Origin of the sequence: Prevotella sp. HMSC077E09, assembly GCF_001814685.1 — a bacterium.
Taxonomy (GTDB): domain Bacteria; phylum Bacteroidota; class Bacteroidia; order Bacteroidales; family Bacteroidaceae; genus Prevotella; species Prevotella oris.
Map to the genome: position 1 here is coordinate 48,514 of NZ_KV817582.1, position 44,064 is coordinate 92,577.

The following is a 44,064-nucleotide window of genomic DNA, read 5'->3' on the forward strand; positions in this document are numbered from 1 at the left end:
GATTTTCGCTGATTTTCAGTCTTCCCAAAGTTGGGAAAGCCAATTTTCGATGATTTTCAGTCTTCCCAAAGTTGGGAAAGTCGATTTTCGCTGTTTTTCAGTCTTCCCAAAGTTGGGAAAGCCGATTTTTGCTGATTTTCAGTCTTCCCAAAGTTGGGAAAAGCGATTTTCGATGATTTCTTGTTTTCCCCCGTGAGGGAAAGCCGATTTTCGATGATTTTTTGTTTTCCCCCATGAGGGAAAAGCGATTTTCGATGATTTCTTGTTTTCCCCCATGAGGGAAAGCCGATTTTAATCGTTTTTTGATTTTCCCTCACGGGGGATAACCTGTTTTCGCCGATTTTTACCCGTCGTACCCCTACGAAAGCCTCTTTTTGCCGTTTTCCGTTCATCGTACCCCTACGAAAGCCTCTTTTTCTCGTTTTCCGTTCATCGTACCCCGTATCTGGACAATTTTTCCCGAAAATTGATGATTTACTCCCGTATCTGGACAGATTTTCCAGAAAATCGACAATTTACTCCCGTATCTGGACAGATTTTCCCGAAAATTGACGATTTACTCCCGTATCTGGACTAATTTTCTTGAAAATCGACAATTTACTATCGTATCTGAACAGTTTTTCATGAAAACTGATGATTTACTATCGTATCTGAGCAGATTTTCCCAAAAATTGATGATTTACTCCCGTATCTGGACAATTTTTCCCGAAAATTGATAATTTACTATCGTATCTGAGCAGATTTTACCGAAAACTGATGATTTACTCCCGTATCTGGACTGATTTTCCCGAAAATCGACAATTTACTATCGTATCTGAACAGTTTTTCATGAAAACTGATGATTTACCCCTGTATCTGAATGAATTTCCCGAAAAAGCAAAGAAAAAGACCATTTCTCTGCTCAAAACGAGTTTTGAAATGGTCTTTTCTTATTGATTTGTTTCAGATAAGATTTTCAAAAAGGCATTTGTATTTTGACACTGCCTCCGTTTTTATTTTGCGTCTCAATCAATCAGTGTTGTCGCCCTGACACGGCTCAATGTTTCGGGCGTCATCTGCAGATAGCTTGCAATATACACAAGCGGAGCACGCAAGACCACCTGTGGCATGAGCTTGCACATCTTCTTGTAACGATCGCCCGCTGTTTCAAAACGCACCAAGTCGGCATGCACCTGGGAGAGAATCAAACTTTCTTCCAATATCTTACGATATAGAATTTGAATGTTCACGTTGTGCAAGGCCACCTGTTCCAAACGATGCTTAGGCAAAGCGTAAATCACTGAAGGCTCTATTGTCTCTACCTGCAAAAGGGTAGGAATTTCAAGAAACAGACTCTCTATGCACATGAAGATAGAGCGGTCGGAACCTAAATGTTCGGTAACTTCCTTGCCGTTTTTGAAATAGAATTGGCGTATAACTCCCCGATCTATGTAATAGATATTCTCACATACCTCGCCTTCTTTCAGTATCATTTCGTTCTTGCCAAATTTCATCGGCACAAGAATACTCTCTAAAACATCAAGCTCGTCATGCGTCATCGTACTGTATTTACGGGCGAGTTCACGGGCAATATCCCGTGGTGTGTTCAATGGTTCTCTCATGTTAGGAAATCCTCCATAATTAATATTTAAGTGTTCTGCTTTGCTGCATCCGAATTAATCGAGCTTGAGCACGGCAAGGAAAGCTTTCTGAGGAACTTGCACATTTCCGACCTGTTTCATTCGTTTCTTTCCCTGTTTCTGCTTCTCAAGCAACTTACGTTTACGGCTGACATCACCGCCATAGCATTTTGCAGTGACATCCTTTCTTACCTGCTTCACCGTCTCGCGGGCTATAATCTTGGCACCAATGGCTGCCTGAATAGCAATATCAAACTGCTGACGGGGAATCAGATCTTTCAATTTCTCACACATCCGACGGCCGAAATATACGGCATTACTCTCATGGGTCAGCGTCGAAAGGGCATCAACGGGTTCTCCATTGAGCAGAATATCCAACTTTGCCAACTTCGAAGGACGGAAGCTATCCACATGATAGTCGAACGAGGCATAGCCTTTCGAAATGCTTTTCAGCTTATCATAGAAGTCTATCACAATCTCCCCAAGCGGTATCATGAAATGAAGTTCCACCCGATTTCCACTGACATATTCCTGCTTTATCAGCTCTCCCCGCTTGTCGAGACACAGCGTCATAATCGGGCCGATATAGTCGGCCGCCGTGATAATCGATGCCCGGATATAAGGCTCCTCAATATGATCTATGAGTGTCTGCTCGGGCAATCCCGACGGATTATGCACTTCTCTGACATTCCCCTGCTTGTCGTAGACCATATAGGAAACATTCGGCACAGTGGTGATAACATCCATATTAAACTCGCGGTCGAGTCGTTCCTGAATGATTTCCATATGAAGCAATCCCAAGAAACCACAGCGGAAACCAAAACCCAAAGCCACAGAACTCTCCGGAGAGAATGTCAGAGAAGCATCATTCAACTGGAGCTTTTCCAACGATGCACGCAGGTTCTCATAATCATTAGGGTCAATAGGATATACGCCGGCAAACACCGTGGGCTTCACTTCCTGGAAACCCGCGATAGCTTCGCTGCAGGGATTGGCCACAGAAGTAACCGTATCGCCCACCTTCACCTCCGTGGCAGTCTTGATGCCACTGATGATATAGCCCACCTCGCCTGTCGACAGCTCGTCCTTAGGAACCATATCCATTTTCAAGACGCCGACTTCATCAGCATCATATTCCATGCCGGTATTAAAGAACTTCACCCTCTCGCCTTTGCGTATCTTCCCGTTGAGAACCTTGCAAAGCACTATAATACCACGGAAACTGTTGAAGATCGAGTCGAAAATCAGCGCTTGTGCCGGTGCATTCAGCTCGCCCACAGGTGCTGGTATCCTCTCTACTACAGCCTCAAGAATATCTTCCACGCCCTCACCGGTCTTTCCCGAAGCACGGATAATATCCTTTCGGTCACACCCGATAAGCTCCACAATCTCATCTTCCACCTCATCAGGCATGGCATTCGGCATATCAATCTTATTGATAATCGGGATAATCTCCAAATCATGCTCTATGGCCATGTAGAGATTGGAGATTGTCTGTGCCTGCACCCCTTGCGTGGCATCCACGACAAGCAATGCCCCCTCACAGGCAGCAATAGACCGCGACACCTCGTAAGAAAAGTCCACATGTCCCGGCGTATCTATCAAGTTAAGAATATATTCCTCACCGTCTTGAGCCTTATAGTTCATCTGAATGGCATGGCTTTTAATCGTGATGCCACGCTCACGCTCAAGTTCCATGTCGTCGAGCATCTGTCCCTCGGTAATCCGAATCGTCTGCGTCTTCTCCAAAAGTCGGTCGGCAAGTGTCGATTTGCCATGATCGATATGGGCGATGATACAGAAATTCCTAATATTGCTTATCGTGTCCATTGCTTATAATCTGCTTTTTTTACCATGCAAAGATAAAGAAAATTCTCTGATAATTTCGTATCTTTGCAAAAAATAAAACTATCAGACAATGAAAAAGATTCTTTTTTCCGCCCTTGTCCTGCTGACCTTTACAGCCTGCCATCATGAGACTATCGAGGAACGGGCGGCGCGTGAAGCCAAGGAATATACACAGAAGATGTGCCCCACTCCTGTTGTGAATTTCACCCGCACTGACAGCATGGTATTCGACAAAACAACGCGCACGCTGATTTATTTCTGCTCATTCACCGACAAAATGGACAACACGGAGATTGTCAACACCAATCGGACAAAACTGTCAGACGGGCTTCGTGAGGGGCTGCTGAACGACACGGGATTAAAAACCTATCGCGAAGCCGGTTTCCATTTCAAATATATTGTCCGCTCAGCCAAAGACCCAAAGAAAACACTTTATCAGGAGAAGTTCTGAATACTAATTTATTCTTGGCCAGATTTAAGCGGCATTTATCCGACTATATTGCAGTCCTGTAAAACAAATTGGAAATCTGCAATCCATTTGTCTACGGGAAATACAAGCACTTTTGGTCTGCGGAGACTTGTTTTTCTGTTATAAAATAGTAAGCATTATAAAAACGCTTGTTTTTAAGGGGCGACTATATAGCAATATCACTAATATATATGTTAGGTATATATTTTGTACTCAATTTAGAAAAGATATATTAATACTTGTATTTTTTGAAAAAAATGCTTTTTTTGCAGACAAAAGTCATTATCTAAATGGAGTTATAAAAAAACGACTTAACTGGATTTAAATTCAAAAGAGGAATAATCTTTTGAGCCTTTGGGGAAAGTAAGAGAAGTTCTCTATAAGAAAGAGAGAATGTTCAAAATTGAGGCGTAATGGACATTTGGTAGGCTGAAACCTCTCGGAATCCTTTTATTTACTACCTTTGCAGCATTTGAAAACCTATGAATAAAAACTGTATCTTCTGTAATAGCTCAAATGTTAAAAAGAATGGATATCGACGTTCTGTTCAGATGTATTCCTGCAAGGATTGTGGTAGGCAATTTCAAGGTGGTCTGCGTATATATAATATTTCTCTATGGAATGACTATCTGACGGCAAATCGGACGATTTCTGTTCTATCCACTCTTTATAAATGTTCAGAGCGAGCCATACGACGTAGGTTGAGCTTAGTGGTAAATAGCTTTACTGCTACTTACCCCAAATCTGCAGTAATAATACTGGATACAACATACTTTTCCAGGACATTTGGCGTGATGCAGTTTCAGGATGCTTCATCAGGCAAAATACCCTATCGCAAGTTTGTCAAGAACGAAACTAATAGAGATTATCTTGATGGACTTCGGTATATTGCGGAGCGTGGAACTATAATAAAAGCAGTGATATGTGATGGGCACATGGGGCTTTTGTAAGCTATACGTTTCTGTCCCGTATAAATGTGTCAACTTCACTAATTTCAGATAGTTAGAAGGCTTCTTACAAACAATCTGCATTTGCCTGCAGGCGTTGAATTATTGGCATTAATTAGAAGGATGTTCTCTATGAGAAAAGACTAGTTTATAACAGCTTTTGATAAATGGTGTGATAAATGGAAAGAGTTCCTAAATGAACGAACTCTTCTAATCTCGGGCAAGACGACCTGAAAAGGCTTAGAACGGCAAGACGTTCTATTAAGGCACATCTGACATGGTTCTATACGTGTGAGGGGCATCCAGATATACAAATACCTAATACAACAAACCTGTTGGAAGGATTTAACTCACAACTTAAAAGAGCACTCCTAATCATAATGGATTGAATAAAGCTAATAAAAAGAAGTTTATAGATGGATTCATAAATACAAAAAAGTAGGCTGGAATAACCAGCCTACCAAATGTCCATTACGCCAAAATTGACAATCTTTTGAGTGATAAAGGTTTTATATTTCAATCTCTTGTATGCCTCCGAATGCCACAAGGTTTTCGAAGGCATTTGCTTTTGCAAACAGTCCGCCATAAATACCTGCACAGATGAGCACTCCACCGTGAGCAAAGATAGCAACGTGGTCATAAGACTGTGTCTTTAACCAGTCGAGGAAAGCTGAAACACGGTCGTAGAGCAACGGAAAACTCTCACCTCCTGTAGCTTCAAGATGCATATAGTCTTTATACCACGCCAGAATGTGCGGGTCTTCTTTGGCAATGTCATCATAGAGTCGCATTTCCCAATCGCCCATGTTCATTTCTTTGAGGCGGTCGTCGAGCGTGGGATTGGGATATCCGCAATAGGCAGCAAGCTTGCGTGCACGTGTCAAAGGTGAGGAAAACACAGCATCGAAAGGTTGCTTTTTCATGAGGTTCTGCTTCGTGACAGCAGCTTCTTCTTCGAATGAATTGGCCACGGGAACATCGCTCCAACCATAGCAAGTGCCTTTAGGGACGTCCACTTTGGTGTGTCTGATGAGCGTTACTTTCATAAATTGATTGCCTGTTGAAATGAAATGATGATATAGGTGAGATAGAAACTGAGTTCTGTCAATAGGAAAACAGCACCGCAACAGTCGCCTGTGTAGCCTTGAATGCGATGATGCATCAGCAGATAAAGCAGATAATATACAAGTGCAGGAATCGCGATAGAGAGGTAGGGAACTCCTATGAAATACCATAGGGGAATGGCTGTAAGCATACCTTGGAAAAAGAGAAATATACCCGATTTGATGCTTAATTTACGGTAGACCACGCGGTTTTTGGCCGTTTCAGCTGTTCGTGCATAGGGCATATATTGAATGAGATTGGCTGAAAACATTTTGAAAAAAGGGTCGGCTGCGAGTATCATCAGAGCCGTGGTGCGAGGTGGAAGAATGGTCAGACATTGATAAAGCAACAGAAAATAGAGCACTAATCCAAGTGCGCCATAGGTTCCAATGTGACTGTCTTTCATGATGTCGAGTATGCGTTGGCGGTTGCTTCCCCCTCCTCCAAAACCATCAATGAAGTCGGCAAGTCCGTCTTCATGCAGTGCTCCGGTAATCATAATGCGTATGATGATGGCTGCAATAGCAGCTAAGGTGACAGGCATAAACAGCGAACCGAAATAAAGTGTGGCCGACATGCAACCCGCAGTAAGCCATCCTGTAAGCGGCCATAACTCTACTACGGTCTCATAAGCTTCTTTCTTTGGTTGGTATATGCGCCAAAAGGGGAAACGAGTAAAGAAAGTCAAGGCCGCAAATAGGCGGTCGCGCCATGAAATATTGTTTTGAATATCAATTCTCATCAGTTAAAAATATTTGGTGATATGAGCATTGTCAAAGTTGTTCATCTCGTTCATCATACGTATGGCAGAGTCGATAATCGGGTAGGAACATAGTGCGCCTGTGCCTTCACCGAGTCTTAAATCTAAGGATAATAACGGTTTGGCATTCATGAGGTTAAGCATGTCGTGGTGTCCTCCTTCATTACTGCAATGACCGAAAACGGCATAAGCGAGAATATCAGGATAGAGTTGAGAAGCAGCCAGCATGCAGGCTGTCATGATGAACCCGTCAACAAGGATGACCATGTGACGTTCTGCAGCACGGAGCATAGCCCCAATAGCCCCAACCATTTCAAAGCCTCCGAAGTAGCGGATAGCATCAACGGGCTTATAGTTTTGTGCTTGAAAATTGTCGAGTGATGCTTGCAGAACCTCAAGTTTATGGCATACGCCCTCGGAGTTGAGTCCAGAGCCTGCGCCAATGCAATCCTTCAAGGGAAGCTTTCCAAAGATACTCATCCAGATACTTGAAGGACTGGTGTTGGCTATTCCCATTTCTCCAAGGCAGATAATCGTACACCCTTCTTTAGCACAGCTGTCAACAAGTTCTGCACCTGTATGTATTGCTTGATAGAACTGTGCTTCAGTCATGGCAGGTTCATAGCGAAAATTTCCTGTTCCTCGGGCAATCTTGCGATTGATAATAGCAGGAAAAGCACTTAAATCATGGTCAACTCCCATGTCAACGATATGTAAATTAAAACCATGTTGACGGCAAAACATATTCACACCTCCGCCTCCTTGGGTGAAATTAATCATCTGTTGCCAGGTTACATCGCGTGGAGATGCAGACACATGCTCACGTTCAATGCCGTGATCACCACCGAAAAGCAGGTGGCAAGGGTGGGCAAGAGAGGGAGTTAATGATTGTTGAATAAGTCCTATTTGCAGGGCAAGTTCTTCCAGTCTTCCCAATGAACCTTTGGGCTTATTTAGATTGTCTATCTTGTTGATGAGCGCCTGTCTGATACTTTCATCGGGTATTTCAATCTTGAAATTCATCTTGTTTATTTAATCTTGACAGGTATTCCTGATACCATAAGAATTACTTCATCTGCCTTGGAAGCTACATATTGATTCATCCATCCCTCCATATCTGTAAATCTCCTTTGTATAGCATTGTCGCTTACACCACCGCTTCCTATCTCATTGGTTACAAAGATGAAAGTGGCTTCTTGGTTGGTAAATTTATCAAACTCTTTCTCTATGGCTCGCAGTGCATCAGCAACACTGGGCTGTTCGCTCACTTTTCGGTCTTTATCATAGAAGAAGTTAGTACACCAAAGTGTAATACAGTCAATTACACACACCTTATTATATATATTATGCCGTGACAGATATTTCTCTTCTTCTATGTTTGTCCAATTACTTCCCCTGCGTTCTTGATGCCGTGCCACACGTTGTCTGAACTCATCATCCCATATATGTGCGGTTGCCAAATATATGGGGTGGCTTGTCATGGATAAGGCCAATTGTTCTGCATACATGCTTTTGCCAGAGCGTTGCCCACCTGTAATCAATATGATTTTCTTCATGTTGCGAAGATACTAAAAAGTTGTTTAGGAATAGGTAGACAGCAATGAAAACAACAGAAAATAACCTTTAATTAGGTTAAATAATTGATTTTTCTCATTTTTTATGTTCTATAGCATAATTTCTGTTGTAAAAATTTGGTTGTTTCGATATTTTTTAATTACTTTGCACTCGTAAACAAGAAAAAGAAATACAAACAATAATTATTAATTAATTAATTTTTTAGAGAGACATGAAAAAGTTAGTTTTATTAGCTGCTGCTGCTTTGATGACAGTATCGGCTTCTGCTCAGACAGTACAGGAAAGCAAGACTTTCGATAACATCTATATCGGTGTTAATGGTGGTGTTGCTACAAAGACAACTGGTCATTCTTGGCTGAAGGGTTTGGATCCTAACGCTGGTGTTCGTATCGGTCGTTGGTTTACTCCTGTTGTAGGTTTGGCAGTTGAAAGCAATGCTTATTTCTCAAATAAGCCTTACACTTCAACAGGTACAATTGTTCGTTTCTTGAATACAAGCCTGTTGGGTACTTTGAACCTGAGTAACTGGTTTGGTGGTTATAAAGGTGAGCCACGTCCATTCGAGGTTGTTGCTGTTGCAGGTCTCGGTTGGGGTCACTTGTTTGGTAACTCTGCTGAATACAAGCGTTTCGAACAAGTTAATAACTTGACTTCAAAATTGGGTCTTGACTTCGCATTTAACTTTGGTGCAGAGAAAGCTTGGCAGTTCTATGTAGAGCCATCTATCAACTATGGTTTGAATGATGAGAGCGGAACTCCGTACAATATGGGTAATGGTGGTATCCAGTATAACATCAATCACAGCTATGTTCAGTTGAATGCAGGTTTGATCTACAAGTTCAAGACCTCTAACGGTACTCACAACTTCAAGATTGTTACTCCTCGTGATCAGAACGAAATTGATGCTCTTAACTCACAGATCAGCGACCTTCGCAATGAACTTGCTAAGAAACCAAAAGAGGTTATCAAGGAAGTTGTTAAGGAAGTTCCTGGTGCAGCAACAGTTGTTAATCCATTGTTCGTAACATTCGCACAGGGCAAGTCTACTTTGACAAGCGAAGCTAAGTCTGTTCTTGACAACGTAGCTAAGGGTAGTACAGTTCAGATTGTTGGTACATCTTCTCCAGAGGGTTCAAGCTCACTTAACAAGAGACTCTCTCAGAACCGTGCAAACGTTGTTGCTAACTACTTGAAGAATAAGGGTGTAAACGTAGAGAAAGCTGATGGTAAGGGTGTTCAGGGTACTACATCTAACCGCCTCGCTGTAATTTACGTAAAGTAATTTAGCTAATACTAATTACAAAAATATATCCCCGATGGAGCAATCCATCGGGGATTTCTTTTTTATGTATATAGCGTTTTTATTCTATAGATACAATATATTGTGGATTAAGTCAATGTGAAACATTGATAATCTAACCTGCACATTCGTTATTATCATCTGTCTGAAGTGTTGATATTGGACTTAGCTGCAATCAATAGATAACGAAAGTTCTAATGAAGAATTTTATTAAGTCAGTTTATAATGATTTCAATATTTACAGGACAATCTTTTATACTGTCCAATACATGGTTTTAATTTGTATTGAATTACGATGTAATCTGACTCATATTGCATGCTGATTTGACGCAGATTAGGCGTTGAAGTGACGCAAGTTGAAACGTAATATGCGCTATTTTACATGGCTTTTTGGAATTTAAAAACCAGTAAAATAGCGCATAAAACGTTTAAAGGAATATTCCTTGTTTGGAAATCTATACCGAAGTTTAACACGAAAAGATGCAAACTACTGCTTACGATAAGTTAGATTGAATACTTTTTGGGGCAAACTAACTCAATATGTAGCAATCCTATATGCTATTATATTCATTGATAGTCTTTCTGTGTCATGCTTTTTTACTATGGAATATGAGCTGTACTATGATGATATTCACGAAATACAGCTATCTTTTATCAATGAAAGTTTCAAGTACCTTTGTGTGCCCATTCATAGGAATGAGGTCATAGTCAGCGATTACTGCGGGAATCATGCAGCTGAAACCCTCACGTAATTCAATCTCGTCTCCTGTCTTATGAATATGAATTTTGCAATCACCTTTAAGACACATCGTAATGACAAAGCTGTCGTTTCCGATGAGGTTACGGTGGAATGGGGAAGACGTGTCAACGATGTGTACATTGAAATAGGGTGTGGAAAGCACCGGACAGTCACACTCTGTTTGAATGGAATAATGTGTGCGATAGTCTTTTTCGACATGGAAATCGAGGGCTTTGGCAGCTAAGTCCGTATGCAGTTCTCGGGGTTTCCCGTCAATGCCGGGTCTGTTGTAATCATAGATGCGATAGGTGAGATCGCTGCTCTGTTGTACTTCGGCCAGCAGAATACCACCGCAGATAGCGTGCACACGTCCGGCAGGGAGATAAAATACATCACCTGCATGTACCTTGTGGCGTGCCAATACATCGGTAATAGTGCCGTCGGCAATGCGCTGTTTATATTCATTTTCGTCTATTTTCTGCTTAAAACCCACATAGAGAGAGGCTTCAGGATCAGCGTCGATGATATACCACATCTCGCTTTTCCCGAATTTTCCATGTACTCTTTGTGCCATTTCATCATTGGGATGAACCTGTATGCTGAGGTCATCTCGGGCATCAATGAATTTCACCAAAAGAGGCATTTGCCCTTTATATTGCTTGGCAACATGTTCTCCCAATATCTCTGTAGGATAGCGATTGATGAGCGAAACGAGATCCATGCCTTTGAAATCACCATTGGCAATGATGTTAATACTTGATGGCACAGCACTCACTTCCCATGATTCTCCCACGGGAGCAGCATGTTCTGGCAGATGTTTCCAGGTTGTGAGTTTCTTTCCTCCCCACACGGTTTCATGCAGGTTGGGTTCAAACAGTAGCGGATATAAATGTTCCATAAGTTTATGTTGATTTTATTTGAGACTCTCGCGATACCAGTCATAGAGTTTCTCTACGCCTTCTTCGATTTCTATCTTGTGTGTCCAGCCGAGGCTATGCAACTTATCTACATTGATGAGCTTGCGTGGTGTGCCGTTGGGTTTTGTTGCATCCCAGATGACTTCTCCGGTGAAATTGACAGTCTTAACGACAAGTTCGGCGAGCGCGCGGATTGTGAGTTCTTTGCCCGTTCCCACATTGATGTGGCAGTTTCGGATTTCACCAAGCGACGGAATGGCACCGCCACGACCCTCTGAGTTGTTGCGGTCTACAGTGCCGTCAGTCTTTGCACCATAGAAAACAGATGAATATTTGTCAATGCCGATGATGTCCTTGAAGTCAACATTCAACAGCACATGCACGCTGGCATCAGCCATGTCCTCACTCCAAAGGAACTCGCGCAGCGGACTTCCATCGCCCCAAAGTGTCACCTTGTTGTCTTCGATGCCATAGAAAGCAAGTGCTTTCAAGATGCGTTCTTTCGTGTTGTTGCCATCAACATTGCCTTCACCGATGCGTTCGCGCAGGGCGTCTGTAGGGTTTATAGGACGTTTGTTCATGTCGTTTCGGATAGCCTCCCAGTCATTGTCATGAATGAGTTTTGCTAAATAAATCTTGCGCATCATTGCCGGCATCACATGACTATTCTCCAGATGGAAGTTATCATTTGGGCCATAAAGATTGGTAGGCATGACGGCAATATAATTCGTTCCATATTGCAGGTTGTAGCTTTCACACATCTTTAGTCCGGCAATCTTCGCAATGGCATATTCTTCATTCGAGTATTCCAAAGGTGAAGTAAGCAGGCAATCTTCTTTCATTGGCTGTGGTGCATTCTTTGGATAGATGCATGTGGAGCCAAGGAAAAGCAGTTTTTTGACACCATGTTTATAAGCATTTTCTATCACGTTGCATTGCATTTTCATGTTCTGCATGATGAAATCGGCACGGTAAAGATAGTTGGCCATAATGCCTCCGACGAATGCAGCTGCAAGCACTACAGCATCTGGTTGTTCTTCATCGAAAAACTTTCTGACGGCCAATTGATCAGTCAAATCCAATTCCTTATGACTCCGTCCGATGAGGTTCGTATAGCCGCGTTGCTCTAAATTCTTCCAAATGGCAGAGCCTACGAGTCCGTGATGGCCTGCAATATAAATCTTACTGTCTTTTGCTAATGTCATTTTCTTATGGTTTATATCCTGTTGTAACTAAATTATTTGCGTGTAACTCTGACGAAAAAGAGGATTAAGAAGATGTAAGCGATGAGCGAACATACCTCACTTAATGGGTTCGTCCACCATGTTGCAGGTACAGAAAGCCCCATGTCGGATAACCAAATCTCCAATCCTGCAAACTTCAACAATGCACTTACAACACCCATCAGCGCTCCCCCAGCAATAAAACCGCAGGCAATGAGCGTGCCACGCTCGCCACGCTGCTTGTTCACTTCTGCATCCTTGCTGCGCGAAGTCACCCACCAATTGATAGCACCACCAACAACAAGCGGTACGTTCAGTTCCAAGGGAATGAACATTCCTAATGCAAAGGCCAACGCTGGAACTTTACATAGTGTGAGGATAATGGCTAATAGTGCACCGATGCCATAGAGTATCCAGGGCGCACCAACACCATTCATGAGCGGATCAATAACAGCAGCCATTGCATTGGCCTGTGGAGCAGCAAGACTTCCACTTGCAAATCCATAGGTTTCATTAAGCAACATCATCACACCGCCTACTGTAGCAGCACTCACTAACGTGCCCAAGAACTTCCAACTTTCTTGTTTTCGTGGTGTCGTTCCTAACCAGTAACCGATCTTCAAATCAGTGATGAAGCTGCCCGCCATGCTTAATGCAGTACAAACAACGCCTCCCATTATGAGCGCAGCTAACATGCCGGCATATCCTTTCAGACCAACGAAAACCATCACAACGCTGGCTAAAATCAAGGTCATCAGCGTCATTCCAGATACAGGATTGCTGCCCACGATAGCAATTGCATTGGCTGCAACCGTGGTGAAAAGAAATGCAATGACTGTCACAAGCAATATTCCCACAACGGCAAAAAGCAGATTTCCATGCATCACACCTGTCAGAAAGAAGATAAAAGTGAGCAATAACACGACAATATTTCCCACGGCAATAATTTTGAAACTGATGTCACGTTGCGTGCGTTTCACCTCATCTATGTTTCCACCTTTCCCTTTCAACTCACGTGCAGCAAGGCCAACGGCATCGCGAATGATACCCCAACTACGGATGATACCAATGATACCGGCCATTGCAATGCCGCCGATACCAATGCTTCGGGCATAGGAACGGAAAATCATTTCGGGGCTCATGGCACCCACTGTCTGTGTAATGGAAGGATCCCATTGGTTTAATATCTGGTCATGGAACAGGAGTGACATGCCTGGAACAATCAACCACCACACTGCCAAGCTTCCAAAACAGATGTAAAGTGCATATTTCAGACCAACGATATAGCCCAAACCAAGTACGGCTGAACCTGTATTGACCTTGAAAACAAGCTTTGCTTTGTCGGCCAAATCAACGCCCCAACCAATAACACGGCTTGTGAAATTCTCATTCCACCAGCCGAATGATGCCACGATAAAGTCGTAGAGACCACCTACAAGACCTGATAACAGAAGAGGCTTTGCTTGGTCTCCGCCCTTGGCACCGCTCACAAGAACCTGCGTGGTGGCTGTAGCTTCGGGGAAAGGATACTTGCCATGCATGTCGCTGACAAAGTATTTACGGAATGGGATAAGGAACAATATGCCTAAAATACCTCCTAATGCCGATGCAAGAAATATCTTGATGAAAGACGTAGTCATTTCAGGATACTTGGCTTGAAGTATGTAAATGGCGGGCAAAGTAAAGATAGCACCGGCTACAACAGCCCCTGAACAGGCACCGATACTTTGGATAATCACGTTTTCGCCAAGTGCATTGCGCCGCTTGGCAGCTGTAGAGGCTCCCACTGCGATAATGGCAATCGGGATTGCGGCCTCGAAAACCTGGCCGACTTTCAGTCCCAAGTAAGCGGCAGCAGCCGAGAAAAGCACAGCCATGAGAATGCCCCATATAACTGACCAACTATTAACTTCGGGATAAACCTTAGACGGACTCATCACCGGTTCATACTCTTCGCCTTCCTTGAGTTCACGGAACGCGTTCTCGGGCAGCTGTACTGCCTCCAACTCTTTTGTCTCTTTTTCCATAATTTCGTAATCTTCTACAAAGGTAAAGCAAATGAAGATAAAATCAAAATAATTGGGAGTTTTTGCATAAGAATATTCACATTTGTCATGAAGGATAGCATGAAGTCTTCTGGTTTAGGCATAAAAAAAATCGGGAAGCAGCTATTGTCTCCCGATTTTATATCGTTCTTATTTCAGCAGGTCCGGACGCAAACGCTTGGTTCGTTCCATAGCCTGATCAAACTCCCATTGGCGTACTTTCGCCTCATTTCCACTGAGAAGAATTTCAGGAACCTTCCAACCTTTATAGTCAGAGGGGCGGGTGTAGATTGGCGCAGCAAGCATATCGTCTTGAAAACAGTCGCTCAAAGCACTCTGTTCATCACTGATTGAACCAGGAATAAGCCTTACAATGGCATCTGTCATCACTGCAGCGGCAAGTTCTCCGCCTGTCAATACGTAGTCGCCGATACTGATTTCACGTGTAATCAGATGATCTCTGACGCGCTGGTCTATGCCTTTATAGTGGCCACAGAGAATGATGATATTGCCTTTCAGCGACAATTCGTTGGCTATATGCTGGTCGAACTGTTCACCGTCCGGACTGGTATAAATCACCTCATCATAGTCGCGTTCGGCTTTGAGGGCAGAAATACAGCGGTCAATCGGTTCACATTGCATCACCATACCTGCGCTTCCACCATACGGATAGTCATCAACACGGCGCCATTTATCAAGTGTATAGTCACGAAGATTATGCAAATGGATCTCTGCCAAGCCCTTTTTCTGGGCGCGTGCAAGGATAGATTCTGTGACAAATCCTTCAATCATCTCCGGTATTACTGAAATAATATCAATTCTCATGGCTGCAAAAGTAATGCTTTTTATCGGATTGGACAAGTCTGCCGCAGTTTTATCGGTTCTCAGTCCCTTGTTTTATATCATTCATTTCCAAACAGGTTGATGAATTCTTCTTCTGAAATAATGGGGATTCCAAGCTGTTGTGCTTTCTGATTTTTAGAGCTGGCAGAGGTCACATCGTTGTTGATCAGATAGTTGGTCGACTTGCTGACGCTTCCCGTTACCTTTCCTCCCTGGCTCTCAATGTAGGCTTTCAGCTCGTTTCGGTTCTTGTAATGGTTCACATCGCCGGTTACAACGAAGGTCAATCCCTTACAGTTTTCACCGCTTGCCTCATTGTTTTCCTGGCTGATATGCACCTGTCGGAGCAGTTTTTCAACCATCATACGGTTTTCTTCATCATGAAACCATTTCACAATCTGGTTGCTCTTTTCGGGCCCAATGCCTGCAATGAGCGAGAAAGGAGCCTCTACTCCCGGCACAGTTTTATCGCTTTTACCGCTTGCAATATCAATAATCTCATGCAGCGGATAGGCACTGAGCAGTCGTTTGCAAACGTCCTGACCACACAACGGAATACTCAATGCATAGAGAAAGTGGTGGGCTTCAACATCGCGGGCCTTTTCAATAGCATGTAATAGATTACGCACACTCTTCTCACCAAAGCCTTCCAGGAATGAAAGTTCAAGCGCATGGTTCTTGAGTTGGTAAAGATCGGCATATTCTTTCACCCAACCCAAGTTGATAAACTTTGCCACGGTCTGTTCCGACATGCCGTCAATGTTTACACCTTCCTTGCTCACAAAGCGGGCAAACTTGCGTAACTGTTTGGCCGGACACTTGCCATTGGTGCAGTGAAGGGTCTTGGTTTCGCTGGCCGTACTCATGGTAATCTGAGTCTTTGAACCACAAACTGGGCATGCTTCAGGTATCTTCAAATCACCAATCTTTTCGTTGACACGGATTACTTTGGGTATGATTTTATTGGCTTTGATAACACTCAATTTCGTCCCTTGACCGCCAATGCCTAAGCGTTCGCATTCACTGATGTTGCAAAGTGAGGCACGTTTCACGGTTGTTCCCTCCAATTCAACCGGTGTAAACACGGCAACCGGCGATATGGTGTTGGCTGCACAGCTCCATTCTATGTGGTCTAAAACCGTGTCTGCACTTTCATCTTGCCACTTAAAAGCATAGCCGGCACGCGTAGCATGATGCCCCGTGACACTTCCTGTCTGTGCAAATGTCGTGTCATCATAGGTGATAACCAAGCCATCGACAGGGTAGGGATTTACCTTTCCGGTCACTTTCTCCGTCCATTTTGCAATCACCTGCTCTATATTTTGCAGGGTGGGGACCTCTATCTTTTCGCGTTCTACGGCTTTCATGCCGTTTTGTTCGAGCCAGTCCATACGTGCTCCCCACGAGTTTATCGGCTCTTCTGTATAGACCAATGTAAAGGGTATCCAGTTGAGGTGACGCTGTCTGACTTCGTTTACGTCCTTCAATGTCAGCGAGCCCGAGGCCAAGTTGCGCGGGTTGGCATATTCTTCATCGCTCTCGATATTGAATTGTTCGAAGTCTGCATAGCTGATAACACATTCTCCCCGAACTACAACATGCCCCTTGGACTTAATCTCTTGGGGGATGCCTTGAATGGCATTGGCCAGATGAGTGATATTTGTTCCGATATGCCCGTTGCCTCGTGTCACCACTTTTGTAAGCTTTCCATTGTCGAAAGTGACTACAAGTGTCAAGCCATCAAGCTTCCAACTGAGCCAGATTGGACGTCCCTCGGCCCATTTAGCAAGCTCTGTGGGCTGTTTGGTCTTGGCCAATGAAAGGGCAGGAAACTCATGTTCTTCTTTCTGTCCGGTGATGTTGTCTTCCGAAACGCGGTTGGTCGGCGAGTCGGGAAACTTCTGTCCGGTTTCTGTTTCTAATTGCTTCACTTGGTCGAACATGGCATCCCATTCGTAATCGGTCATCAGTTCGCCTTGTCCGTTATAGTATGCATCTGCAGCCCGATTGAGCAAATCAACCAGCTCGCGCATTTTCCTTAATTTGTCTTCTGCCATTTTTTTAGATATAGATGGTTATGGTTTAGCAAATATACAATATTTATATTACAAATCGTTGATAATGCCATAAAAAGTTGTTGCTGTTTGTATGAGATGAAATTCAGAGGGAGTTCGGATAAAAAATACCGTGTGTTCTCCTCATCAGAGAAACTACTTTTTATCATGAGATAACAAAAGATGAATCAGCTTGTTGATAAGACTGTGATAATGAGTGATTTATAGTTGTGTTGTAACTTGCGTCACTTCAGCGTGTGATTTGACGCAGATGACGCGCTGATATGACTTGAATCACACGCTGAAGTGACGCAAGTTACAACGCCGTTGCTAAGGAGTGTTGTTATGAACAGGCCTGGCGGAATTGATTGGGGGTAATCTGTGTGAGCCTTTTGAAATATTTGCAGAAGAAGCTGACGGTAGGAAAATCCAGTTCTTCTGCTATCTGTGCAATACTCTTGTCACTGTGTTTTAACAACACTTTGGCTGAAGTGATCAGCGCACGGTCTATCCATTCCTTGCCCGTCTGCCCGCTTATCGCTTTCACAACCGTACCAAGATAGCGGTCGGTGAGGCACATCTTGTCTGCATAGAAAGCCATTTTATGTTCTTGTTTACAGTGATTGTTGACCAAATAGATAAAGCGTTCGAAGATATTTCGCTCGTTGGAATGTTCCGAAGTCACATTGTCCTTTACCATCGAAAAATGGAAATCGTATTGATAGATAATCGTACGAATGATGCTTTTAATCACTTGTTGACTGTGAGGTTCTTTCGAAACAGCTTGGAGAAGCAATCCGAAAAGTTGTTGAATAAAATTGTTTTCAGCATCAGAAAGCTGTTTTTGAGCGTCTGTCATTGGTCGGTTGAAGGTGGCAGGAATGGCATCATTCATGGCAAGATGCATGAAATCGGGTGAGCATGCCATGCCGGTTAAGTTGAAATCTTGCGATGCTTCAAGGGGCTGAATGATGGTTCCCGGCGTGAGAAAAACAAGGGTTCCGGCTGTTAATTCCTTATCAAGAAGATTGAAACGCACTGTAGCTTTGCCCGTACGTATCAAGCCGTAGCGATAGTCTTGCAGCTGAAATATCGAGCCAATCCGCAGTACTGCTTGGAGAGCATACCTCAAATCGGTGACCACGGAGAAGTCTTTGGTGACGACGATATTGCCGGGAAAGTCGCTTTTGTGAGACTCAACGAGTTTCTTGAAGCGGTCGAATGTAAGTGAAAGGGGCTTGTCTTGCATCTCTTTTTGGTTTGAAATATGATGCAAAGATAATGAATTTTGCCTTTCAAAGCGCTTTTTTTACTTCGTATCTTACGAAAAGAACATTATCCAATAGAAAAGGATAACACATCATCATACATTTTGTTCTATCTTTGCAGCAGTTAGATAACAGAACAATGAAAAGGAAAATCTTGATATGTTGTTGCGTTTTGCCCCTGCAGTTGTGGGCACAGTCGCTCACATTAGAGGCTTGCAAGCAGCGAGCCGAGGCCAATTATCCCGCCGTGAGTCAGTATCGTTTGATAGAACTCACACGCGATTTCACCCTTGAAAATGCGGCAAAGGCTTGGCTTCCCCAAGTTTCGGCATCGGTCAGTGGGGTTGCATTTACGGATTTATTAGATGTGAATGATCGGATGAAACGCTTAGGCATAGGCACAAAGAACACCATGGCTTCGGGCATGGTAATGGTTAATCAGAATGTTTATGATGGCGGACAAATCCATGCGCAGCGCCAAATCGCGCGTGCACAAGCCGATGTTCAGCATCAGCAGTTGGCTGTTTCAATGTATGATTTGAACCGTCGTGTGGAGCAACTCTACTTCGGTGTGCTGTTGTTGGATGCCCAAATCAAGCATACACAATTGTTGCAGGAAGATTTAAGTCTTAGCCGTAAAACTGTGGAAGCAATGCAGAAAGGAGGCATTGCCAATCAAAGTGATGTCGATGCCGTGGCTGTTGAACAGGAAAATGCTTTGCAGTTGCTTGATGCGCAGCAGGCTTCACGGTCGGCTTATATAAGGATGTTGGGACTCTTCATACATCAATCGTTAGGCAATGATGTACAGTTGCAGATGCCGATAGCCTTGGAGTTGAAGACAAGAGAGGTCTATCGGCCGGAACTTTCCTATTATCAGGCACGCGAATCTCTGTTAGAAGCACAGCGCAAACAACTTAATTCCCGCCTCTTTCCTACGCTGAAAGCCTTTGGAATGGGCATTTATCATACCAAAGTTACTGATTTGATGAAGAATGGAATGCTGGCCGGTGGGCTGACACTAAGTTGGAATATCGGTGCACTCTATACGCGGAAGAATGACCTTCGCAAGCTTGATGTGGAGCGACAGCAGGTAGAAAGCGAGCGGGCTACATTCCTTTTCAACAACCGTTTGGAGGTGGAAAACACCGAAGGAAACATTGCTATGCTGAAGAAACAGCTTGTCCGTGACGATGAAATCGTCAGACTTCGTGAGCAAATTCGTGATAAAAGCGAGAAGAAAGTGCGTTTGGGTACGGAGAGTGTCAATGAGATGTTGCGCGACATCAATGCCGTTTCAAAGGCACGTCAGCAGCGTTCTACTCACGAAATTCAGCTGATAGAAGCTCTTTATGCACTCAAAACGAAAATCAATCAATAATTATAAACTTCACATGATGATGAAAAAGATAATGCCATTTGCGGCTTTGCTCTTGATGACGGCCTGCAGTAATAACGATAAATCATTTGATGCAACGGGCACTTTCGAGGCTACCGAGGTAACAGTTTCTGCCGAACAGACGGGTAAATTGCTGCATTTTGATGTAGAGGAAGGCGGAAAAGTCGTGGCAGGAACAGAGGTCGGATGTATCGATACGGTGCAACTCTATCTGAAAGCACGCCAGATTGGAGCTGTGAAGATGGTCTATCAGGCACAGAAACCGAATACAAATACGCAGATTGCAGCTTTGCGTCAGCAGGTCGTTAAGGCACAGGAAGAAGTCAACCGCTATGCAGAACTCGTGAAAGACGGGGCTGCAAACCGCAAGATCTTAGATGATTCGCGGAGTCAGTTGCTTGTGTTGCAACGGCAGTTGGCAGCTCAAAGTGCTACGTTAGGAACCTCAACGCGTAGCTTGAACGCACAAATGGGGACGACAGATGTTGAGAAACTGCAAGTCGTTGACCAATTGAGGAAATGTCATATATCGTCACCTATCAACGGAGTTGTACTTGAGAAGTATGCCCAACAGGGAGAGTTTGCAATAGTGGGAAAGCCACTTTTCAAGGTTGCCGATGTTGATAAGCTCTTTCTGCGTGCTTATATCACAAGCCAACAACTGCAGAAAGTGCGCCTCGGACAACGTGTAACGGTCTATGCAGATTATGGTGGAAAGCAGCGTAAAAGCTATCCCGGTACAGTGGCATGGATAGCTTCTAAGAGTGAATTTACACCTAAGACAATCCTCACGGATGACGAGCGTGCGGATTTAGTTTATGCCATAAAGGTAGCTGTAAAGAATGATGGTAACATCAAAATTGGTATGTATGGAGAAGTCAATTTCCGTTAGCCGACTGTCAAAAAACTATGGAAAGGTACGGGCTTTGAATGATGTTTCGTTCGAAGTTTGCCGTGGAGAGATCTTTGGACTCATAGGGCCTGACGGGGCAGGGAAGACCACATTGTTCCGCATCCTGACTACACTGTTGCTGGCAGATGAGGGAAGTGCCAGTGTCGATGGCTATGATGTAGTGACAGGAATGAAAGGCATTCGCTGTTGGGTAGGCTATATGCCAGGTCATTTCTCACTCTATCAAGACCTCACAGTAGAGGAAAATCTAAACTTCTTTGCTACACTTTTCTCCACAACCATAGCCGAAGGATATGACTTGATAGCCCCAATCTATTCGCAGATTGAGCGTTTCAAGACGCGCAGGGCAGGCGCGTTGTCTGGTGGTATGAAGCAGAAGTTGGCGCTTTGTTGTGCTTTGGTGCATCAGCCTTCCATTCTTTTTCTCGATGAACCTACCACAGGTGTTGACCCTGTTAGCCGTAAAGAGTTTTGGGAAATGCTTGAAACATTACGGCAAAAAGGCATCACTATTTTTGTTTCTACGCCCTATATTGATGAAGTGAAGCGGTGTAATCGCGTGGCATTCTTACATGAAGGAAGCCTGAAAGGAGTGGGGGATCCTGATGCTATATTAGAGGAATTCAAAGATGTTTTCAATCCTCCTGCCCTCGAACATGATACAAAAAATATGCAGGAAGAAGCTGAAGAAGAGGTTATTCAGGTGCAGCATTTGGTGAAAGCCTTTGGAGATTTTCATGCCGTTGATGATATTTCGTTTAATGTTCACCGTGGAGAAATCTTCGGTTTTTTGGGAGCTAATGGTGCAGGAAAGACCACGGCAATGCATATTCTGACAGGACTCAACCAGCCTACAAGCGGACATGCTACCGTTGCAGGCTTTGATGTGTCTATACAGTATGAGCAAGTCAAGCGGCATATCGGCTACATGAGTCAGAAATTCTCACTCTATGAAGATCTCACCGTGGTAGAAAATATCCGACTTTTCGGCCATATCTATGGAATGACATCAACCGAGATAAACACCAGACTCACTCAGTTATTGCAGCGTTTGCGGTTCACCGACCATGCCCATGCTATTGTTTCTTCCCTTCCTTTGGGCTGGAAACAGAAGCTCGCTTTCTCTGTCAGCATCTTCCATGAACCTGATATCGTGTTTCTTGATGAGCCGACAGGCGGTGTGGATCCAGCCACAAGGCGACAGTTCTGGCAGTTGATTTATGAGGCTGCTCATCGTGGAATAACGGTCTTCGTGACCACACATTACATGGATGAAGCCGAGTATTGCGACCGCATCTCTATCATGGTTGACGGTAAAATCAGTGCTATCGGTACACCGTCCGAGTTGAAAACGCGCTTTCGCAAGCCTGATATGAACAGCGTATTCACACTTCTGGCACGTCAATCCACCCGACAAAGTGATTAGTTATGAAAGAGTTTTGGTCATTTATCATTAAGGAAACCAAGCATATAACACGTGACAAGCGCACGATGATGATTTTGTTTGGCATGCCCATCATACAGATGTTAATCTTTGGTTTCGCCATTTCTACCGATGTGAGAAATGTGAGAACAGTGGTTGTTACTTCGCAAGTTGATCACCAGACACAGCGTATTGTCGATGCACTTAACCAATCGGAATACTTCAATGTGATGTATCAGGTGCACACGCCAGCCGAAGCAGAACAGCTCATTCGCAATCAAAAGGCTGACATGGGGGTGGTTTTCAGTTATGATTTTGCCAGCAGACATGATGGCGTTCAGCTCATTACCGATGGTACCGACCCCAATATGGCACAGCAATACAGCAACTATGCCTCGCAGATTATGGGTACCCAACTCATGAATGTCATGCAGAAAGAAGTGCCAAACAGCGTTTCTCTAAAGATGCTTTATAATCCACAGATGAAGAGTTCCTATAATTTTGTGCCCGGCATCATGGGTATGTTGCTGATGTTGATATGTGCAATGATGACGAGTATCAGTATTGTACGTGAGAAAGAACGGGGCACTATGGAAGTCTTGTTGGTGTCTCCTGTACGCCCTCTGCTTATCATTGTGTCTAAGGCAATGCCTTATCTTGCGTTGTCATTTGTTGTGCTGTTGAGTATTCTCCTCATGGCGCGTTATGTGTTGTGGGTACCGATTTCGGGTAGTCTTTGGCTTATCTTCATGGTGTCTGCCATATATATATTCTTGGGCTTATCTTTGGGCTTATTGATTAGTACGATAGCAGAGACACAGATGGCAGCCTTGTTAATGTCGGCTGTTATGCTGTTGATGCCCAGTACTTTGTTGAGTGGCATGATGTTCCCTATAGAGAGTATGCCACGCATTTTACAGTGGGTTTCAGCATTGATGCCTCCAAGATATTATATATCTGCCATGCGGAAGTTGCTTATTATGGGCGTAGGAATTCAACATGTCGTGTCAGAAATCGTGGTACTTTCAGGCATGACCGTTCTTTTTCTGACTGCAGCATTGTTGAAGTTTAATAAAAGATTGGAATAAAATGCTGATACGTTATCTCGTTTATAAGGAGTTCTTACAGATGTGGCGCAATCGCTTTCTGAAAGTGTTAGCGCTGATTTATCCTGTGGTTATCATGTGTGTGTTTCCCTGGGTGATGAATATGGAGGTGAAAAATGTCGCGGTGGTAGTGGTTGATAACGACCGATCTACACTCTCGCAACAGTTGGTGCATCGTATAGAAGCCAGTCATTATTTCGTCTTCAAAGGACAAAAGACTTCCTATGCTGATGCTTTGAGCGCCGTAGAACAGTCTGAAGCAGACGTGATAGTGGAGCTTCCCGCCCATTTTGAACGCGACAGAATGCGAGGTGAAAACCCTCAAGTGCTTATTGCTGTGAATGCTGTCAATGGGTCGAAAGGCATGCTGGGGGCTGCTTATATGAACCGCATTGTAACCGAAGCGGTAACTCCCGAGGGGCTGATTACGGCCTTGAACGACCGTGTTTCCACCTTATATCTATATAATAAGCATTTGGATAGTAAGCTGTTTATGATCCCTTCGCTCATGGGACTCCTGCTGATGATTGTCTGTGGAGCTTTGCCTGCGTTGAATATCGTAAGCGAGAAGGAGGCCGGAACCATTGAAGCTATCAACGTAACGCCTGTGAGTAAGTCTGTGTTTATCATGGCAAAACTCATTCCTTATTGGCTTCTTGGATTGGTTGTGATGACAATCTGCTTTGGTTTGGCATGGCTTATCTATGGTTTTACGTGTGAGGGTAACTTGGGATTAGTTTATCTTTTAGCCCTTCTCTTGGCCTTTGTCTTCAGCGGTTTCGGTCTTGTGATCTCCAATTACAACCAGACCATGCAGCAGGCCATGTTCGTATTATGGTTCTTTTTGTTAGTGTTCATGTTGATGAGTGGCTTGCTCACGCCCGTGCGCTCTATGCCCCGGTGGGCTTATCTGACGACATATATAAATCCGGTGACTTATTTTATTGACGGCATTCGTACGGTTTTCGTGCGCGGAGGGGATTTCCATAGCATTCTTCCTCAGCTGCTTGGCCTCACAGGATTTGCCATTTTCTTTGATAGTTGGGCTGTTTTGAGCTATCGGAAGAATAGCTGAAAGCAAGCTTCTCCTTACTCCTCAGAAGGAGGAAAATATGATTTTTAATCTGTTCTACCTCTTCGAAAGAAAGGTTCGGATAGGTTTATAATTTCTTTTACAAAAGCTTTCAAATGCTTGCGATATTCAAAAATCAAAATCAGTTGGACGGAAATACGGGAGTTTTGAGGCTGTTTTGTAAGTTTTTGAAAGTCAACATGTTATTTCATTTGATAGATTTTTCGTGCTTACTTGATGTGAAAATATCATGCAATTTGACGCAAGTTAGCCTGCAATCTACGTCAAATTGCACGCTGAAGTGATGCAGATTATACGCTGAAATGGCGCAAATGACATGCTAAAGTGGCTTGAATTGCACACAAGGAGCATGGATTTTGAATTTCTGGCAGTGTGTAATGGGCCAGAATAGTCTGTTTCCTTATTTTTTATTTTCTATTTGGTCGTGTCTTGAAGTGTTAAAAACCGTGATGCAAAATTTACATAGTTATACTATTTAGTGAGTGCTTCATATCCATTTTCAGAGGCATTAAATCCTTTCTTTTGTCTGTACTTTTAAGGAAAATTCATATGAAAAATATAGCAATCTGTATGAAAAAGTCTTATCTTTGCAAAAGAAGCTATGATAAATAGGATAGTCATTTGGTATAAATTCAAATTAAAATATTATCAAAACATGATGAAAACAAAATGGTATATAGGGGCTTTGGCTGCACTTTTAGTAGCTTGTAAGGCACCGACTCTACAGGAAGAGGCTGCAGGAAAGTATGGTAAATTCACGGTGAACGGCACGGAACGCGCTGAAATTGACAGCATGGTGAATGGCGTGGCCTTTCAGTTTCTCCACAAGATGCACAGTAATCAAGAGAACATCTTGGTTTCTCCACTTGGTCTTTGCTATGCTTTGAATATGCTGAATGCCGGTGCAGAAGGCGTGACACAACAGCAGATAAATCATGTTTTAGGGCGAGAAGGATTAACAGACAGTTTATGTCGTAAGATGTTATTGGCTGATGCTGCAACGGTGAAGAGTCGTTCGGAAAGTTCTGATGACGAAGTTGCTACACTGACAAGCGAGAACAAGGTGGCTGTTGGCGCAGGCGTTAACTTGCTCCCGGCCTTTGAAGAGCGCATGATACGGAATTATTTTGCTGCAATTGAAGCAGGAGATGAAGCTCAAAAGATAATTCTCAGCAACACATTGACGTTTGAAGGAGTATGGAAAGAGGCTTTTGAGCCAACGGAGACGGAGCCCCATTCATTCACGACCGAACAGGGAAAGGCAACTAAGGTGCCGATGATGAGGGGTCAATTCGACCTCAATTATATGGAAACAGATGATTATCAGTTGGTTAAAATTCCATATAAAGGCGACTTCAATCTCTATGTGTTACTGCCTAAGACAGGGAAGAAGTTAGCGTCGGTTGTTTCTGATATGAATGCTACTTCATGGCGACAGGCTGTGAAACAGATGAAGATGGCCGATGTAAGTCTATGGTTTCCAAAGTTCAGTGTAGCCAAAAAGAATGGCATGAAAAGCGTTTTGAAGCAGTTAGGCATGCAGGATGCTTTCGACAGCAAGCGTGCCAACCTCTCCAATATGGTGGCAGAACGAGCCTATGTTGATGATGTCAAGCAGGAAGTGAAGATTGATTTCAATGAACAGCGCACACATGCTGAGGCTAAAACTACGGTGGAAGTGGCTGTACTTAGTGCCATTGATGAACCTATGAAAAAGGAAATAGAGAAGCGTTCTGTGTGTTGCGATCATCCATTTTTCTATGTAGTGACCAATCGGTTTGGCGCAATTTGTTTCATGGGAGAGTATCAGCAACCTTAAAACAATGGGCTTGTCGTGAGCTGTTCGATTTGTTTTTGTGAAATGAAAGCCTATGTTTCTTGATTTTTTTGCCTACATTTGTGTTCGTTATGAAAGTCATTGTAAGTAAGGAAATAGAGCAAGTTTGTCCTGATTTTGTTGGGGCTTGCGTGGAAGCTAAGGTTGTTAACTCTGATTATAACAGTGAGTTGTGGAAGGAAATTCATGCAATTAGTGGACGGTTTCGCGCTGAACTTACCACAGAAACACTGAAAGATGTCAGTGGAATTGCAGCAACCCGTCGCATATATCGGGCTTGTGGAAAGGATCCTTCGCGCTATCGTCCGGCCTCTGAAGCTTTAATTCGTAGAATATTACAAGGAAAGAAGCTTTACCAAATCGATACTTTGGTAGACTTGATTAACTTGGCTTCGATAGTCTATGGATATAGTATCGGTGGTTTTGACGCTGATAAAATGGTGGGTGAACAGCTGACTTTAGGCATAGGAAAAGCCGATGAGCCTTATGAAGGGATAGGACGTGGCTTGATAAACATAGAGGGTTTGCCAGTCTATCGCGATGAAATCGGGGGCGTAGGAACGCCTACCAGCGATCATGAACGCACGAAGATAACGGCTCAAACAACTCATCTCTTGGTGCTTATCAATGGATATGACGGCAAAGAAGACTGTGTCAGAGCTAATGCTTTGTATATTCAAGAACTGCTTCGAAAGTATGCCGGCAGCGACGGAGGCCGTTTCTTTGTCTATAAATAAAGCCGTTCAAAATTTTGTAGGCTGTGATAAAATCATTAAATTTGCACTATTACTCCATGTATATTTAACTATTTAATTAGAGTTTTATAAGGAAAAATAGAATTATGAAGAAGAAAATTATCCTGCTGGTGACAGCATTGTTGATGACGATTACTGCCAGTGCACAGTTTGAAGAAGGTAAACTTTATTCCGGAGCATCATTAACCGGTCTGAATTTAAGCTATAACGGAGCTGATGAACTGAACCTTGGTGTTCAGGCAAAATTGGGTTATATGATTGAAGATGACCTGATGTTGTTAGGTAATGCAAGTTTCCAGACAAGTTCAAGTAAAGGCACTCCAAACAGTATGTCACTGGGTGTTGGTGGTCGTTATTATATAGAACAGAATGGTATTTACCTTGGTGTCAATGCTAAATTCGTGCATACAAAGAGTTATAATGACTTTATGCCAGGCGTTGAAGTGGGTTATGCTTTCTTCATTAGTCGCACGGTAACCATCGAACCGGCTATCTACTACGATCAGAGTTTCAAGGATCATAGCAAATATTCTACCGTTGGTTTGAAGGTCGGTTTTGGCATTTATCTCTAATTTTCATGTCAGATAAATATCCTTCTGCATTGTTGGAGAAGGCAGTAAGCGAGTTTGCTAAGCTGCCAGGTATAGGGCGCAAATCAGCTTTGCGCCTTGTATTGTATATGCTCCGGCGTGAAAATGAAGAAGTAGATGCCTTTGGAAAGGCCATCACTACACTGAAGCACGATGTGAAATACTGCAAGGTATGTCATAATATCAGTGATACAGATGTGTGTCCGATATGTTCTGACATCCGAAGGGACGACACAACAATCTGTGTAGTGGAGAATATTCAGGACGTTATGGCCGTAGAAAAGACCCAGCAATATAACGGGTTGTATCATGTTTTGGGCGGTATCATCTCTCCAATGGACGGTATTGGCCCTAATGATATAGAGATAGAGTCGCTTGTGGAGCGTGTGAAGGGTGGCAAAGTGAAGGAAGTTATTCTTGCCTTAAGCTCCACCATGGAGGGTGATACGACGAATTTCTACATCTCACGTAAGCTTGCAGCTTATGGGGTTGATGTCAGTGTGATTGCCCGTGGCATCTCTGTTGGCGATGAACTTGAATATACCGATGAGGTGACCCTCGGTCGGTCTATTATTAATCGAACACCTTTTAAACAATGAAACGCATTCAGAAAATTCTTCTTCTCAATTATCTTTTCTCATTGGGGTTAGCTTTGTTATGGGTCGTTCTCAATGAAAACGATGTGTTTGAGCTTGTAGGAACGTTGCATACTGATGCCAATTCTGACTTTATGCTCACTTCGGTGATGGAGATTATCACGATTTGTTCCATTCCCATTGCACTTAGATTGTTTAAGTTTGGCACTATTCGTGAGACTGTAAGAAAGGATAACAGTCAGCTTCATAGCACCTTTCTTGCATTCTCACTTGTGCGGATTGACATGCTTTTAGTGCCGATGTTGGTCAATGCAGTGCTTTATTATCTCTTTATGAATGTGGCTTTTGGTTATATGGCCATTATTCTTTTCTTGGCCTGCTTCTTTGTATTTCCTTCGCAAGAACGCTGTGAACAGGAATACAATGATATGCTCAAGTCTTAAATTATCAATCTTCTTGGCAGATTATGCAACTCTCGGTAATCATCGTCAGCTATAATGTCAGGCTTTATTTGGAGCAATGTCTTTGCTCCGTTTGCCGTGCCATAGAAGGGCTTGAAGCCGAGATAATCGTTGTTGATAACCACTCGAAAGATGATAGTGTGGCTTATCTGAAGCCACTTTTTCCCGACGTTCTATTTATTCAGAGCTTTCATAATCAAGGCTTTGCACGTGCCAATAACATTGGTATCCGACAGAGTAGAGGAGAGTATGTGTTGCTGTTGAACCCAGATACTATTGTCGGTGAAAATGTTTTGAAAGATGCTTTGGCTTTCATGCAACAGCATCCTGAGGCTGGATCTGCAGGAGTTTGCATGCTCAAAGCTGATGGTAAGCCTGCTTTGGAAAGCCGCCGTGGGCTTCCAACTCCTATGACTGCATTTTATAAAATGACAGGACTCTGTCGACTTTTTCCTAATAACAACCGCCTTGCACATTATTATATGGGAGGCATTTCATGGAATGATGCCCAGCAAATAGAGGTTGTCAGCGGTGCTTTTTGTTTGTTGCGACGTGAGGCTTTGCTGCAAGTAGGTTTGTTGGATGAGGATTATTTCATGTATGGGGAGGACATTGAACTGAGCTATCAGCTGCTCCACAACGGTTGGCAGAACTGGTATTTGCCACTCAACATACTGCATTATAAAGGCGAAAGCACTGCAAAGACTTCTTTTCGTTACGTGCATGTGTTTTATAAGGCCATGCTTATTTTTATCCGTAAGCACTATTCTGCAGCCTCATTGATTGGCATGCCATTGGAGTTTGCCATTTTCTTCAAGGCCTTGGCTGCCATGTTTCATCAGTTAATAAGCATGATATTGCGGGCTTTTAACCTATCTTCGAAGCATCGGAAAGATGACTGTTGCTATATTTTTATTGGTCGCGAGGCAATGCTTTATGCCTGCCGAAAGATTGCAATAAATAATGGCTTGAAGGCTCGTTTCATTGAGGGCAACCAGACTTCGATGCCTTCAGTTTCTCTTGAAGAGGCTTGTCAACGTTTCTATTTGGTTTATGACATGGAGGTTTTCGACTATGCCTATGTGTTGAAAGATATGGCTCTGCGTGCTGATGAACGCTGTTCGTTGGGCACATATCGCCGTAAAACCCTGATAACTGCAGAGGAAATTATATATGAAGAAGGGTAAAGTGAAACTCAGAGCCATGGAGCCCGAGGATCTTGATGTGCTCTATGAGATTGAAAACGATGCCGAAATGTGGCATGTCGGTGCTGTAAATGTGCCTTATTCCCGCTATCTGTTGCATGATTATATCGCTCATGCTACAGGGGATATCTATACAGATCGGCAGGTGAGACTCATGATAGAGAATGCCGAAGGACAATGTGTCGGTTTGGTTGATCTTGTAGATTTCAATCCACAACACAATAGGGCAGAGGTCGGAATCATCATTCAACGGGGCTATCGCCGTTGTGGCTATGCCACAGAAGCTCTGAAACTCATGCTCCACTATGCCCGAAAGGTGATACATCTGCATCAGGTTTATGCTGTCGTATCAGTTGCAAACATTCCCTCTCTGCATCTTCTTAAATCATTGGGTTTCAGTGATAATGTTGTTTTGAAGGATTGGTTGTGTGATGAGGGAGCCTTTATTGATGCGCATTTATTGCAATATTTTTTATAAAAAAGGCATAGAAACGTTTGGAAGAATAAAATATTATCATTACCTTTGCACTCGCAATTCAGAACAAGGTGCATTGGTGCGTTAGTTCAGTTGGTTAGAATGCCTGCCTGTCACGCAGGAGGTCACGAGTTCGAGTCTCGTACGCACCGCTGTTATCTTTGTTGAATTTGCCGACTGGTGCGTTAGTTCAGTTGGTTAGAATGCCTGCCTGTCACGCAGGAGGTCACGAGTTCGAGTCTCGTACGCACCGCAAACCTCATGGCAAAAGTCATGAGGTTTTTTCGTTCCTGCAATGAATGGATCAGACTTTCTTTTACATTATGGCTGATGAAATGAATACTTTACTGTTGCTGTATCATTTTCATGAACTTATTTTACAAATGCCTTCGTATAATTACGATATTCTGAAAGGAAAACATTCTGGTTGGAAATACGCGAGTTTTGAAGGCGTTTGTTAATGTATTGTCAATCAGGAAATTATGAATTTCAATAGGAAGCAGACCGTTTTCTAATGTTTCAAAATGACGCGTTTTGATAGGAAATGGAGTGTGAAATGGTGCAGATGGCACGCTTAGTTGGCTCTTGTCAGCCTGTAAACTGATAGAGATAGCGGTGCATGATGACGCTTGTGATGTAAAATAGTCAGTCAAAAGAGAGGATGACAAGGTCTGAATGATGAGAAAAGACCATTTTATCCGCTTCTTTTTTCCTGGAAGGTGAAGTTGAAACGACGCTTTTTTTGCATAATAAATTTTACAAAACTACTCTTTGAAGTTGTGCTTTTTTCCCTTTATTCTCTATTCGTATGTTTGTTCTTGTCACTTTATGAAGATTTGCGGGAGGCTTTCTTAGTGAGACAAATCCACACAACCAATAGGGCAATCATCGTCACGTTGGCTATCAATATGTAGCCCAAGGTGTCGAGTTGGCTTAGTGCAAACTGCCGAAATGCAGGCATGTGGGTATTATAAACTTTGAAGGTTGTCAGTGCAATTCGTGCCTTATCCCAATAATAATAATCTGTCATCATAAGTCCATGGAAAGCAACAAGCAGTGCAATCTTTATCCAGTTATTCATAGTTTTCTATTGTTTTTTGAGAGTTAGTGGGTGCAAAGGTAATGAATTTTCACTGAATATATCAAGCATTACAGATAGATTTATCTGATATGTTGCCAACTTCTCCTCGCTCAAATCAATCTTCGAATGATTTCCTGAATATATAACAGCAAATGAATATGACGAAGATTGAGCAGAGACCACCAAAGATAAAGTATATGGTAAGCAGTATGAGGGTAAACAGATCAAAGTCCATAGAAGGCAGAAAGCATAGTGCCAATATGAAAAGATTACTGATAAAAACTTGCAGAATGGCCATTTTTATCCATGAATCTATATTGAAGAATATCCATGCAACTGCTCCTCCAACGGGATAGGCGAGTGCAAACGAAAGCGTGTAAGAGAGTAAATCCATACCGAACAGGATAGAATTCTCATCACTAAAGAACCATATTATCATTTGAATCTGGTTACAAGCTACCATCAAAAGATAGATTAAGAGGTTTGCCAACGCAAGGTTTCTGATAGTATGGCGTGGAGAATATATTTCTTTTTCCATGAGAAATCGGTTTTATAGATTGTATTTCTCTTTCAGTTTCAAAACAAAACCATTCAGCTTCTCATCTTCTTTGGCAATGATGATGCCCTGATTCTTCGTGAACATGAAATAAAAATGCGTTGGTGTGTCTATGATTTTGTAGAGTTTGTCATAGGAGACAGTGCTTTGCTCTGTATCGGTCTGACTCTCAAAATGGTCGTCGAAAAGCGATATTTTGAATTTGGTCATACTGCTTAATACCTTGTTCTGTTCGTAGAGTTTAGCTGCTCTGCGGTCTCTCCGCTTTCTTATATACCAGTTGTAGAAAGCTGTTAAGAGAACAGCGAATATGCTTAGCTTGACAGTGAGCATAGGATCATGAGTAGCGGTAGAAAGGATACAGGGGCCCCATATAAGTAGCATTGCGATGCTTGCAATGGTGGCAGAGCGGTTGAAATGGTATTCCGTGTTGCTTATAACGCGGTTGAACATGATGAAATCTTCCTTGAGAGGTTTCTTTGTTATAATTATTTTAGGTTCTTCCATAATGGTAAGTTTTGAGAGAGCAAATATAGGAAATATTGTTCAAAGTTGTATGGTTTCAGTCTGTTTTCCTTTCTTTCTCTATACAATCATAAAGTTTTTGTAGTGTAACAAAGTGCTCGTTTTATCCATTTTTATCGTAAAAATGTGGTGAAATATGGGCAGTATAATAAAATAAAAGCATTATCTTTGTAAAAGAAAATAACCAATAATTAATCAGAACACAGGTATGAAAACCATCTGTACTGACTTTAGCGTGATTGCAGACTATTATCGAAGGCACTACGAAGAGGTGAGACTTTTCGTTGCCAAACGGCTCATGCAACATGGTGAAGAGGCTGAGGACATCGTGCAGAATGTATTTCTAAAGCTCATGACGGCAGACAAGATGATTACTCCCGTGACCCTACCTTGTTTGGTATATACGACTGCTCGCAATCTGATTTGTGATTATTGGCGTCATCGTCACTATGTTGATGATTACGAACATTATATAAAATTTAATGGTTTGAAAACTACTGATGACAATCCCATGTCGGTCTGTTCTGTTGCTGAAACTCAGGAATTTCTTGAGCAGGGTATAGCTCGTTTAACTGTCAGACAACAGCGTGTGTATCGTCTCCATATTTATCAAGGTATGAAAGTCAGTGAAATATCCAAGACTTTGGCTGTGAAATATAAAAGTGTGGAGCATTGTTTGGGAGATGCGAGAAAGGGAGTAAGGGAGTTTATGAAGAGGGAGTTGGTGTGAACATGAGCCTTACCTATATAATTAAAAAGCCTCTTTTCTTTCTTAATAACTGTGAGAAAAGAGGCTTTTTATATTTATATTGTCTTGCAAAATAAGCTTTTGCAGGCTCTATTTGCATATTCTTCCCTGTTCTTTTTGAGGAGAGGGACGAGGAAAGTTTCCTATTTTTTTGCAGGAACTGAAGCTGCCATCTTTGCTGAAGGCTTATAGGCTTTATTCAGACCGGCAATGACTTCATTGGTAATATCCAATGCCTTGTCAGCATAGAGCAGATTATCACCGGCTTTACTGAGGATGAGACTGTATTTCTTATCTTTGTTATAAACCTTCAGATAGTGCTGAATACTATCGCGAAGCGCATTGTTATATCTTTCAGTTTCAGTCTGGAACTCTGTACTTAAGCGTTGATTGAGCACCTGAAGATCGGAGTTCTGCTTCTGAAGACCAGCGTTAATAGCCTCTGCTTGCTCACGAGTGTAAGCGTTTTGCTGTACTTTTTGCTGGAAGTTTGCAGCTGCAGCTTGCAGTTGTTGCTGTTTTGTTGCGAGGGTATTCTGGATGTTTTGTCCTTTCTTCTGAAGCACCATAGAGTAGTCTTTGCAGAATTGATACTGGCTCATGATGCTGTCTACCTCGACATAGGCAATCTTCATTTCTTTTGATGTAGGCTGAGCGGCATCAGATTTTGCATCTACTTTTGGGGCAGACTGGTTGCAACTTGTCATAGCCAAGGTTGCAATTGCAGCCACAGCCATTGTCTTAAGAATGTTTTTCTTGTTCATTTCCTTTTATTTGTTTTTTGTTTTTAATCTGTTGTTAATATGCCCTGTTCTTCTTACGTGCTTCTTTATCCTGATCAATAACACAGTGGATGCCTTGTTTCCGCAGCCCTGGATTGTCGTGAATATGCTGTGAAGAGAACTTACCATTCTTCTGAAAGATGAGCTTTATGCCTAATAACGCCATAGATATAGCAATTATTAACACGCTCAATACTAATGTCTTGATCATTTTTATTACTTTTGCAGTGAACCTCTTGGCACTTAAATATGGGCAAAGGTAATATAAATCGACAAAAGAACAAAATAAAACAAAATAAAAAGATATAAAAAATGAGTAATGTAGAACTAAGACCTGCTCGCGTGTTTGAGCAGTTTGCAGAGATTAATAAGATACCTCGTCCTTCTAAACACGAGGAGAATATGATTGCATATCTTAAGAAGTTTGCAGCTGAGCGCAACCTTGAAGTGCAGGAAGATGAAACTGGTAATGTCATTATCCGTAAGCCTGCAACCAAAGGGATGGAGCATTTAGCAACGACAATCCTGCAGAGTCATATGGATATGGTATGCGACAAGCTGGTTGATGTGGATTTTGATTTCCATAAAGATGCCATTCAAACCTATGTCGATGGTGATTGGTTACGTGCCAAAGGTACAACACTTGGTGCTGATGACGGTATCGGTTGTGCCATAGAATTAGCTATCCTTGATAGTAATGACATTGAGCATGGCCCAATAGAGTGCGTCTTTACGCGTGACGAAGAGACAGGTTTGACAGGTGCATTTGGTATGAAGTCTGGTTTCATGACAGGCAAATATCTTATCAATCTCGACTCTGAAGATGAGGGACAGATATTCATTTCGTGTGCAGGTGGCATCAATACAACGGTTACTTACGATTTCACACGTGAGGATGTACCAGCTGATTTCTTCTTCATGCAGGCTTCTTTGAAGGGCTTGAACGGTGGACATTCGGGCGATGATATTAATAAGAAGCGTGCAAATGCCATTAAGATAATGGCTCGTTTCCTTTATATGGAGCAGAACAAAATGGAACTTCGCTTAGCACAATGGAACTCCGGCAAGATGCATAACGCCATTCCACGTGATGGAAAGGTGATTTTTGCAGTGCCTGCTGACCGTAAAGAAGAGGTAATGGCCGACTGGAATATGTTCACTGCAGGTGTTGAAGATGAGTTCCATGTAACAGATCCTACAATGTATTGGGGCATGGAGAGTGTTGATCGTCAGCAAGTGATGCCACAGCAGACTTCTCGTGGTCTGATATTATCATTGCAGGCGCTTGATAATGGCCCGCTTACAACTTGCCAGGATGAGGCACTTGCCTATATGGTTGAGACCTCAAGCAATGTTGCCAGCGTGCAAAGTGAAGCCAATAAGGTTGTGATTGTGGCCAGTCAACGAAGCAATGTGATGAGTAATCTCACGAATATGGCCAATACGGTCAAGGCTGTTTTCGAGCTGAGTGGTGGCAAAGTGGTTCAGAATGACGGCTATCCTGCATGGAAGATGAACCCTAACAGCAATCTTGTTAAAATCACGGTGGACGCTTACAAGAAGCTGTTTAAGAAAGAACCAACCGTGAAAGGTATTCATGCCGGACTTGAATGTGGTCTCTTTTCTGAGAAATATCCGGAACTTGATATGGTTAGTTTCGGACCGACTCTGCGTAATGTTCACACGCCGGATGAGTGTCTGTATATCCCAACCGTACAGATGGTATGGGATCATTTGCTTGAAATTCTGAAGAACATTCCACAAGAATAAAATCTTATAGGTAATAAGTAATGAAACTGCCTCACTTTCAACAGTTCCTATTAGGGACTTTGAGAGTGAGGCTTTTCTATGAATTACTTATAAAATTATGGTTTCTTTACCGCTGTTTCAGAAGGTGCAGAAGCTAGTTTCTCTTTCAATATCTTGACTCCTGTTGGGCAAAACGTGTTGAAAGGGCAGTCTTGGCATTGTGGTCTTTGACTTTTGCAAATATATCTTCCATGTAACAATAACCAGTGATGTGCATTTCCTACATCTGCTTTCGGTATGTATTTCATCAACTCCAACTCTACTTTCAACGGTGTGTTTGCCGTTTCAGGAACGAGTCCTAAGCGGTGACTGACGCGGTATACATGAGTGTCAACGGCCAAGGTTGGCTTTCCAAACCACACGGCTTGTACCACATTAGCCGTCTTTCGGCCTACTCCCGGAAGTTGGGTCAAGTCATCCGTGTTGTCGGGAACCTCGCCATTGAAACGCTCCACCAATATTTTTGCCATCTCACTCAGGTGGTGTGCCTTGGAGTTTGGATAGCTCACGCTCTTTATCAGTTGGAAGATATCCTCCCAATCAGCCTGTGCCATAGCCTCGGCCGTGGGGTAATGGCGATATAGTTCGGGCGTAATCATATTGATTCGCTTGTCTGTACACTGTGCACTGAGTAATGTTGCAACAATCAACTGAAATGCACTTCCAAACTCAAGTTCGGTGGTAACCGGGCCTTGTTCCTTTCGGAAGTAATCTAAAATATAATTGAATCTTTCTTTTCTTGTCATGTGGCAAAAGTATAAAAAATATAGTATCTTTGCAACAATAGATAGATAAAAAACAATGAATACAAAGAGAATATTAGGTTATTTACATGAACTTTCGGCCAATAACAACCGGGATTGGTTTCATGAACATAAGGCAGAATATGACATATGCAGGCAGAATTTCGAGGAAGGAGTAGCACAAGCCGTGGCAACTATTGCGCAGTTTGATGCCTCTATCTCGCATATCACGCCCAAAGATGCCTGCTATCGTTTCAATCGTGATACGCGTTTCAGTGAAGATAAGCGTCCTTACAAAGACCATTTCGGCGCTTATATCTGTGCACATGGCAAGAAAGCGCTGCGCGGTGGCTATTACATTCATCTGCAACCAGGTCAATGTCTCTTAGGCGTTGGTTCCTACTGGTTGCCTACAAACATTCTGACGGCTTGCCGAAATGAGATTATGGGTAATATCGATGAATGGAGAAAATGCGTTGAGAATGGGAAGTTTGTTAAGCTTTTTGGCTATCCTAACGAGGGAAAATGGGATGAGCCGGGTGGAAAAGGCTTTGGATTGGCAAGCTTAAAGACAGCTCCTAAAGGTTTTCCGCGCGATTATGAGTTTGTGGAATACCTGCGCATGAAAGATTATTGCTGTTGGCATGCCGTATCAGATGAATTCTTTGAAGGCGACAGTTGGCTCAAGAAAATCACTGATATCTTTAAGACAGCCAAGCCAATGATGGACTTTATGAACAATGTTATTGACGATTACGAATAAAGTCTTCGGCACGTTGTAGGTCTTCCGGAGTGTCTATACCCACAGTTTCGACATTTGTGATGCCCACTTTTATGCGATATCCATTCTCCAACCAACGCAGTTGCTCGAGGCTTTCGGCCAGTTCGAGTGACGATTGGGGCAGTCGGGTGATTGCTTTCAGCACTTCGGTGCGGTAGGCATAGATACCTAAATGTTTCAGAAAAGGATATTTCTTGAGCCATTCTTGCCTTTCTACACCACGCACAAAAGGTATGACGCTGCGGCTGAAATACATGGCATAGCCACGATTATCAACTACAATCTTGGGCGAGTTGGGGTTTTCTACGGCCTCAATACATTCGAAAGGTTTTCCTAATGTGGCAATCTGTGTGACTTCATCCTCGAAGCAATGGCACAGCGTTTCAATCTGACTCTGGGCAATAAAAGGCTCATCGCCTTGGATATTTACAACAACATCGAAGTCGCCCCCAACCTTTTCAAGGGCTTCTTCAATGCGGTCTGTGCCACTATGATGCTCAGTAGAGGTCATCACGGCCTTGCCTCCGAATTCTGTAACCTTATTATATATACGCTCATCGTCGGTCGCAACGTAGACAGCATCTAACACTTTGGCTGCCTGTTCATATACATGTTGAATGACAGGCTTGCCTGCCAACAGCGCCAAAGGCTTGCCCGGAAAGCGCGTTGAAGCGTAGCGGGCGGGAATTAATCCAATGAATTTCATTTTGTATAGTTTCTTATTATTACCGCAAAATTAATAAAAAATAGGATAAAAACATAGGAAATGGATCCTAAAAGCTTATTTTTTGTTCCTCTTCTTCCTTATAGATAAGCTATAATATCATGCAGTTAAGATACTTTCTTCCAGAGAGATAGCGTGTAATGTAAGTTGCTTGGTTTATGATTTCACTACCAATGTGATTGGATGACAAATGTAGAAACCTCCTTTTTCTGTAAATATTCTTAATCAGTTTTTAACATATCCAGAGGAGACCAAATAGAAAAGCAGGCGCCATAAAATGGAGATGTTTTTCTGATTTCAAAGGCTTTGGCCTGTAATCTCATTCATAATGTGTTGTAATTTGACTTAAGTTACACTGTCTTTTGAGTCAGATTGGAGTGTAACTTGACTCAAATCATAGTGTGATTTGATACAAATTGCAACATCTTTCTGCGTGATTTGACATTGTAATTTTTACTTAATTGTGTAATATTTTGATAGTCAATAGATTATAAATTCATGAAAAATAGCCTATATGTAGAGTCGGGGAGAATTCTATTTCAAATCAGTGAGCCTACAGAATGCAATCGTAAATATCTTTCAAATGAATTAACACATAAATCGTTTATCGGAATTATAAGGTTTAGGTTGCTTGTAACAGGTTGATGATGAAAGAAAGAAAACTATATATTTAGGGATAGATAACATTCAGAATATTATAATAAAAAACGCTAACTTATTTTGTTGTCTTCTATTATTTTCTTATCTTTGGCCTTGAAACTATAATAGAGAATACAGTGAAAAAACTTATATTATTCATATACGCTTTGCTTATGCCTCTGCTTTTGTCGGCACAAAAGATTGTCTTGGGGTCGTGTACTACGCATGATGGAGGACAATATAAGGGACAGATGATGAACGGGAAACCGAATGGAAAGGGGCATACCGTATTCAAGAATGGCGATACTTACGAAGGAGAATATATCAAAGGAAAGCGTGAAGGTTATGGTGTCTATTCGTTTTCGGATGGTGAACGCTACGAAGGACAATGGTTTCAAGACCAGCAACACGGGCGTGGTACTTTTTATTTTGCCAATAACAATAAGTATGTAGGCCTTTGGTTTCGCGATTATCAGCAGGGACAGGGCACGATGTACTATTATAATGGCGACAAATATGAGGGGAATTGGGTCCAGGATAAGCGCGAGGGAAAGGGGCGTTACACCTATTCGAGTGGCGCATATTACGAGGGTCAGTGGAAGAATGACCAGAAGAGTGGCCGCGGTTTCTTTGATTGGGGGGACGGAACTACATATGATGGTATGTGGGCTAATAATCAACGGTCTGGAAAAGGGACGAATAAATATGCCGATGGTGACGTATATATAGGCAATTGGGCTGATGACATACAGAATGGCCGAGGCATCTATAAGTTTCAGAATGGCGATGTCTACGAGGGAGATTACGTTCAGGGAGAACGCACCGGAGAAGGTATCTTCAAGTATGCCAACGGAGATCGCTATACAGGACATTTTGAAGATGGGGCCAAAAGCGGTCAAGGCACGTTTGAATGGCGTTCGGGTGATGTCTATGTCGGACAGTGGAAGAACGATCTGCAGAATGGTCATGGCAAGCTGACAAAGAAAGCCGGTGACAAGTTTGAAGGTGAATTCAAGAACGGAAAGATTGAAGGAGAGATTATCATTCACTATGCCAATGGCAGCCGTTTCAAGGGAACTTACAAGAAAGGTCTGCGCAACGGTGCTGCCATTGAAGTGGACAAGAATGGCAACCGGTTTGAAGGCAGTTATGTAGACGACCGCCGTGATGGTCGTTTTGTAGAGAAAGATCGTAATGGAAACATTACACGTACAGGTCGCTATGAGCTTGGTCGCCGTTTTGAAGACTGATTAGAGAATTTCAATTTGTTTGGAAATGATAGTTGACAGAATAGAAAATCTTGGGAAATATGTGGCCTTGCATCCGCTTTTTGCAGATGTTGTCACATTCATGCAGACGCATCAGCTCGTGCAGCTTGAAGAAGGAAAGCATGTTATCAAGGGTAAAGAACTGTTTGTGAACATTGAAACATGTAAAGGAAAAACGCAGGAAGAAGCAGTGTTGGAATATCATCGGCGTATGATAGACATTCAGATACCGCTCACGACAGACGAGATTTTTGGCTATTCATCAGTTGAAGACTTGCCCAAGGTGACGTTCGATGAAGAGAAAGACATTGCAAAAATCTCCAGTATTTCGGCACAAACCTATGTGAAAGTAAAGCCTGGACAGTTTGCCGTTTTCTTCCCGCAGGACGCTCATGCACCATGTATTGCTGATGCAGAATGTATGAAAAAGGCTATTTTCAAGGTTAAAAAATAATTGCATTTGACTATGGAAACAAAGAAAGAAACCTCAAAAAAGAAGATTGCTAAGACTGTGAAGAAACCTCAGACCACGAAACATATCGGTCTTGTTAAGAATGATCCGTATTTGGAACCCTATGAGGATGCCATTCGCGGACGCCATGACCATGCCTTGTGGAAACTCTCACAGCTGACCCAAGAAGGCAAGAAGAGTTTGTCGGATTTTGCAAGTGGCTATGATTACTATGGTCTGCATAAGCTTTCCCGTGGTTGGGTTTTCCGTGAATGGGCACCGAATGCCACGGCTATCTATTTGGTTGGAGATTTCAATAATTGGCAGGAGGATGAAAAATATCTTGCTAAACGCATTGAAGGGACGGGCAACTGGGAACTTCGTTTGCCTGAAAAGGCCATGCATCATGGTGATCTGTTTAAGATGCATGTGAAGTGGAATGGAGGAGAAGGAGAACGTATTCCAGCCTGGGCAACGCGTGTTGTGCAGGATGAGGTGACTAAGATTTTCTCAGCACAGGTATGGAGTCCCAAGGAAACTTACCAATGGAAGAAGAATAATTTCAAACCTCAAACCTCTCCGTTGTTGATTTATGAATGCCACATCGGAATGAGTCAGGATGCAGAAAAGGTGGGCACCTATACGGAGTTCAAGGATAATGTGCTGCCCCGAATAGTCAAAGATGGCTATAATTGCATTCAGATTATGGCCATACAGGAGCATCCCTACTATGGTTCTTTCGGCTATCATGTCAGTTCTTTCTTTGCTCCTTCAAGTCGTTTCGGTACCCCCGAGGAGCTGAAGGCTTTGATTGATGCAGCCCATGCCAAGGGGGTTGCGGTGATTATGGACATAGTTCATTCACACGCTGTAAAGAATGAAGTGGAAGGGTTGGGTAATCTTGCAGGCGATCCCAACCAGTATTTCTATCCGGGAGAGCGTCATGAGCATCCTGCATGGGATAGTCTTTGCTTTGATTATGGTAAAGATGACGTTATACATTTCCTGCTGTCAAACTGCAAGTATTGGCTTCAGGAATTCCATTTTGACGGCTTCCGCTTCGATGGCGTTACCTCAACGCTCTATTACAGCCATGGATTGGGTGAAGCATTTGGCGGATATGGCGATTATTTCAATGGTCATGAAGACGACAATGCCATTTGTTATCTCACCTTGGCCAATAAACTCATCCATGAAGTCAACCCCAAAGCAATTACCATTGCGGAGGAAGTGAGTGGCATGCCAGGCCTTGCTGCCAAGTTTGAAGATGGTGGATATGGCTTTGATTATCGTATGGCGATGAACATTCCTGACTTCTGGATTAAGATCATTAAAGAGCAGAAAGACGAAGACTGGAAGCCAAGTTCAATCTTCTGGGAGGTGAAAAACCGGCGCGCTGATGAGAAAACAATCTCTTATTGTGAGAGCCATGACCAGGCATTGGTAGGCGACAAGACCATTATTTTCCGTCTGATAGATGCTGATATGTATTGGCATTTCAAGAAAGGTGACGAGAACGATATGGCTTTCCGTGGTATAGCACTCCACAAGATGATACGTTTAGCTACGGCTTCGACAATCAACGGCGGTTATCTTAACTTTATGGGAAATGAGTTCGGGCATCCCGAATGGATTGATTTCCCGAGAGAAGGCAATGGCTGGAGTTACAAATATGCGCGCAGGCAGTGGAACCTCGTTGACAATAAGGAACTTGATTATCACTATTTGGGAGACTTTGACTGCGAAATGTTGAAGGTAATTAAGGATGAACGTAACTTTATTCGCACTGCCATTCAGGAGATTTGGCATAACGACGGCGATCAAGTTCTGGCCTATATGCGTGGTGATTTGCTCTTTGTATTCAACTTTTCACCGACAAAATCGTTTACGGATTATGGCTTTCTCGTTCCGGTTGGCAGCTATAATATTGTGCTCGACACCGACAATAAGGCCTTTGGAGGGAACGGTTTCAATGATGATGCGTTGACGCATTTTACAAATTACGATCCGTTCTACGTCAATGAACACAAAGAGTGGCTTAAACTTTACCTGCCAGCACGTACAGCTTTGGTTTTAAAGAAAAAATGATGATTTAATAAATGTCAGCTGATTTAATCACAAAACATAGCACACGCCCTTACAGAGTGGTGTGTGCATTGTTGTTCTTAGTATTCACATTCTGTTATCTCTACTGTTATCAGGATAACTTGTTGGCCATGGGTCAGCACGTACTTTCAAATGGACAGACCCATTATAGCCGTTTGATTGGTACTGTTATCATCACATTTGTACTGTGGTTGATGCAGATTTGTCTTTATATGTTGACTCGGGTGAAGGGGAGATTTCATATTTTGACCTATGTGCCTTCCATTGTCTGCCTGACTGCATTGACTTCTATTGATAGTGATATTGTGCATGGAGTCACTTTAGGTTGGTGGTGGTTGACGGCACCACTCCTGATAGTTGTCAACGTCATTCTGCTGTTCTATGTCCGTCAGTTACAGGCTTATGAACCGCAGGATTTCTCTCATGGTTTTCTCGGTCGGCGTGCATGGATCAATTATAGCGGTCTGTTGGTCTTGTTAGTCTTTGTGATGCTTTGTTCAAATCATCGTCAGGTGCTCCATGCCCGATTGGAGATAGAGCAGTGTATAGAAGCAGGTGATTATCAAAAGGCAGTCAAGGTGGATGCGCATTCTTTACATACGGACTCTACTTTGACGAGTTTGCGTGTCTATTCCCTGTCTTTAGCAGGTCTGCTTCCCGATAAATTATTCGAATACTCCTTAGTTGGCAGTTCGTCAGTCATGCTCCCTGACAATCCCAATGTGTGTTATCTGATATGCGGGAAAGCCCCTTTTTATCAGCGTTTAGGCGGCATGTTTCGGCAGAAGATGAGTGCAATGCATTACCTTCGTTTTGTTCATCAGCATCATTTAGCTACGTCTGTGGCTCATGATTACTTGCTTTGTGCCTATTTGTTGGATGGCGACTTGGAAGCTTTCGTACATGCAATTGGTAAGTATTACAATTTGAAACAACCACTTCCCAAACATTATCGTGAGGCTCTTGTGCTTTATGCTCATCTGCGTTCCAACCCATATATCGTCTATCATAATAGTGTTATGGAGGCTGATTTTGCCGATTTCCAGTCGCTTATCAAGCAATACAGCAATCTTAATGAGCGGCTCTCAGCTCTTCGAGATACCTATGGAAACACCTATTGGGTTTATTATTATCGGATGAAACATTAGGGAAAGTCCTCTGTCTGTCATGTGGACAGGTCAGAGAGGCTGAAATTCGGAAAAACAATGTTTCGGGGAGCCCCGACGAGTTGTTTTCTTGAAAAATGAGCCGTTGGGATGCCCCGAAGCCTCAAAATCTTGAAAAACA

Annotated in this window: 41 protein-coding genes, 2 tRNA genes and 1 pseudogene; 24 read left to right on the forward strand and 20 right to left on the reverse strand. The window is 42.8% G+C overall.

What is annotated here, in order from left to right:
- Positions 1–56: 56 nt before the first annotated feature.
- The 3 genes from HMPREF2983_RS14335 to lepA form a co-directional block, all read right to left on the reverse strand.
- Positions 57–392, reverse strand: a complete 336-nt coding sequence (locus HMPREF2983_RS14335; RefSeq protein WP_070668098.1) for a hypothetical protein — start codon at positions 390–392, stop codon at positions 57–59.
- Positions 393–1,004: 612 nt separating this feature from the next.
- Complete coding sequence (locus HMPREF2983_RS10340) at positions 1,005–1,601, reverse strand: Crp/Fnr family transcriptional regulator (protein WP_004370915.1); 597 nt, start codon at positions 1,599–1,601, stop codon at positions 1,005–1,007.
- A gap of 54 nt (positions 1,602–1,655) precedes the next feature.
- Positions 1,656–3,449 (reverse strand): translation elongation factor 4, encoded by a 1,794-nt coding sequence (gene lepA / locus HMPREF2983_RS10345; protein ID WP_070668102.1) that lies wholly within the window; start codon positions 3,447–3,449, stop codon positions 1,656–1,658.
- Positions 3,450–3,537: 88 nt separating this feature from the next.
- Between lepA and HMPREF2983_RS10350 the strand changes: the two genes are divergently transcribed.
- Both HMPREF2983_RS10350 and HMPREF2983_RS14340 read left to right on the forward strand, forming a co-directional pair.
- Entirely contained in the window at positions 3,538–3,918 is a 381-nt protein-coding gene (locus tag HMPREF2983_RS10350; RefSeq protein WP_070668104.1) for a hypothetical protein, read from the forward strand.
- A 626-nt stretch (positions 3,919–4,544) separates the two neighbouring features.
- Positions 4,545–5,325 (forward strand): annotated as a pseudogene (locus HMPREF2983_RS14340) (transposase).
- 67 nt (positions 5,326–5,392) lie between these two features.
- Here HMPREF2983_RS14340 and cobC read toward each other — a convergent pair.
- From cobC to cobU, 4 genes are read right to left on the reverse strand one after another with little or no spacing between them, the layout of a single operon-like run.
- Complete coding sequence (gene cobC, locus HMPREF2983_RS10360) at positions 5,393–5,929, reverse strand: alpha-ribazole phosphatase (protein ID WP_070668106.1); 537 nt, start codon at positions 5,927–5,929, stop codon at positions 5,393–5,395.
- The gene (locus tag HMPREF2983_RS10365; RefSeq protein ID WP_070668108.1) at positions 5,926–6,729 is read right to left on the reverse strand and encodes an adenosylcobinamide-GDP ribazoletransferase; all 804 of its coding nucleotides are present in this window, start codon (positions 6,727–6,729) and stop codon (positions 5,926–5,928) included. Before HMPREF2983_RS10365 ends, cobC begins: the two co-directional genes overlap by 4 nt.
- 3 nt (positions 6,730–6,732) lie before the next feature.
- Positions 6,733–7,770 (reverse strand): nicotinate-nucleotide--dimethylbenzimidazole phosphoribosyltransferase, encoded by a 1,038-nt coding sequence (cobT, locus tag HMPREF2983_RS10370; RefSeq protein ID WP_070668110.1) that lies wholly within the window; start codon positions 7,768–7,770, stop codon positions 6,733–6,735.
- A 5-nt stretch (positions 7,771–7,775) separates the two neighbouring features.
- Positions 7,776–8,303 carry a bifunctional adenosylcobinamide kinase/adenosylcobinamide-phosphate guanylyltransferase gene (cobU, locus tag HMPREF2983_RS10375; protein ID WP_070668112.1) on the reverse strand — a complete coding sequence of 176 codons (528 nt, stop codon included), beginning with the start codon at positions 8,301–8,303 and terminating at the stop codon, positions 7,776–7,778.
- A 230-nt stretch (positions 8,304–8,533) separates the two neighbouring features.
- Here cobU and HMPREF2983_RS10380 point away from each other — a divergent pair, with 230 nt between their 5' ends.
- A complete protein-coding gene (locus HMPREF2983_RS10380) occupies positions 8,534–9,604 on the forward strand; it encodes an OmpA family protein (protein ID WP_070668114.1) in 1,071 nt (356 codons plus the stop codon).
- 662 nt (positions 9,605–10,266) lie between these two features.
- Here the strand turns inward: HMPREF2983_RS10380 and HMPREF2983_RS10385 are convergent.
- The 6 genes from HMPREF2983_RS10385 to HMPREF2983_RS10410 all read right to left on the reverse strand — a co-directional run bounded on the left by HMPREF2983_RS10385 (position 10,267) and on the right by HMPREF2983_RS10410 (position 18,692).
- Complete coding sequence (locus tag HMPREF2983_RS10385; protein ID WP_070668116.1) at positions 10,267–11,259, reverse strand: type I phosphomannose isomerase catalytic subunit; 993 nt, start codon at positions 11,257–11,259, stop codon at positions 10,267–10,269.
- Positions 11,260–11,274: 15 nt separating this feature from the next.
- A complete protein-coding gene (locus tag HMPREF2983_RS10390; protein WP_070668118.1) occupies positions 11,275–12,483 on the reverse strand; it encodes a GDP-L-fucose synthase family protein in 1,209 nt (402 codons plus the stop codon).
- Positions 12,484–12,515: 32 nt separating this feature from the next.
- Positions 12,516–14,528 carry an OPT family oligopeptide transporter gene (locus HMPREF2983_RS10395; RefSeq protein ID WP_070668120.1) on the reverse strand — a complete coding sequence of 671 codons (2,013 nt, stop codon included), beginning with the start codon at positions 14,526–14,528 and terminating at the stop codon, positions 12,516–12,518.
- Between the two features lie 168 nt (positions 14,529–14,696).
- The gene (trmD, locus tag HMPREF2983_RS10400) at positions 14,697–15,371 is read right to left on the reverse strand and encodes a tRNA (guanosine(37)-N1)-methyltransferase TrmD (RefSeq protein WP_004378780.1); all 675 of its coding nucleotides are present in this window, start codon (positions 15,369–15,371) and stop codon (positions 14,697–14,699) included.
- Positions 15,372–15,448: 77 nt separating this feature from the next.
- Entirely contained in the window at positions 15,449–17,446 is a 1,998-nt protein-coding gene (ligA, locus tag HMPREF2983_RS10405; protein ID WP_070668122.1) for an NAD-dependent DNA ligase LigA, read from the reverse strand.
- Between the two features lie 340 nt (positions 17,447–17,786).
- The gene (locus tag HMPREF2983_RS10410; RefSeq protein ID WP_070668124.1) at positions 17,787–18,692 is read right to left on the reverse strand and encodes a helix-turn-helix domain-containing protein; all 906 of its coding nucleotides are present in this window, start codon (positions 18,690–18,692) and stop codon (positions 17,787–17,789) included.
- Positions 18,693–18,850: 158 nt separating this feature from the next.
- Here HMPREF2983_RS10410 and HMPREF2983_RS10415 point away from each other — a divergent pair, with 158 nt between their 5' ends.
- The 14 genes from HMPREF2983_RS10415 (at position 18,851) to HMPREF2983_RS10480 (ending at position 30,817) form a co-directional block, all read left to right on the forward strand.
- A complete protein-coding gene (locus HMPREF2983_RS10415; RefSeq protein ID WP_070668126.1) occupies positions 18,851–20,092 on the forward strand; it encodes a TolC family protein in 1,242 nt (413 codons plus the stop codon).
- A gap of 19 nt (positions 20,093–20,111) precedes the next feature.
- The gene (locus HMPREF2983_RS10420; protein ID WP_070668275.1) at positions 20,112–21,002 is read left to right on the forward strand and encodes an HlyD family secretion protein; all 891 of its coding nucleotides are present in this window, start codon (positions 20,112–20,114) and stop codon (positions 21,000–21,002) included.
- Positions 20,980–22,449 (forward strand): ATP-binding cassette domain-containing protein, encoded by a 1,470-nt coding sequence (locus HMPREF2983_RS10425; protein ID WP_070668128.1) that lies wholly within the window; start codon positions 20,980–20,982, stop codon positions 22,447–22,449. Before HMPREF2983_RS10420 ends, HMPREF2983_RS10425 begins: the two co-directional genes overlap by 23 nt.
- 2 nt (positions 22,450–22,451) lie before the next feature.
- The gene (locus HMPREF2983_RS10430) at positions 22,452–23,534 is read left to right on the forward strand and encodes an ABC transporter permease (RefSeq protein WP_070668130.1); all 1,083 of its coding nucleotides are present in this window, start codon (positions 22,452–22,454) and stop codon (positions 23,532–23,534) included.
- 1 nt (position 23,535) lies between these two features.
- Positions 23,536–24,627, forward strand: a complete 1,092-nt coding sequence (locus HMPREF2983_RS10435; RefSeq protein ID WP_070668132.1) for an ABC transporter permease — start codon at positions 23,536–23,538, stop codon at positions 24,625–24,627.
- Positions 24,628–25,300: 673 nt separating this feature from the next.
- The gene (locus HMPREF2983_RS10440) at positions 25,301–26,464 is read left to right on the forward strand and encodes a serpin family protein (protein ID WP_070668278.1); all 1,164 of its coding nucleotides are present in this window, start codon (positions 25,301–25,303) and stop codon (positions 26,462–26,464) included.
- 89 nt (positions 26,465–26,553) lie between these two features.
- Positions 26,554–27,219 (forward strand): B3/B4 domain-containing protein, encoded by a 666-nt coding sequence (locus tag HMPREF2983_RS10445; RefSeq protein WP_070668134.1) that lies wholly within the window; start codon positions 26,554–26,556, stop codon positions 27,217–27,219.
- A 104-nt stretch (positions 27,220–27,323) separates the two neighbouring features.
- Positions 27,324–27,809 carry an outer membrane beta-barrel protein gene (locus HMPREF2983_RS10450; protein ID WP_004372136.1) on the forward strand — a complete coding sequence of 162 codons (486 nt, stop codon included), beginning with the start codon at positions 27,324–27,326 and terminating at the stop codon, positions 27,807–27,809.
- A 5-nt stretch (positions 27,810–27,814) separates the two neighbouring features.
- The gene (gene recR, locus HMPREF2983_RS10455) at positions 27,815–28,426 is read left to right on the forward strand and encodes a recombination mediator RecR (protein WP_004378790.1); all 612 of its coding nucleotides are present in this window, start codon (positions 27,815–27,817) and stop codon (positions 28,424–28,426) included.
- A complete protein-coding gene (locus tag HMPREF2983_RS10460) occupies positions 28,423–28,866 on the forward strand; it encodes a hypothetical protein (protein WP_070668136.1) in 444 nt (147 codons plus the stop codon). The genes recR and HMPREF2983_RS10460 overlap by 4 nt, the downstream gene beginning before the upstream one ends.
- Positions 28,867–28,889: 23 nt before the next feature.
- Positions 28,890–30,071: a glycosyltransferase family 2 protein gene (locus HMPREF2983_RS10465; protein ID WP_070668138.1), complete on the forward strand. Its 1,182-nt coding sequence runs from the start codon at positions 28,890–28,892 to the stop codon at positions 30,069–30,071.
- On the forward strand, positions 30,058–30,567 hold the full coding sequence (locus HMPREF2983_RS10470) for a GNAT family N-acetyltransferase (protein WP_070668140.1): 510 nt from the start codon (positions 30,058–30,060) through the stop codon (positions 30,565–30,567). Before HMPREF2983_RS10465 ends, HMPREF2983_RS10470 begins: the two co-directional genes overlap by 14 nt.
- 75 nt (positions 30,568–30,642) lie before the next feature.
- A tRNA-Asp gene (locus HMPREF2983_RS10475) sits at positions 30,643–30,716 on the forward strand.
- A gap of 27 nt (positions 30,717–30,743) precedes the next feature.
- Positions 30,744–30,817 (forward strand) — tRNA-Asp (locus HMPREF2983_RS10480).
- 573 nt (positions 30,818–31,390) lie between these two features.
- Here the strand turns inward: HMPREF2983_RS10480 and HMPREF2983_RS10485 are convergent.
- The 3 genes from HMPREF2983_RS10485 to HMPREF2983_RS10495 form a co-directional block, all read right to left on the reverse strand.
- Positions 31,391–31,645: a hypothetical protein gene (locus tag HMPREF2983_RS10485; protein ID WP_070668141.1), complete on the reverse strand. Its 255-nt coding sequence runs from the start codon at positions 31,643–31,645 to the stop codon at positions 31,391–31,393.
- Positions 31,646–31,760: 115 nt separating this feature from the next.
- Positions 31,761–32,183 carry a hypothetical protein gene (locus HMPREF2983_RS10490; protein WP_070736637.1) on the reverse strand — a complete coding sequence of 141 codons (423 nt, stop codon included), beginning with the start codon at positions 32,181–32,183 and terminating at the stop codon, positions 31,761–31,763.
- A 12-nt stretch (positions 32,184–32,195) separates the two neighbouring features.
- Positions 32,196–32,708: a YcxB family protein gene (locus HMPREF2983_RS10495; protein ID WP_070668146.1), complete on the reverse strand. Its 513-nt coding sequence runs from the start codon at positions 32,706–32,708 to the stop codon at positions 32,196–32,198.
- A gap of 226 nt (positions 32,709–32,934) precedes the next feature.
- On the opposite strand from HMPREF2983_RS10495, the gene HMPREF2983_RS10500 reads away from it, so the two are divergent.
- A complete protein-coding gene (locus HMPREF2983_RS10500; protein ID WP_070668149.1) occupies positions 32,935–33,456 on the forward strand; it encodes an RNA polymerase sigma factor in 522 nt (173 codons plus the stop codon).
- A 161-nt stretch (positions 33,457–33,617) separates the two neighbouring features.
- Here the strand turns inward: HMPREF2983_RS10500 and HMPREF2983_RS10505 are convergent, their stop codons facing one another.
- A complete protein-coding gene (locus HMPREF2983_RS10505; RefSeq protein ID WP_004376078.1) occupies positions 33,618–34,238 on the reverse strand; it encodes an OmpH/Skp family outer membrane protein in 621 nt (206 codons plus the stop codon).
- 34 nt (positions 34,239–34,272) lie between these two features.
- Positions 34,273–34,467 (reverse strand): hypothetical protein, encoded by a 195-nt coding sequence (locus HMPREF2983_RS10510; RefSeq protein WP_004376079.1) that lies wholly within the window; start codon positions 34,465–34,467, stop codon positions 34,273–34,275.
- Between the two features lie 101 nt (positions 34,468–34,568).
- Between HMPREF2983_RS10510 and HMPREF2983_RS10515 the strand changes: the two genes are divergently transcribed.
- A complete protein-coding gene (locus HMPREF2983_RS10515) occupies positions 34,569–36,026 on the forward strand; it encodes an aminoacyl-histidine dipeptidase (protein ID WP_070668152.1) in 1,458 nt (485 codons plus the stop codon).
- A gap of 95 nt (positions 36,027–36,121) precedes the next feature.
- Here the strand turns inward: HMPREF2983_RS10515 and nth are convergent, their stop codons facing one another.
- Positions 36,122–36,811, reverse strand: coding sequence for an endonuclease III (nth, locus tag HMPREF2983_RS10520; RefSeq protein ID WP_070668155.1), 690 nt, complete (start codon positions 36,809–36,811; stop codon positions 36,122–36,124).
- Between the two features lie 55 nt (positions 36,812–36,866).
- On the opposite strand from nth, the gene HMPREF2983_RS10525 reads away from it, so the two are divergent.
- On the forward strand, positions 36,867–37,571 hold the full coding sequence (locus HMPREF2983_RS10525; protein ID WP_070668157.1) for a DUF2461 domain-containing protein: 705 nt from the start codon (positions 36,867–36,869) through the stop codon (positions 37,569–37,571).
- Here HMPREF2983_RS10525 and kdsB read toward each other — a convergent pair.
- Positions 37,552–38,295 carry a 3-deoxy-manno-octulosonate cytidylyltransferase gene (gene kdsB / locus HMPREF2983_RS10530; protein ID WP_070668161.1) on the reverse strand — a complete coding sequence of 248 codons (744 nt, stop codon included), beginning with the start codon at positions 38,293–38,295 and terminating at the stop codon, positions 37,552–37,554. The two genes, HMPREF2983_RS10525 and kdsB, sit on opposite strands and share 20 nt — an antisense overlap.
- A 794-nt stretch (positions 38,296–39,089) precedes the next feature.
- On the opposite strand from kdsB, the gene HMPREF2983_RS10535 reads away from it, so the two are divergent.
- The 4 genes from HMPREF2983_RS10535 to HMPREF2983_RS10550 are packed head-to-tail and all read left to right on the forward strand — an operon-like array spanning position 39,090 to position 43,925.
- Entirely contained in the window at positions 39,090–40,202 is a 1,113-nt protein-coding gene (locus HMPREF2983_RS10535) for a phosphatidylinositol-4-phosphate 5-kinase (RefSeq protein WP_070668164.1), read from the forward strand.
- A gap of 25 nt (positions 40,203–40,227) precedes the next feature.
- Positions 40,228–40,674, forward strand: coding sequence for a NanQ anomerase/TabA/YiaL family protein (locus HMPREF2983_RS10540; protein ID WP_070668167.1), 447 nt, complete (start codon positions 40,228–40,230; stop codon positions 40,672–40,674).
- 12 nt (positions 40,675–40,686) lie between these two features.
- Positions 40,687–42,759, forward strand: a complete 2,073-nt coding sequence (locus HMPREF2983_RS10545) for an alpha amylase C-terminal domain-containing protein (protein WP_070668170.1) — start codon at positions 40,687–40,689, stop codon at positions 42,757–42,759.
- 11 nt (positions 42,760–42,770) lie between these two features.
- Entirely contained in the window at positions 42,771–43,925 is a 1,155-nt protein-coding gene (locus HMPREF2983_RS10550; RefSeq protein WP_070668173.1) for a DUF6057 family protein, read from the forward strand.
- Positions 43,926–44,064 lie beyond the last annotated feature (139 nt).

Bases quoted from the DNA above. Each gene is read 5' to 3' on its own strand.
- HMPREF2983_RS14335 (WP_070668098.1), bottom strand. From the start codon at position 392: ATGAACGGAAAACGGCAAAAAGAGGCTTTCGTAGGGGTACGACGGGTA.
- HMPREF2983_RS10340 (WP_004370915.1), bottom strand. From the start codon at position 1,601: ATGAGAGAACCATTGAACACACCACGGGATATTGCCCGTGAACTCGCC.
- lepA (WP_070668102.1), bottom strand. From the start codon at position 3,449: ATGGACACGATAAGCAATATTAGGAATTTCTGTATCATCGCCCATATC.
- HMPREF2983_RS10350 (WP_070668104.1), top strand. From the start codon at position 3,538: ATGAAAAAGATTCTTTTTTCCGCCCTTGTCCTGCTGACCTTTACAGCC.
- cobC (WP_070668106.1), bottom strand. From the start codon at position 5,929: ATGAAAGTAACGCTCATCAGACACACCAAAGTGGACGTCCCTAAAGGC.
- HMPREF2983_RS10365 (WP_070668108.1), bottom strand. From the start codon at position 6,729: ATGAGAATTGATATTCAAAACAATATTTCATGGCGCGACCGCCTATTT.
- cobT (WP_070668110.1), bottom strand. From the start codon at position 7,770: ATGAATTTCAAGATTGAAATACCCGATGAAAGTATCAGACAGGCGCTC.
- cobU (WP_070668112.1), bottom strand. From the start codon at position 8,303: ATGAAGAAAATCATATTGATTACAGGTGGGCAACGCTCTGGCAAAAGC.
- HMPREF2983_RS10380 (WP_070668114.1), top strand. From the start codon at position 8,534: ATGAAAAAGTTAGTTTTATTAGCTGCTGCTGCTTTGATGACAGTATCG.
- HMPREF2983_RS10385 (WP_070668116.1), bottom strand. From the start codon at position 11,259: ATGGAACATTTATATCCGCTACTGTTTGAACCCAACCTGCATGAAACC.
- HMPREF2983_RS10390 (WP_070668118.1), bottom strand. From the start codon at position 12,483: ATGACATTAGCAAAAGACAGTAAGATTTATATTGCAGGCCATCACGGA.
- HMPREF2983_RS10395 (WP_070668120.1), bottom strand. From the start codon at position 14,528: ATGGAAAAAGAGACAAAAGAGTTGGAGGCAGTACAGCTGCCCGAGAAC.
- trmD (WP_004378780.1), bottom strand. From the start codon at position 15,371: ATGAGAATTGATATTATTTCAGTAATACCGGAGATGATTGAAGGATTT.
- ligA (WP_070668122.1), bottom strand. From the start codon at position 17,446: ATGGCAGAAGACAAATTAAGGAAAATGCGCGAGCTGGTTGATTTGCTC.
- HMPREF2983_RS10410 (WP_070668124.1), bottom strand. From the start codon at position 18,692: ATGCAAGACAAGCCCCTTTCACTTACATTCGACCGCTTCAAGAAACTC.
- HMPREF2983_RS10415 (WP_070668126.1), top strand. From the start codon at position 18,851: ATGAAAAGGAAAATCTTGATATGTTGTTGCGTTTTGCCCCTGCAGTTG.
- HMPREF2983_RS10420 (WP_070668275.1), top strand. From the start codon at position 20,112: ATGAAAAAGATAATGCCATTTGCGGCTTTGCTCTTGATGACGGCCTGC.
- HMPREF2983_RS10425 (WP_070668128.1), top strand. From the start codon at position 20,980: ATGGAGAAGTCAATTTCCGTTAGCCGACTGTCAAAAAACTATGGAAAG.
- HMPREF2983_RS10430 (WP_070668130.1), top strand. From the start codon at position 22,452: ATGAAAGAGTTTTGGTCATTTATCATTAAGGAAACCAAGCATATAACA.
- HMPREF2983_RS10435 (WP_070668132.1), top strand. From the start codon at position 23,536: ATGCTGATACGTTATCTCGTTTATAAGGAGTTCTTACAGATGTGGCGC.
- HMPREF2983_RS10440 (WP_070668278.1), top strand. From the start codon at position 25,301: ATGATGAAAACAAAATGGTATATAGGGGCTTTGGCTGCACTTTTAGTA.
- HMPREF2983_RS10445 (WP_070668134.1), top strand. From the start codon at position 26,554: ATGAAAGTCATTGTAAGTAAGGAAATAGAGCAAGTTTGTCCTGATTTT.
- HMPREF2983_RS10450 (WP_004372136.1), top strand. From the start codon at position 27,324: ATGAAGAAGAAAATTATCCTGCTGGTGACAGCATTGTTGATGACGATT.
- recR (WP_004378790.1), top strand. From the start codon at position 27,815: ATGTCAGATAAATATCCTTCTGCATTGTTGGAGAAGGCAGTAAGCGAG.
- HMPREF2983_RS10460 (WP_070668136.1), top strand. From the start codon at position 28,423: ATGAAACGCATTCAGAAAATTCTTCTTCTCAATTATCTTTTCTCATTG.
- HMPREF2983_RS10465 (WP_070668138.1), top strand. From the start codon at position 28,890: ATGCAACTCTCGGTAATCATCGTCAGCTATAATGTCAGGCTTTATTTG.
- HMPREF2983_RS10470 (WP_070668140.1), top strand. From the start codon at position 30,058: ATGAAGAAGGGTAAAGTGAAACTCAGAGCCATGGAGCCCGAGGATCTT.
- HMPREF2983_RS10485 (WP_070668141.1), bottom strand. From the start codon at position 31,645: ATGAATAACTGGATAAAGATTGCACTGCTTGTTGCTTTCCATGGACTT.
- HMPREF2983_RS10490 (WP_070736637.1), bottom strand. From the start codon at position 32,183: ATGGAAAAAGAAATATATTCTCCACGCCATACTATCAGAAACCTTGCG.
- HMPREF2983_RS10495 (WP_070668146.1), bottom strand. From the start codon at position 32,708: ATGGAAGAACCTAAAATAATTATAACAAAGAAACCTCTCAAGGAAGAT.
- HMPREF2983_RS10500 (WP_070668149.1), top strand. From the start codon at position 32,935: ATGAAAACCATCTGTACTGACTTTAGCGTGATTGCAGACTATTATCGA.
- HMPREF2983_RS10505 (WP_004376078.1), bottom strand. From the start codon at position 34,238: ATGAACAAGAAAAACATTCTTAAGACAATGGCTGTGGCTGCAATTGCA.
- HMPREF2983_RS10510 (WP_004376079.1), bottom strand. From the start codon at position 34,467: ATGATCAAGACATTAGTATTGAGCGTGTTAATAATTGCTATATCTATG.
- HMPREF2983_RS10515 (WP_070668152.1), top strand. From the start codon at position 34,569: ATGAGTAATGTAGAACTAAGACCTGCTCGCGTGTTTGAGCAGTTTGCA.
- nth (WP_070668155.1), bottom strand. From the start codon at position 36,811: ATGACAAGAAAAGAAAGATTCAATTATATTTTAGATTACTTCCGAAAG.
- HMPREF2983_RS10525 (WP_070668157.1), top strand. From the start codon at position 36,867: ATGAATACAAAGAGAATATTAGGTTATTTACATGAACTTTCGGCCAAT.
- kdsB (WP_070668161.1), bottom strand. From the start codon at position 38,295: ATGAAATTCATTGGATTAATTCCCGCCCGCTACGCTTCAACGCGCTTT.
- HMPREF2983_RS10540 (WP_070668167.1), top strand. From the start codon at position 40,228: ATGATAGTTGACAGAATAGAAAATCTTGGGAAATATGTGGCCTTGCAT.
- HMPREF2983_RS10545 (WP_070668170.1), top strand. From the start codon at position 40,687: ATGGAAACAAAGAAAGAAACCTCAAAAAAGAAGATTGCTAAGACTGTG.
- HMPREF2983_RS10550 (WP_070668173.1), top strand. From the start codon at position 42,771: ATGTCAGCTGATTTAATCACAAAACATAGCACACGCCCTTACAGAGTG.